Source organism: Marivita geojedonensis (assembly GCF_002115805.1).
Taxonomy (GTDB): Bacteria; Pseudomonadota; Alphaproteobacteria; order Rhodobacterales; family Rhodobacteraceae; genus Marivita; species Marivita geojedonensis.
The window spans coordinates 1-56,718 of sequence record NZ_JFKC01000020.1; the positions used below are offsets into that span (position 1 = coordinate 1).

At 60.7% G+C, this 56,718-nt stretch carries 54 protein-coding genes and 1 tRNA gene (1 of these 55 only partly in view); 24 read left to right on the forward strand and 31 right to left on the reverse strand.

The features are described from left to right. Positions 1–782 precede the first annotated feature (782 nt). Positions 783–965 (reverse strand): hypothetical protein, encoded by a 183-nt coding sequence (locus tag MGEO_RS16085; RefSeq protein WP_085640160.1) that lies wholly within the window; start codon positions 963–965, stop codon positions 783–785. A gap of 2,014 nt (positions 966–2,979) precedes the next feature. Between MGEO_RS16085 and MGEO_RS16095 the strand changes: the two genes are divergently transcribed. Together MGEO_RS16095 and MGEO_RS16100 are read left to right on the forward strand one after the other, a co-directional pair. Beyond that, positions 2,980–3,558, forward strand: a complete 579-nt coding sequence (locus tag MGEO_RS16095) for a YqaA family protein (protein ID WP_085640166.1) — start codon at positions 2,980–2,982, stop codon at positions 3,556–3,558. 14 nt (positions 3,559–3,572) lie between these two features. Continuing rightward, positions 3,573–4,022 carry a disulfide bond formation protein B gene (locus MGEO_RS16100; protein WP_085640169.1) on the forward strand — a complete coding sequence of 150 codons (450 nt, stop codon included), beginning with the start codon at positions 3,573–3,575 and terminating at the stop codon, positions 4,020–4,022. On the opposite strand, the gene MGEO_RS16105 is transcribed toward MGEO_RS16100, so the two are convergent. Beyond that, entirely contained in the window at positions 4,019–4,447 is a 429-nt protein-coding gene (locus MGEO_RS16105; RefSeq protein ID WP_085640172.1) for an Lrp/AsnC family transcriptional regulator, read from the reverse strand. The two genes, MGEO_RS16100 and MGEO_RS16105, sit on opposite strands and share 4 nt — an antisense overlap. A 127-nt stretch (positions 4,448–4,574) precedes the next feature. Between MGEO_RS16105 and rocF the strand changes: the two genes are divergently transcribed. Both rocF and MGEO_RS16115 read left to right on the forward strand, forming a co-directional pair. After that, complete coding sequence (gene rocF / locus MGEO_RS16110) at positions 4,575–5,498, forward strand: arginase (RefSeq protein ID WP_085640175.1); 924 nt, start codon at positions 4,575–4,577, stop codon at positions 5,496–5,498. Between the two features lie 10 nt (positions 5,499–5,508). After that, positions 5,509–6,552, forward strand: a complete 1,044-nt coding sequence (locus tag MGEO_RS16115) for an ornithine cyclodeaminase (RefSeq protein WP_085640178.1) — start codon at positions 5,509–5,511, stop codon at positions 6,550–6,552. A gap of 54 nt (positions 6,553–6,606) precedes the next feature. Here MGEO_RS16115 and MGEO_RS16120 read toward each other — a convergent pair whose 3' ends face one another. The 5 genes from MGEO_RS16120 to purC form a co-directional block, all read right to left on the reverse strand. After that, positions 6,607–7,941 (reverse strand): sigma-54-dependent transcriptional regulator, encoded by a 1,335-nt coding sequence (locus MGEO_RS16120; RefSeq protein ID WP_085640181.1) that lies wholly within the window; start codon positions 7,939–7,941, stop codon positions 6,607–6,609. Between the two features lie 4 nt (positions 7,942–7,945). Then, the gene (locus tag MGEO_RS16125; RefSeq protein WP_233139951.1) at positions 7,946–9,688 is read right to left on the reverse strand and encodes a sensor histidine kinase; all 1,743 of its coding nucleotides are present in this window, start codon (positions 9,686–9,688) and stop codon (positions 7,946–7,948) included. An 88-nt stretch (positions 9,689–9,776) separates the two neighbouring features. Continuing rightward, positions 9,777–10,445, reverse strand: coding sequence for a phosphoribosylformylglycinamidine synthase subunit PurQ (gene purQ, locus MGEO_RS16130; RefSeq protein ID WP_085640187.1), 669 nt, complete (start codon positions 10,443–10,445; stop codon positions 9,777–9,779). Then, positions 10,445–10,675, reverse strand: coding sequence for a phosphoribosylformylglycinamidine synthase subunit PurS (gene purS / locus MGEO_RS16135; protein WP_085640190.1), 231 nt, complete (start codon positions 10,673–10,675; stop codon positions 10,445–10,447). Before purS ends, purQ begins: the two co-directional genes overlap by 1 nt. A gap of 88 nt (positions 10,676–10,763) precedes the next feature. Further along, on the reverse strand, positions 10,764–11,525 hold the full coding sequence (gene purC / locus MGEO_RS16140) for a phosphoribosylaminoimidazolesuccinocarboxamide synthase (RefSeq protein ID WP_085640193.1): 762 nt from the start codon (positions 11,523–11,525) through the stop codon (positions 10,764–10,766). A 197-nt stretch (positions 11,526–11,722) separates the two neighbouring features. On the opposite strand from purC, the gene MGEO_RS16145 reads away from it, so the two are divergent. The 4 genes from MGEO_RS16145 (at position 11,723) to MGEO_RS16160 (ending at position 15,135) form a co-directional block, all read left to right on the forward strand. Next, complete coding sequence (locus tag MGEO_RS16145) at positions 11,723–12,037, forward strand: DUF1476 domain-containing protein (protein WP_085640196.1); 315 nt, start codon at positions 11,723–11,725, stop codon at positions 12,035–12,037. 74 nt (positions 12,038–12,111) lie between these two features. Continuing rightward, positions 12,112–12,771, forward strand: a complete 660-nt coding sequence (locus MGEO_RS16150; protein ID WP_085640199.1) for a histidine phosphatase family protein — start codon at positions 12,112–12,114, stop codon at positions 12,769–12,771. A 181-nt stretch (positions 12,772–12,952) separates the two neighbouring features. Beyond that, positions 12,953–14,005, forward strand: coding sequence for a saccharopine dehydrogenase (locus MGEO_RS16155; protein WP_085640202.1), 1,053 nt, complete (start codon positions 12,953–12,955; stop codon positions 14,003–14,005). Next, positions 14,002–15,135, forward strand: coding sequence for a saccharopine dehydrogenase family protein (locus tag MGEO_RS16160; RefSeq protein WP_085640205.1), 1,134 nt, complete (start codon positions 14,002–14,004; stop codon positions 15,133–15,135). The genes MGEO_RS16155 and MGEO_RS16160 overlap by 4 nt, the downstream gene beginning before the upstream one ends. Before the next feature lie 56 nt (positions 15,136–15,191). On the opposite strand, the gene purB is transcribed toward MGEO_RS16160, so the two are convergent. After that, positions 15,192–16,496, reverse strand: a complete 1,305-nt coding sequence (purB, locus tag MGEO_RS16165) for an adenylosuccinate lyase (RefSeq protein ID WP_085640209.1) — start codon at positions 16,494–16,496, stop codon at positions 15,192–15,194. A 128-nt stretch (positions 16,497–16,624) separates the two neighbouring features. Here purB and MGEO_RS16170 point away from each other — a divergent pair, with 128 nt between their 5' ends. From MGEO_RS16170 to MGEO_RS16185, 4 genes are all read left to right on the forward strand, one after another. After that, a complete protein-coding gene (locus MGEO_RS16170) occupies positions 16,625–17,053 on the forward strand; it encodes a DUF6314 family protein (RefSeq protein ID WP_085640212.1) in 429 nt (142 codons plus the stop codon). A 68-nt stretch (positions 17,054–17,121) separates the two neighbouring features. After that, positions 17,122–17,280 carry a carbohydrate-binding module family 14 protein gene (locus MGEO_RS16175; protein ID WP_085640351.1) on the forward strand — a complete coding sequence of 53 codons (159 nt, stop codon included), beginning with the start codon at positions 17,122–17,124 and terminating at the stop codon, positions 17,278–17,280. Between the two features lie 97 nt (positions 17,281–17,377). Then, positions 17,378–17,914, forward strand: coding sequence for a tetratricopeptide repeat protein (locus MGEO_RS16180; protein WP_085640215.1), 537 nt, complete (start codon positions 17,378–17,380; stop codon positions 17,912–17,914). Positions 17,915–17,968: 54 nt separating this feature from the next. Next, on the forward strand, positions 17,969–19,039 hold the full coding sequence (locus MGEO_RS16185; protein WP_085640218.1) for a flagellar motor switch protein FliG: 1,071 nt from the start codon (positions 17,969–17,971) through the stop codon (positions 19,037–19,039). On the opposite strand, the gene MGEO_RS16190 is transcribed toward MGEO_RS16185, so the two are convergent. The 8 genes from MGEO_RS16190 to MGEO_RS16225 all read right to left on the reverse strand — a co-directional run bounded on the left by MGEO_RS16190 (position 19,036) and on the right by MGEO_RS16225 (position 26,400). Beyond that, positions 19,036–20,139, reverse strand: a complete 1,104-nt coding sequence (locus MGEO_RS16190; RefSeq protein ID WP_085640221.1) for an ABC transporter ATP-binding protein — start codon at positions 20,137–20,139, stop codon at positions 19,036–19,038. The genes MGEO_RS16185 and MGEO_RS16190 overlap by 4 nt on opposite strands. A gap of 80 nt (positions 20,140–20,219) precedes the next feature. Next, positions 20,220–21,485 carry a glutamate-5-semialdehyde dehydrogenase gene (locus MGEO_RS16195; protein ID WP_085640224.1) on the reverse strand — a complete coding sequence of 422 codons (1,266 nt, stop codon included), beginning with the start codon at positions 21,483–21,485 and terminating at the stop codon, positions 20,220–20,222. Between the two features lie 54 nt (positions 21,486–21,539). After that, entirely contained in the window at positions 21,540–22,646 is a 1,107-nt protein-coding gene (proB, locus tag MGEO_RS16200; RefSeq protein WP_085640226.1) for a glutamate 5-kinase, read from the reverse strand. Further along, entirely contained in the window at positions 22,634–23,668 is a 1,035-nt protein-coding gene (obgE, locus tag MGEO_RS16205) for a GTPase ObgE (RefSeq protein WP_085640229.1), read from the reverse strand. Before obgE ends, proB begins: the two co-directional genes overlap by 13 nt. 53 nt (positions 23,669–23,721) lie before the next feature. Next, positions 23,722–24,267 (reverse strand): GNAT family N-acetyltransferase, encoded by a 546-nt coding sequence (locus MGEO_RS16210; protein WP_085640233.1) that lies wholly within the window; start codon positions 24,265–24,267, stop codon positions 23,722–23,724. Between the two features lie 107 nt (positions 24,268–24,374). Then, on the reverse strand, positions 24,375–24,644 hold the full coding sequence (gene rpmA / locus MGEO_RS16215; protein WP_085640236.1) for a 50S ribosomal protein L27: 270 nt from the start codon (positions 24,642–24,644) through the stop codon (positions 24,375–24,377). A gap of 13 nt (positions 24,645–24,657) precedes the next feature. After that, a complete protein-coding gene (locus MGEO_RS16220) occupies positions 24,658–25,305 on the reverse strand; it encodes a 50S ribosomal protein L21 (RefSeq protein ID WP_085640239.1) in 648 nt (215 codons plus the stop codon). A gap of 273 nt (positions 25,306–25,578) precedes the next feature. Beyond that, complete coding sequence (locus MGEO_RS16225) at positions 25,579–26,400, reverse strand: DUF2059 domain-containing protein (RefSeq protein WP_233139955.1); 822 nt, start codon at positions 26,398–26,400, stop codon at positions 25,579–25,581. 148 nt (positions 26,401–26,548) lie between these two features. On the opposite strand from MGEO_RS16225, the gene MGEO_RS16230 reads away from it, so the two are divergent. From MGEO_RS16230 to MGEO_RS16240, 3 genes are all read left to right on the forward strand, one after another. Then, positions 26,549–26,638 (forward strand) — tRNA-Ser (locus MGEO_RS16230). 122 nt (positions 26,639–26,760) lie between these two features. Next, entirely contained in the window at positions 26,761–28,413 is a 1,653-nt protein-coding gene (locus MGEO_RS16235) for a sulfatase-like hydrolase/transferase (RefSeq protein ID WP_085640242.1), read from the forward strand. An 82-nt stretch (positions 28,414–28,495) separates the two neighbouring features. After that, entirely contained in the window at positions 28,496–28,816 is a 321-nt protein-coding gene (locus MGEO_RS16240) for a c-type cytochrome (RefSeq protein ID WP_085640246.1), read from the forward strand. A gap of 7 nt (positions 28,817–28,823) precedes the next feature. Here MGEO_RS16240 and MGEO_RS16245 read toward each other — a convergent pair whose 3' ends face one another. The 9 genes from MGEO_RS16245 to MGEO_RS16285 form a co-directional block, all read right to left on the reverse strand. Further along, entirely contained in the window at positions 28,824–29,798 is a 975-nt protein-coding gene (locus MGEO_RS16245) for an SLAC1 anion channel family protein (RefSeq protein WP_085640249.1), read from the reverse strand. Positions 29,799–29,840: 42 nt separating this feature from the next. Beyond that, positions 29,841–31,580, reverse strand: a complete 1,740-nt coding sequence (locus MGEO_RS16250; protein ID WP_198948120.1) for a SulP family inorganic anion transporter — start codon at positions 31,578–31,580, stop codon at positions 29,841–29,843. A gap of 86 nt (positions 31,581–31,666) precedes the next feature. Next, positions 31,667–33,346, reverse strand: coding sequence for a bifunctional protein tyrosine phosphatase family protein/NAD(P)/FAD-dependent oxidoreductase (locus tag MGEO_RS16255; RefSeq protein ID WP_085640357.1), 1,680 nt, complete (start codon positions 33,344–33,346; stop codon positions 31,667–31,669). A 67-nt stretch (positions 33,347–33,413) separates the two neighbouring features. Continuing rightward, on the reverse strand, positions 33,414–34,298 hold the full coding sequence (locus tag MGEO_RS16260; RefSeq protein ID WP_085640252.1) for an MBL fold metallo-hydrolase: 885 nt from the start codon (positions 34,296–34,298) through the stop codon (positions 33,414–33,416). Positions 34,299–34,379: 81 nt separating this feature from the next. Beyond that, positions 34,380–34,592, reverse strand: coding sequence for a YgaP family membrane protein (locus tag MGEO_RS16265; RefSeq protein WP_085640359.1), 213 nt, complete (start codon positions 34,590–34,592; stop codon positions 34,380–34,382). Between the two features lie 124 nt (positions 34,593–34,716). After that, entirely contained in the window at positions 34,717–35,382 is a 666-nt protein-coding gene (locus tag MGEO_RS16270) for a Crp/Fnr family transcriptional regulator (RefSeq protein ID WP_085640255.1), read from the reverse strand. Positions 35,383–35,517: 135 nt separating this feature from the next. Further along, positions 35,518–37,389 (reverse strand): DUF4214 domain-containing protein, encoded by a 1,872-nt coding sequence (locus tag MGEO_RS16275; protein ID WP_085640258.1) that lies wholly within the window; start codon positions 37,387–37,389, stop codon positions 35,518–35,520. Between the two features lie 119 nt (positions 37,390–37,508). After that, positions 37,509–38,513 carry a hypothetical protein gene (locus MGEO_RS16280; protein ID WP_085640261.1) on the reverse strand — a complete coding sequence of 335 codons (1,005 nt, stop codon included), beginning with the start codon at positions 38,511–38,513 and terminating at the stop codon, positions 37,509–37,511. A gap of 75 nt (positions 38,514–38,588) precedes the next feature. Beyond that, complete coding sequence (locus tag MGEO_RS16285) at positions 38,589–39,287, reverse strand: SIMPL domain-containing protein (RefSeq protein ID WP_085640264.1); 699 nt, start codon at positions 39,285–39,287, stop codon at positions 38,589–38,591. A 155-nt stretch (positions 39,288–39,442) separates the two neighbouring features. Here MGEO_RS16285 and MGEO_RS21855 point away from each other — a divergent pair, with 155 nt between their 5' ends. Together MGEO_RS21855 and MGEO_RS16295 are read left to right on the forward strand one after the other, a co-directional pair. Beyond that, positions 39,443–41,971 (forward strand): hypothetical protein, encoded by a 2,529-nt coding sequence (locus MGEO_RS21855; protein ID WP_085640267.1) that lies wholly within the window; start codon positions 39,443–39,445, stop codon positions 41,969–41,971. A 137-nt stretch (positions 41,972–42,108) separates the two neighbouring features. Next, complete coding sequence (locus MGEO_RS16295; RefSeq protein ID WP_085640270.1) at positions 42,109–43,989, forward strand: monovalent cation:proton antiporter-2 (CPA2) family protein; 1,881 nt, start codon at positions 42,109–42,111, stop codon at positions 43,987–43,989. A gap of 50 nt (positions 43,990–44,039) precedes the next feature. Here the strand turns inward: MGEO_RS16295 and MGEO_RS16300 are convergent, their stop codons facing one another. The 5 genes from MGEO_RS16300 to MGEO_RS16320 all read right to left on the reverse strand — a co-directional run bounded on the left by MGEO_RS16300 (position 44,040) and on the right by MGEO_RS16320 (position 49,063). Further along, positions 44,040–44,558, reverse strand: coding sequence for a CarD family transcriptional regulator (locus MGEO_RS16300; RefSeq protein WP_085640273.1), 519 nt, complete (start codon positions 44,556–44,558; stop codon positions 44,040–44,042). 273 nt (positions 44,559–44,831) lie between these two features. After that, on the reverse strand, positions 44,832–45,170 hold the full coding sequence (gene fdxA / locus MGEO_RS16305; protein WP_085640277.1) for a ferredoxin FdxA: 339 nt from the start codon (positions 45,168–45,170) through the stop codon (positions 44,832–44,834). A gap of 49 nt (positions 45,171–45,219) precedes the next feature. After that, on the reverse strand, positions 45,220–45,600 hold the full coding sequence (locus tag MGEO_RS16310; RefSeq protein ID WP_085640280.1) for an RNA-binding S4 domain-containing protein: 381 nt from the start codon (positions 45,598–45,600) through the stop codon (positions 45,220–45,222). Position 45,601: 1 nt separating this feature from the next. Then, positions 45,602–48,469: a helicase-related protein gene (locus MGEO_RS16315; protein WP_085640283.1), complete on the reverse strand. Its 2,868-nt coding sequence runs from the start codon at positions 48,467–48,469 to the stop codon at positions 45,602–45,604. Between the two features lie 39 nt (positions 48,470–48,508). Continuing rightward, positions 48,509–49,063 carry a tetratricopeptide repeat protein gene (locus MGEO_RS16320; RefSeq protein ID WP_233139958.1) on the reverse strand — a complete coding sequence of 185 codons (555 nt, stop codon included), beginning with the start codon at positions 49,061–49,063 and terminating at the stop codon, positions 48,509–48,511. 90 nt (positions 49,064–49,153) lie between these two features. Here MGEO_RS16320 and MGEO_RS16325 point away from each other — a divergent pair, with 90 nt between their 5' ends. Both MGEO_RS16325 and MGEO_RS16330 read left to right on the forward strand, forming a co-directional pair. Then, entirely contained in the window at positions 49,154–49,444 is a 291-nt protein-coding gene (locus MGEO_RS16325) for an SCP2 sterol-binding domain-containing protein (protein ID WP_085640286.1), read from the forward strand. After that, the gene (locus tag MGEO_RS16330) at positions 49,444–50,382 is read left to right on the forward strand and encodes an alpha/beta fold hydrolase (protein WP_085640288.1); all 939 of its coding nucleotides are present in this window, start codon (positions 49,444–49,446) and stop codon (positions 50,380–50,382) included. Before MGEO_RS16325 ends, MGEO_RS16330 begins: the two co-directional genes overlap by 1 nt. Here the strand turns inward: MGEO_RS16330 and MGEO_RS16335 are convergent. Continuing rightward, the gene (locus MGEO_RS16335) at positions 50,379–51,149 is read right to left on the reverse strand and encodes an HpcH/HpaI aldolase family protein (RefSeq protein WP_085640291.1); all 771 of its coding nucleotides are present in this window, start codon (positions 51,147–51,149) and stop codon (positions 50,379–50,381) included. The two genes, MGEO_RS16330 and MGEO_RS16335, sit on opposite strands and share 4 nt — an antisense overlap. A gap of 96 nt (positions 51,150–51,245) precedes the next feature. Here MGEO_RS16335 and MGEO_RS16340 point away from each other — a divergent pair, with 96 nt between their 5' ends. The 5 genes in view from MGEO_RS16340 to MGEO_RS16360 are tightly spaced (at most 54 nt apart) and all read left to right on the forward strand, a layout consistent with a single transcriptional unit that may run on beyond the window. Continuing rightward, positions 51,246–52,268, forward strand: coding sequence for a ligase-associated DNA damage response exonuclease (locus MGEO_RS16340; RefSeq protein ID WP_085640294.1), 1,023 nt, complete (start codon positions 51,246–51,248; stop codon positions 52,266–52,268). Beyond that, a complete protein-coding gene (locus MGEO_RS16345; RefSeq protein ID WP_085640297.1) occupies positions 52,265–53,149 on the forward strand; it encodes an alpha/beta hydrolase in 885 nt (294 codons plus the stop codon). Before MGEO_RS16340 ends, MGEO_RS16345 begins: the two co-directional genes overlap by 4 nt. Beyond that, entirely contained in the window at positions 53,146–54,738 is a 1,593-nt protein-coding gene (locus tag MGEO_RS16350; RefSeq protein ID WP_085640300.1) for an ATP-dependent DNA ligase, read from the forward strand. Before MGEO_RS16345 ends, MGEO_RS16350 begins: the two co-directional genes overlap by 4 nt. Continuing rightward, entirely contained in the window at positions 54,731–55,591 is an 861-nt protein-coding gene (locus MGEO_RS16355) for an amidohydrolase family protein (RefSeq protein WP_085640303.1), read from the forward strand. The genes MGEO_RS16350 and MGEO_RS16355 overlap by 8 nt, the downstream gene beginning before the upstream one ends. A gap of 54 nt (positions 55,592–55,645) precedes the next feature. Further along, positions 55,646–56,718, forward strand: the 5' portion of a protein-coding gene (locus tag MGEO_RS16360) for a M3 family oligoendopeptidase (RefSeq protein WP_085640306.1). Its footprint extends 748 nt past the window's final position; 1,073 of the gene's 1,821 nt are visible here — the first part of the coding sequence; it begins with the start codon at positions 55,646–55,648; its stop codon lies beyond the right edge, outside the window.

Sequence of the window (56,718 nt, forward strand, 5' to 3'; positions counted from 1 at the left end):
CCAACCTTAGTTATCCAATGGGATCAAGGCATAGGCTACGAGGCGTAACCATAGCGGGAGGTAGCACGAATGCTTGCGGAATATGGACTGCTGCTTTCTGGTACGAGCGATTGGAGCTATGCTTTACACTCTTTCATGAACGGTCCGTGGTTTTGGGTGGCAATTGGTGCTTTTGTGGCAGTCACAGTAATCTTTTGGTTCATGCGATGATCAGTTTGTTCTGATTTTGATTTCAGGCTGCAGCTTTTGCGCGCTCACATCTTCGCGCATGTTCCAATGGCTATACTAGGCCTTCCATCGTTGTCTTCTTCGCGTGTGTACCCAGAAGATGCTGATGTAACAAATCTCAAAGCGACAGTGGAGAAATTGAATTGCTCAAATGCATTGACGCAAAGTACGTCCACAGCACCGATGCAAGACACTCCTTCAAAGCGAGGGACATGTTCACCAAATCTAAGGACTTTCGTTCCGTCTTCGTTGTCCTCTTGAACAGTGACTAGCCATTTGGACAATGGCAAATCTACCACGACCCATTCACTCTCTCTCAAAGCAAATCCCGCTTTCTTATCCTCAATGCAAAGGTACGTTTCTGCGCGTAGCTGCGTAACAGACAAGAGCAACAAACCCAGTATCGCACGGATCATAGGGTATCCCCAACTTGTTGAATAAACTCGAGTAGTGGGCTTGATCGGAAGAAACGGTATGGCCTAACTAAGCTAATCCACGTTGGCTGCTCTTAGTTCTACGTCGGTTTGATCAGCCAACAGTGGGTACGTGCGGGCTCAGCTTTCGTGTGGGCCGCGCATCTCGCTAATGGCTCTTTGTATCTTGCGCCAGGTTTCCGCTTCCTCAGTTTCTCCCGCGTCTTCGTGATGCTTGGCCTTTTGCGCGGCTTCTACCTGAGCCTTATCTCCGTGGGCTTTGTACAGTGCGCGCGCGTATTCGTGGGTTTTCACTTGGTCCATAGTCCCCTCCCAAAGTCACATGCCGAAACCGGATTGTTGACGGCCTCTAACAACAACTTCGCACGAACTGCGCTGGCTGGGTTTGACACATATCAACTCTACAGCAGAGTAGACTAGCGTTTGTCCCACTTGCGAAATGCGTCCAGCGCGAAAAGATTACATCACATTCAACGGATTAGATATTTAGGTCAGCAGCTCTTACTTGATACGGCAACTACGGATGATCAATTGTACGGTCTGCGAGTACACTTGGTATTCAACATTAAGTTCCCAAAGACTTACACCTGTGTTGCCTCCGGGCAGCACAGGCTTTTTGTTTGTAGGTCAGAGTGTCTGTCTTGATTTTTGGCGAGCGTGTGAAAGCCTGAGAAGGCATTCAAAGCATAAATTTCCATCACCCAAGCGAAGAGGCCCGTTCTGCTCGTGGACCCTAGACCTACCGTTGGGCCTCTTCGTCTTTCCGCGTCAGCTCAGCTCTACCCGTAGGCTCTGGAGGAGTTTTCCCCTGCTCGCCTCCAAGTAGCGCATCCAGAGAGCCACCAACAAAGACGATCCTGAACTCCACCTCTCCCAGAGCCTTACACCTCCGACAACGACATCTACGCGTCGCTGAGCCAAAAGAAATTGCTCATGTCACAGGAACTGTGAATCAGGCAGTGCATTCGAAAAAAATGCATCCTGACCCTAAGGCTTAAGGTCCGAAGCCGGTTATCAGCTTATCAGCTTTCTAGGGAGCAATACAGCTGCAAGATTTGCCAGTTTGAACGCAAAGCCAGCCCTATCTTGCGCGAGACTACACTCAGTCTGTTCCAACTTATCAAGTTCACTTTGACTCTTCAAAGGAGGGAAAATGTCTGATTTTGAGCAATGCCCAACCGATTGCCGTGCACTCTTCCGTTTCATGATACACCAAATTTTTTTTGTTGTTTGGAAAGCGCTTTTCGCCATCCCTTGCCAGCCAAGGTGCAGACCAATCGTGTCAAAAATTGGGCAATTAAGGTTTCTTTTCGGCTGAGTTTGGAAACAGAGTGTTTAGTCGCTGCTATAGTTGTGTCCCGAGGCCGCTAAGTCTTGGCCAAAAACCGCTGTCGCCGAGCGTTGGCGTTATCATCAGCTCTCCGCTTTTTCGAACGAAACTGCTTACGTGGAAGTTCCGGCCTTGCATCCCGTACGACCTGAGTGACCATCTTCCTGTGAATTCAAAGAACTCGCCCGGCTCCATGCCCGGTAGCCTTCCTGTAATGGTAATCCTCTCGCCATGGTCGAGCTGGAACAAAGGACACATTGCCCCTTGGCCCACATACGTGCCAGTAATTTTCTGCATGTGAATACTGTTCGATTGTTTCTTGTCTCGAGACAGAGATAGCCACTACGTCTTTTGTTTCCATCACAGGGACTGTTGCACGGCGGATTTTCGCTACTGGCTTGTGGACAAGACGTGGACAACTCGTGATTTCAAGTCACACCCACTGATTCATAAACCCGCCCATCAGCCTTTGGTTCTCCGACCGCCTTTGTGTCTGACGACGAGTTGCAACTTACATCGAGCATCAAGGTCATTCATGAGTGCTACCCTCTGTCAACGTGTCGATAGGTAGTCAGCAAAGACATACCCGGTAACAGAGGCGTGCCAACAGTACGGAGACAGGGATCAGAGAGGAGTGACCGCAAACACCAAAGGTCAGGCTCAGGTGGTTGCTTGTGATGCTGGCGAGCTCGTCATGGGTCGCAGGGGATTGCACCTGAGGTACAGTGTTTGAAATCCTGCATGACGCCTACCAATTGCCTACCAATCCACTGAGCTCTTCCCCTAAGTAATTGAATAGATTGTTATTTTGGCGATTCGTAAGGAGAGTTTTGAATCCCCTGCGTCTACCATTCCGCCACTTGGGCCACGGGCAATCCCTATCCAAGCTGCAACACCTCGTCCAGCGCAAAAACGCCAGAGGCAGTGCAGCCTTGACCGGACCAAGGCGGCGTGGTCTTAGCCCGGCAACCCTCATTGGAGCGTCACATGCTGCAGCGTTTGTACCAGTGGACCATGTCTCTTGCCGATCACCCACGCGCCCTGTGGGTGCTGGCCGTGGTCGCCTTTGTCGAAAGCTCGGTTTTTCCGATCCCGCCGGATGTTCTGATGATCCCCATGATCCTCGCCCGTCCGTCCCGCGCGTGGCTGATTGCCCTGGTCGCGACCACGTCATCGGTAGTGGGCGGGATGTTGGGTTATGGCATCGGGTATTTCTTTTACGAGACCATCGGTGAACCCATCCTGAGCACGCTTGGCAAGGCCGACGCGATGGCTGAATTCAATGAGCGTTTCAACGGTGTGGGCTTCTGGGCTGTGCTGATCGCCGGGGTGACGCCCTTCCCCTACAAGGTCATCACGATCATGTCGGGCTGGACGGCGATGCCGCTGGGCACCTTTGTTGTCACATCTGTGATCGCCCGAGCCTTGCGGTTTTTCGTTGTAGCGGGTCTTTTGCGCGCATTCGGGGCACCGGTCCGCAGCTTTATCGAAAAGCGCCTTGGGCTGATGTTCACCCTGTTTGTTCTGCTGCTTCTCGGAGGCTTCTACGTGGTGAAATTCCTGTGAGTCTGGATCGTCGGATGCTCATGTTGCTCGCCGCAGGCGGGTCGCTGGCGTTGATGCTGGGCGCGTTGGCGTTTCAGCACATCGGTGGTCTGCCGCCCTGCAAGCTGTGCATCTGGCAGCGCTATCCGCATGTGGTGGCGATCGCGCTTGGAGCGGTGGCATTGCGGTTTGGCAATGCCGCAGTCGCATGGCTTGGCGCTTTGGCAGCGTTGGCGACGGCTGCAGTCGGTGCTTATCACACCGGCGTAGAGCGCGGCTGGTGGGAAGGTCCAACCACCTGCACCTCCGGGCCGATTGGCGGGCTGTCCACGGACGAGCTTTTCGACCAGATCATGAACGCGCCGCTGGTGCGCTGTGACGAAGTGCCGTGGGAAATGTTCGGCCTGTCCATGGCCAGCTGGAACATGGTGATTTCACTGGTTTTGATGGGTCTGTGGATCGCGGCAGCGCGCAAGCCCGCCTAAGCGCCGCTTTTGCGCGTCGACAGCAGGAGCGACGTTTCGGACTGCGACACCCCATCGAAACGGCGTATCCGGAACAGCACGTCGTCCAGCGCTTCGAGCGTGTCGGTCCCAAGTTCGGCGATCACGTCCCAGCGCCCATTTGTGGAATGGAGCGCCCGGACCTCGGGCAATGCGGTCAACTGGCGGATCACCCTGTCGGTGCCACGTCCCTCGATGCCGATCATCATCAGAGCCCGCACCGGGTCCTGGGCCACGTCCTCTTTCAGAACGACGGTGAAGCCCACCACATCTCCCGACGCTTGCAAGCGGTCGAGCCGCGAACGTACCGTGGCACGGGACAGATTGAGCGTTGTCGCCAGATCCGAAACCGACGCGCGGCCATTGTGGCGGAGGATCGAGATCAGTTTCTTGTCTGTGCTGTCCATTTTGATCCAGTTACTAACCAATTTGGAAAATAGTATCCCGAATTGATCAATTTGGCCAGTTCTCTACCGCCCGGATTGCACCCTATATCCCGATCAAAGATTCCCTTCGATCACGAGGACAGGATTGATGCAGTCTCAGAATATCGTACTCGTCGGCGCGCCGCTGGATTGCGGAAAGGCCCGCAAAGGATGCCTGATGGGCCCTGACGCCTATCGCACCGCCGGGATTGCCCGTGCTCTGACCGCTTTGGGGCACAGCGTGAGTGATCTGGGCAATGTCGCACCGGATGCCAATGACATTCCGGAGCGCGACGGCTTGGTAAACCTTTCGGAAACCATCGGCTGGACCACGGCGCTGATGCGCACCGCGCAGGAGGCGATCCAACAGGGTTTGCCGATCTTCATGGGCGGCGATCACGCACTGTCTCTGGGCACCGTGCCGGGTGTCGCCGCACATGCGGCTGAGCAGAACCGACCGCAATTCGTGCTCTGGCTCGACGCACACAGCGATTTCAATACGTTGGAGACCACCGCATCCGGCAACCTGCACGGAACTCCGCTGGCCTATGCAACCGGGCAAAGCGGCTTTGATGGTTTCCCTGCCCTGCCCGCAATCGTTCCGCCCAGCCAAACCTGCATCATCGGTCTGCGGTCCGTCGATCTGCCCGAGCGTGAGCTTATGGCAGGTACCGGCGTGCGCGGCTACGACATGCGCGCCATCGACGAATCCGGTGTCGCGGCGCTGCTGAAGCCGTTCCTGGCGGATGTCGCCAAGGTGGGTGGCGCGCTGCATGTGTCGCTGGACGTGGATTTCATTGACCCGGCCTATGCGCCAGCCGTGGGCACCACTGTGCCCGGTGGCGCGACGGTGCGTGAGGCGCATCTGGTGATGGAGATGCTCTGTGACAGCGGGCTGATGACCTCGCTTGATCTGGTGGAACTGAACCCCATGCTCGACGAGCGGGGGCGCACGGCGCAGCTGATGGTCGATCTTGCCGCTTCGGCGCTGGGTCGCCGTATCTTCGACCGCCCCACCCCGCGCATGATCTGAGGAGGCCGCCATGCAACCGTCAGACAAGGCCTTGGTACCTTTCGTTTCGGTCGATCACATGATGCAGCTGGTGCATCGGGTCGGCCTGGCCGAAATGATCCGCCGTATTGCAGAGGCCATTGAAGAGGATTTCCGCCGCTGGGAAAGCTTCGACAAGACTCCCCGCGTGGCCGCGCACAGCCCGGTGGGTGTGATCGAACTCATGCCCACGGCAAACGACACGCTTTACGCGTTCAAATACGTGAACGGGCATCCCAAGAACACGTCGGAAGGCTTGCAGACCGTCACGGCTTTTGGGCTGCTGGCGGATGTGGACACGGGCTATCCGGTTCTGCTGTCCGAGATGACCCTGCTCACCGCGCTGCGCACAGCGGCGATGTCGGCGGTCGCGGCGAAGTACCTCGCACCCAAGGGGACGACCACGATGGCGATGATCGGCAATGGCGCGCAGGCCGAATTCCAGAGCATCGCCATGCAGGCGATCTGCGGGATCGATACGGTGCGGCTCTACGACAAGGATCCGGCCGCGACGGTGAAATGCGCCGGGAACCTCGCGGGCACGGGCCTGACCATCGTCGCCTGCAGCAGCGCCGAAGAGGCCATCGAAGGCGCGCAGATCCTGACCACCTGCACAGCGGACAAGCAATACGCGACGATCCTCACCGACAACATGGTTGGCAGCGGTGTGCATATCAACGCCATTGGCGGCGACTGCCCGGGAAAGACGGAACTGGCCAGCGCGATTCTGCACCGGTCGTCGATTTTTGTGGAATATCCCCCTCAGACCCGGATCGAAGGCGAAATCCAGCAGTTGGACCCGGATCATCCGGTAACAGAGCTGTGGCAGGTGATCACCGGCGCTGCGCCGGGCCGCCGCGACGCGCGGGAGATCACGCTGTTCGACAGCGTGGGGTTTGCGATCGAGGATTTCTCGGCGCTGCGGGTGGTGCATGATCTGACCCGCGAAACCGGGTTGAACCTGCCGCTGGACCTGCTCGCCGATCCGGACGACCCGCGCGACCTCTACGGGATGCTTATGCGCGCGGCGGGGTGAGCGGGACGGATTTTTGAAAATCCGTCCCAAGCCCTTTCAAAAGGGCTTGCCCGCCTAGAGATAGTCGGAGCGCTGCAACCCGTACTTGGCCATCTTTTCGTTCAGCGTCCGGCGCGGGAGGCAAAGCTCTTCCATCACCGACGCAATCGACCCGCGATGGCGGCGCATCGTGTTGTCGATCAGCATCCGCTCGAACGCCTCGACATATTCCTTGAGCGGCTTGCCCTCGGTCGTCATCACCGGCTGCATCTCGTCATGGTCGGACATCAGCAGCGACGCGATGGTGCCCGTCCCCCGACGCGATTGCAGTACGGCGCGTTCGGCCAGATTGATAAGCTGGCGCACGTTCCCGGGCCACGGCGCCTGCAACAGTTGCGCGGCTTCCTGCGCGCTGACCTGCGGTGCGTCGCAGCCGTATTCGTCGGCAAACTGATCGGCCAAAGCCGTGAACAGTGTCAGGATGTCCTCGCCGCGGTTGCGCAGCGGTGGCGCGGTGATCTTGAGCGCGGCCAGTCGGTAGTAGAGGTCCGGACGCAGCGCATCCTCGCAGGTGCGACCCTCGTCCTGGAGGTTGCAGATGGCGACGATGCGTGTTTCCGGCGGTGTGCCCTGATCGTTGATCATGGTGAGAAGACGCGCCTGCGCGGCATCCGACAGCGCCTCGATATCTTCCAGCACCAGAGTTCCGCCACGTGCTTCCTCAACCGCAGGCAGACGGGAGTCTTCGGGCTGCATCGGCCCGAACAAACGCCGGATCAGCGTGTCCTCATCCATCGCGGCGCAGGAGATCAGGACGAATTTCTTACCCGCCCGACTGCCCACCGCGTGCAGCGCATGGGCGACCAGGGTCTTGCCGGTGCCGGTTTCCCCGTCGATCAGAACATGCCCGTCCGCTTGACCAAGATCGAGAATATCCTCGCGCAGGCGCTCCATTGCGGGGCTTGCGCCGATCAGCTTGCGCATCATCTGCGATCCATCGCCCAACTCGCGCCGCAGCGCCCGGTTGTCGAGCGTCAGGCGCCGCGCATTGGTGGCCTTCTTGGCAAGGTCCGACATGCGGTCGGGGTTGAAGGGCTTTTCAAGGAAATCGAACGCGCCGATGCGCATCGCCTCAACGGCCATCGGCACATCACCATGGCCGGTGATCATGATGACCGGAAGCGCCGAGTCCGATCCCAGCAGTTTCCGTAGAAGCTGGATTCCATCCATCCCCGGCATTTTGATGTCGGAAATCACGATCCCCGGATAATCCGCACCCACCGTGCCAAGCGCCTCTTCGGCGCTGGCAAAGGTTTCGGTGTCGTAGCCCGACAGCGCCAGCCACTGGCTGATCGATTGGCGCATGTCCTTTTCGTCGTCGACTATGGCAATCTTCATGGCTTTGCCCATGGCTTCACTCCGCCGCCTGCGTTTGGTCGTTCAAGATCGGTAACTGCATTTCAAACACCGCGCCGCCACCTTCGGCGTTGCGGGCCAGCAGCCGTCCCCCAAGGTCGTTCACGATCCCCGAGGAAATGGCAAGACCCAGCCCGACGCCATCGCCGGGCTGCTTTGTGGTGTAGAAGGGTTCAAACAGAGCATCGAGGTCTTCGATCCCGTGCCCGTTGTCCCGGATGGTCAGCGTCGCCGTTTCCCCGCTTGCGAGAATGATCTCAAGCTGCGGATCGGAGACCGCCTTGGTTGCATCAAGCGCGTTGCGCAGCAGGTTCACCATGACCTGTTCAATGCGCATCCGGTCGCCCATAACGAGCACCTTGTCCTCGGGCAGGATCTTGGTGATCTTGACCTTCCGCGACTTCAGCTGCGGCTCCATCATCGACAGGGATGAGGCCAGCGCATCGCCCATATTCACAGGCGAAAACGCCTCTTGTCCCTTGCGGGCATAGCTTTTGAGCTGACGCGTGATGCCGCCCATGCGTTCGATCAGATCGTCGATCCGGCTGAAGGCCGAAAGCGCTTCTTCCGGTCGGTTGCGCCGCATCAGGAGCTTGGCCCCGGCCAGATAGGTTTTCATCGCAGCGAGCGGCTGGTTCAGTTCGTGACTGACCGCTGCAGACATCTCACCCAGAGCCGCCAATTTGGAGCTCTGCGCCAGCGTCTGTTCCGCAACGGCAAGGGTTTCCTGCACCCGTTCCCGTTCGGCGATTTCCCGCTGCAGCCTCTGGTTCAATGCGCGAAGCTCTGCCGACTCGCGCTGGAAGAGCGCCATGCGCAGCGCCGTCTTGCGGCTGAGTGCGTAGAATGCCAGCGCCAGCAGAATCGCGAATCCCATGATTTCCAGCGCGAGTACGGCATTCACCCGTTCCCGAACGCTGGAATAGGTGGTGAAGGTGGTCATGTTCCAGCCGCGGAATGGGATGCGACCCTCGATCTGCATGACCGCCTCACCCTGAAAATAGGCATCCGCAGGCAAAGCCGTCCAATCCGCCGTGGCCCGGATCGCGCGCTCGATGGCACTGTCGGCCGGTTCGCGTTCAAGAGCGGTCTCGACCGTTTGCCCACGCCAGCGCGGTTCCGTCGCAAGAATGATCTCACCTTCGCTGTTCGTCACCAGAACAGCATCCGATATCCCCGCCCAGGCGCGCTCGAACTTGGCAAGATCCACTTCGACAACAATCACGCCGATGGACTGGCTCTGACTTTCGATGCGGCGCGAATAGCTGAAGGTGAAACTGCCCACCTCCTCGCGCTGCGCCGTGAAAACGGTGGCATTCGACCGGAGGGCCTCTACGAAATAGGCCGCGTTGCGATGCTGTTCGCCCAGCCGTTCGCGGCTTGTCGCGGCAACCGTGCGGCCATCGCGGTCGAGCAGCATGAGTGAGGCGGCACCGATCTCGTCCACGAACGAGATCAGGCGTTGGGAACTCTGCGAAAAATCACCCGAATTGAGCGCTCCGATCAACGCGGGGTCCCGCGCCAGAAGCTGAGGCACGATGGCGTTGCGGCGCAGCTCGGACACGAGGTTGCCGGAATACAGCGCCAGCCTCAGTTCCGCGCGATTGCGCGTGCTTTCCGTAAAACGGTCAGTGAGGTAGCGGTTGGTGACAAAGACCGTCCCCACCGCAACGGCGATCAGAATGAACAAAGCACCGCGCACCCGCCAGGACAGAGATCCTGACCGGGTGTTCTGACGCATCACTGAGCTGCCCTTTGCCATTGCGTGAAGATAGGCAAAAGCCGTGATCCGCTCAAGCGGCGGCGCGTCACAGGGACGTCAACCGGCGCTAAGCCGCTGCCAGCGCGCTTGCGATGCTTGCGAACATCGCTTTGCCGTCCGTTCCACCGTGTTTTTCATCCGCTGCGCGTTCGGGATGCGGCATCATACCAAGCACGCGGCGGTTCTCGGACAGGATGCCCGCGATATCCGCCGTCGATCCGTTTGGATTATCGGCATATCGGAAAGCGATGCGATCCTCAGCGGTCAATTGCGCCACAACCTCATCGGAAGCTGTGTAATTGCCATCATGGTGCGCAATCGGGATACCGATCTGCTGTCCTGCCTCGTAACCTGCCGTGTAGATGCTGTCGCTGGTGCCCACGATCAGCGGCACAGTGCGGCAGATGTATTTGAGACCTGCATTCCGCAGCAGTGCGCCGGGAAGCAGTTTGGTTTCGGTCAGCACCTGAAAGCCGTTGCAGATGCCCAGCACGAACCCGCCGCGCTCGGCATGGGTCTTGATATCCCGGCAGATCGGGGAATTCGCAGCAATTGCACCACAGCGCAGGTAGTCGCCAAAGGAGAACCCGCCGGGAATGCCCACAATATCGATGCCCGCCGGCAGAGACGTATCTTTGTGCCAGACCATCTCGACCTGGCATCCCGCCTCGCGGAACGCCACGGCCAGATCCCGGTCGCAGTTCGATCCGGGGAAGACAACAACCGCCGCGCGCATCAGCTCATCTCGATCTGGTAGCTTTCGATCACCGTGTTGGCGAGCAGCTTTTCGCACATCTCGCGCACGGTGTCTTCGGACGTTCCGTCGGCCAGATCCAGTTCGATCACCTTGCCCTGACGCACCTTCTCGACACCGTCAAACCCCAGCCCGCCAAGAGCGTGACGCACCGCTTCGCCCTGCGGGTCGAGAACCCCGTCCTTCAGCATCACATGCACCCGTGCTTTCATGATCGTCTCCGACTTGTCCGGGGGCGCAACAGTCCCCCTTCTTCTTTTTCCAAATATGCAAACGCGAGGCCCACCACCGGGCACCGCATCAGTTGATCAGCTTCGGCTTTTCCATCGGCGTTGCATTGGCAGGCATCACCCCAAGACGACGGGCCACCTCGGTATAGGCGTCCGTCAGGTTGCCCAGATCGCGACGGAACACATCCTTATCGAGCTTGCGCCCGGTTTCGATGTCCCAGAGGCGGCAGCTGTCAGGGCTGATCTCGTCCGCAACCACAAGGCGCTGATAGTCGCCGTCATAGACGCGACCAATCTCGATCTTGAAATCCACAAGCTTGATACCGACGCCGTACATCAGACCGGACATGAAATCGTTGACCCGAAGCGCGAGGCTGAGAATGTCGTCCATGTCCTGCTGGCTGGCCCAGCCAAAGGCGGCGATGTGTTCTTCGGTGACAAGCGGATCGCCCAGCTTGTCGTCCTTGTAGCAGTATTCGACAATCGGTCGCGGCAGCGGCGTGCCTTCTTCGATGCCCAGACGCTTGGCCATCGTGCCAGCGGCAAAATTGCGCACAATGACCTCGAGCGGGATGATTTCGCAGGATCGAACCAGCTGTTCCCGCATGTTGAGCCGCTTGAGGAAATGGGTGGGCACTCCTATGGAATTCAGGCCCACCATAAAGAACTCGCTCAGGCGGTTGTTGAGCACCCCTTTGCCGTCAATCACGTCCCGCTTTTCGGCGTTGAAAGCGGTCGCATCGTCCTTGAAATACTGGACAATCGTGCCCGGCTCTGGGCCTTCATAAAGGATCTTCGCTTTGCCTTCGTAAATCTTCTTGCGACGGGCCATGTGAGGTCTTTCTGTCAATGCGCCTGATGGCACGAAATGGGGGCGCGCACCTCTGTCCACACCTGCGGAAACCGGCTGCGGTTGATTGCCTCTTAGTGCATGCAGGCACATGCCGCAAGCAACGCACGCACTTGAACCGCGCGGCGCGTCGGGCCATACCAGACACAACACATTCACTTCCCCGGGAGAACGACCTGATGTCGACGTTTGATGACCGCGAACACGCCTTTGAAAACAAGTATGCCCACGATGCGGAAATGCAGTTCAAGGCTGAAGCCCGCAGAAACAAGTTGCTGGGCCTCTGGGCGGCCGAACTGATGGGCAAATCCGCGGACGAGGCTGCCGAATACGCGAAAGAAGTCGTGAAAGCGGATTTCGAGGAGGCAGGCCACGAGGACGTTGTCCGCAAGGTCTCGGGCGATCTGGGCGGCAAGGTGACGGATGACGAGATTCGCGCCAAGATGGCCGAACTGCTGGTCGTCGCCAAAGGCCAGGTGATGGACGAAGTCTGATTTTCTGTCCTTAGAATGATGCGCGCCCGCCCAGCCGGGCGCGCTTTTGTTTTCAGAAGCCACCCAGAGGTCGCATGTCGCACATCGTTCTGGTCCGCCATGGCCAAGCCAACACCGGCGCGCGGGATGAGGTCGATTACGACCGGCTGAGCCCTCTGGGGCATCAGCAATCGGGATGGCTCGGTGAACATTTCCGTCAGAAGGGCGATGTCTTTGCACATGTCTGGACCGGCACCTTGCGGCGGCATGTCGAAACGGCAGACGCGATTGCGCCCGACACGCCCGACACCGTCACGCGCGATGAGCGCCTGAACGAGCTGGAGTATTTCACCCTGTCGCAGCTGTTGGCCGAACAGCATGGCATCACGCTGCCGACCGACCGCGAAGGGTTCGTGCGCCATCTGCCCTGTCTGTTCAGGCACTGGCAGGACGGCAAGCTGGAAGGCGCACCAGAGAGCTTCGATCACTTTGAGACCCGTGTCCGGGATGCGCTCGACGAAATCTCTGCCCGACCGGGCCGGTCGCTGGTGGTGACCTCCGGCGGATTGATCGGAATGGCCATGCGGCTGACACTCGGTCTGGATCTGCCCGCCTTTTGCAACGTGTGCCTGTCGATCCAGAACACCTCGGTCAGTTCGTGGCTGCCGCTCGAGGGTCAATTGGCCCTGACCCAATTCAACGCCCTGCCGCATCTGGACACGCCGGATCGGCTGTTTGCCCAAACGCATATCTAAGGGGTTCTGCCGGACATGAGCGCGCTGGCGCGCGCGCTTCGCATCTCGGTCCTCGCGCTGCGCGCTGCGGCCTCGGGATTGCCTCCGGCGGAGGTATTTTTGAAACGAAGAAGCAAGGGACGGGCTTTTGTCCCGGCGTGGTCATGGCTAGGGTGCGGCGAGTCGAAACAAGGGGGACGGGATGACCCATCTTTGGGTGCGCGCGGAGAGCCGCGAGAACGAAGAACGTGTCGGCATACTGCCAGAGGGTGTTGCCGATTTGGTCGCGCAGGGTATCGAGGTGACCGTCGAAGACAGTGCAACGCGTGTTATTCCGATCTCCGATTACGCCAATACAGGCGCAACCATTGCGCCAGAAGGCAGTTGGACCGACGCGCCCGCCGATGCGATCATATTCGGGTTAAAAGAATTACCGGATAATGGCACGCCACTGCGCCATCGGCACATCATGTTCGGACATGCCTATAAGGGTCAGCCTTCCGGGCAAAAGCTTCTGGCGCGGTTCAGATCGGGCGGTGGCGCGCTTTATGATCTCGAATACCTTGAAAACGAAGACGGGCGGCGCGTGGCGGCGTTTGGCTATTGGGCCGGTTATGCGGGCGCGGCGGTGTCGCTCCTCGCTTATGCGGCACAGCAGAGCGGCACGCCCTGCCCCGCGGTCAGCACCTGGCCGTCCTCGAAAGCCATGCGCGACGATGTGAAAACGGCCCTCAACGGGGCAACACCCTCGGCATTGGTGATCGGCGCTTTGGGACGGGTCGGAACCGGGGCCAGCGACCTGTGTGAAGAGGTCGGCCTGACCGTGACCAAATGGGACATGGCGGAAACCGCGCATGGCGGCCCGTTCCCGGAAGTTCTTGAAAACACGATGTTTTTCAACTGCATCCTTGCGCGTCCGGGCACCCCGGTCTTTGTGCCCGCCGACACATGCGGACAGACGCGCGACCTGCGGGTGATCGGGGATATTGCCTGCGATCCGGACAGCGATTTCTCTCCGATCAAGGTCTATGACCACGTGACAAGCTGGGACGCGCCGGTGACACGGGTCTGTGACGCGCCGCCGCTCGACGTGATGGCAATCGACAATCTTCCCTCGCTGATGCCGCGTGAATCCTCAGAGGATTTCGCAGCGCAGCTCCTTCCGCACCTCAAAACGCTTGGCGCCATCGACCAAGGCGTCTGGGGGTGCGCAAAGACCTATTTCGACACGCATATCCAGAAGGTGACAACATGACGACGGTGCATTGGTGTGGTACGGGCCTGTCTTCGGTGCCCGGCCTTCGGCGGCTGATCCAGGACGGGCACTCCGTGACGGTGTGGAACCGCACGGTCGAAAAAGCCCGCAAGGCGGTGGGCGACCTGATCGACGACATCCGCGTGTTCGATCCGGCGGCATTGGCCGAAGCGGTTCAGCCCGGCGATGTGGTGGTGTCGATGCTGCCCGGCGACTGGCATGTGCAACTGGCGCGGATCGCCATCGACCACAAAGCGCATTTCGTATCATCCTCCTATATCGCACCCGAGATGCGCGCGCTGGATGCAGCGGCGAAACTGGCGGGCGTGGCGCTGGTCAACGAGGTCGGCCTCGATCCGGGGATCGACCATCTGATGGCGCATCATCTGGTTGCGGATTACCGTAAGAGCGCCGCGTATAGCGCTGAAAACGTTATCTCTTTCAAATCCTACTGCGGAGGCGTGCCGAAGGTCGCCAACGCGTTCCGCTATAAGTTCAGCTGGGCGCCGGTTGGTGTTCTGAAAGCGTTGCGATCCCCCTCGAAATCAATCCGGCATTTCACCGAGCTTGACGTTAAGCGGCCATGGGATGCGATCACGCGCTACGACGCGCCTCTGCCGCAGCCCGAAGCGTTCGAGGTCTATCCCAACCGGGACAGCCTGCCCTTCATGGCGGATTATCGGTTTGAGCCGACCTGGAAAGTGAAGGAATTTGTCCGCGGCACGCTGCGTCTGAACGGATGGGCAGATGCGTGGGAGGACATCTTTGCCGAAGTCGGGACGGCCAGCGATGAACGGCTGACCGAGATGGCCGCAGAGTTGCTTGAAAAGAACGCCTACGCCCCGGATGAGCCTGATCGTGTGGTGCTGTGCGTCGATCTGCTGGCAGAGAAAGACGGCCGCGCGGTCTGGCACAAGACCTGTGTGATGGACGCCTGGGGTGATGCGCGCGGTACCGCCATGGCGCGTCTGGTGTCTGTGCCCGTTTCACTGGCGATCGAAGCGGTGCTGAACCGCGAGATTCCGGCTGGGGTCAGCCCTGCCCCGCATGATCCGAAACTGGTGGAACGGTGGCTGGACGAGGTTCAGACACTGGCGCAGCACCTCATGGTGGTGGACCATCTGAATTAGGCGGCAAGGCGCTTCACAGCGCCTTGCTTTCCTTTGGAAAGCTCATTCGACCGGGCTTATTCGCCGAACACCCGGGCAAAGATCGTGTCGACATGCTTGGTGTGATAGCCAAGGTCGAACTTCTCTTCGATCTGCGCAGGCGTCAGCGCCTTGGTCACGTCCGGATCGTTCAGCAATTCCTGTTTGAAGTCGGTCCGGTGTTCCCAGACCTTCAGCGCGTTGCGCTGGACGTAGGTATAGGCGTCCTCGCGGCTGACACCGGCCTGGGTGAGCGCCAGCAGAACCCGCTGCGACATCACCAGACCGGGGAACTTGTTCATGTTCGCCAGCATGTTCTCCGGGAAGATCAGCATCTTGTCGATCACGCCGGTCAGACGGGCCAGCGCGAAATCGAGGGTGATCGTGGCATCTGGGCCGATCATGCGTTCGACCGACGAGTGCGAAATGTCCCGTTCATGCCAAAGCGCCACGTTCTCCATCGCCGGGATCACGGCAGAGCGGACCATGCGCGCCAGACCCGTCAGGTTCTCGGTCAGGACCGGGTTCTTCTTGTGCGGCATGGCCGACGAGCCCTTCTGGCCCATCGAGAAGAACTCCGCCCCTTCCAGCACCTCGGTGCGCTGCATGTGGCGGATTTCGATGGCGATGTTTTCGATCGACGACGCGATCACCCCGAGCGTGGCAAAGAACGCGGCATGCCGGTCGCGCGGGATCACCTGGGTGCTGATCGGTTCCGGCACGAGGCCCAGTTTCTCGCAGACATGTTCCTCAACCGCCGGATCGATATTGGCGAAGGTGCCGACGGCACCGGAAATGGCGCCCGTGGCAATCTCGGCCCGCGCATCGCGCATCCGGCTCAGGTTGCGGTCCATTTCGGCGTAGAAGCGCGCAAAGGTCAGGCCCATCGTCGTGGGTTCCGCGTGGATGCCGTGCGAGCGGCCGATGCGCACCGTGTCCTTGTGCTCATAGGCGCGGCGCTTCAAGGCAGCCAGCAGGCCTTCGATATCCTTGATCAGGATGTCCGAGGCGCGGACAAGCTGCACGTTGAAGCAGGTGTCCAGAACGTCCGAGGAGGTCATCCCCTGATGCACAAAGCGCGCCTCTTCCGAGCCCACATGCTCGGCCAGATGCGTCAGGAACGCGATCACGTCATGCTTGGTCACTGCCTCGATCTCGTCGATCCGGGCGACGTCGAACTCGACATCCTTGGCCTTCCATACCGCTTCGGCATTTTCGCGCGGGATCACACCCAGATCGGCCATCGCGTCGCAGGCGTGCGCCTCGATCTCGTACCAAATGCGGAACTTTGTGGCGGGTTCCCAGATCGACACCATTTCGAGACGGGAATAACGGGGGATCATGTGCGCGATCCTTTCATCGGTTGGCTTGCGGATTTTTGTCGCTCTCCTAGACTGCCCGCCGATGCGCGACAAGAGAGGCCATCCCTTATGAGACGCTTTGCCCTGTGTCCCGAGCAGGATGTCCACCAGTGACAGCTGACGTGACGCTGTGCCTCGCGGATTTCGAGGGACACTGGACGGTCCAGCGCCGGATTACGGATCATCGCGCCGGATCGACCGGATGGTTTGAGGGCACCGCACGGTTCCAGCCTGATGGCGAAGCGCTGATCTACAGCGAAACCGGTCTCCTGCACCTTCCTGGCCAACCGGCCTTCCGCGCGGAACGGCGGTATCTCTGGGCCAACAATGGATCGCTCCTGCAGGTCAGCTTCGACGATGGCCGCCCGTTCCACAGCTTTGACCCCGCCAATCCCGACGCCACACACTGGTGCGATCCCGATACCTACGCAGTGCGGTATGACTTCGCCGAATGGCCTGTCTGGCACAGCACATGGGACGTTTCTGGCCCACGCAAAGCCTATCAAATGGTCACGACCTACACGCGAACACCGTCCTGATGCGGATAGGTTTTGCCAAATCGGAGAACCGTGCTACCGTTCTGGCATTCAAAACAGGAGAAAGACTGATGACCATCAAGACACTTCTGACCACCGCAGCATTGACGCTGGCAACCGCGACGTCGGGCTTCGCGGCCTGCTCTGGCCATGAGGAAGCGAAGATGACATGCGCCGCAGGCACAGTCTACGACGCCGACTCCAACACCTGCAAAGTCGTCAGCGGCTGAAATCAATAAACCCAAGATTTCCTGAGGACGGCCGTTCTGGCCGTCTTTTTCTTTTGGACTATCTTTCATTCAATCGTGATTTCATGAGGAACTCTTTATGCGCAGCCTGTTCATTGCCGGAATTCTGATTGCAGCACCCGTTGTCGCGATGGCCGTTGGCTCAGAGAGCGACACCCCTCCAACCCCGACAGACACCACCCAGACCTGTACCAATGGGATGATCTGGGATGCTGACTCCAAGTCCTGCTTAGAGCCGACGGACAGCAGCCTGAATGACAGAGATCGCATGGATGCGGTGCGCGAACTCGCCTACGCGGGGCGTATTAATGATGCAGAGCGCGTGCTGGACGCCATGACCGATCAGACAGCCGACGGTGTGCTGACCTACCGCGGGTTCACTGCGCGGAAAGCGGGGCGTGTCGATGAAGCCCATGAGTGGTACGCCCGTGCACTCGAAGCCAATCCCGACAACCTTCTCGCACGGTCCTACCTTGGGCAGGCGCATGTCGCTGAGGGCAATATCCAACTGGCACAGGCACAGCTGAGCGAAATCCGACAGCGTGGAGGGCGGTCCAGCTGGGCCGAACTCTCCCTGCGCATGGCGATCCGGTCGGGTTCTGGCTACAGCTACTGACGCTTTCTTAACCTTCCCGTCCTATCCCGGCAAAGGCAGGACGGAGCAAGGTTGATGACACAGCTGACGACAGTATCTGGGGGGCCAGCAGGCGCGCCTGTCCCCGCGCAAACGCAGGTTTCACGCCTGTCCCGGCGGGCCAAAGCCGCAATCATCGTTCAGTTCATCCTCAAGGAAGGCGCAGATGTCCCCTTGACGGCTCTGCCCGAGGATCTGCAGCTGCAACTGACGCAGTTGCTTGGCGAAATGCGCTACATCGACCGCCAGACAATGAATGCCGTGATCGCGGAGTTTACCGAAGAACTTGAGTCAATCGGTCTCTCGTTTCCCGGGGACATTGCGGGCGCGCTGTCAGCGCTGGATGGCAGAATCAGTGACAGGACGGCGTCGCGTCTGCGCAAAGAAGCCGGCGTCCGGCAAAGTGGCGATCCCTGGAAACGGATTGCCGATCTTCCCAACTCGAGGCTTCAGGCTTTCGTGGAGTCCGAATCCGTTCAGGTCGCCGCCGTCATGGTGTCCAAGCTTGAGGTCTCAAGAGCCGCCGATCTTCTGAGCAGCCTACCCGGGGACCAGGCCCGTCGCATTGCATATGCAATGTCGATGACGGATGCGGTGACGCCGGACGCTGTGGACCGGATCGGGCTGAGCCTCGCCGCACAGCTCGACGCCGAACCGCCAAGGGCGTTTCGTGCGCAACCGTCAGAACGGGTCGGGGCGATCCTCAATTTCTCGCGCGCGGCAACGCGGGACGAACTTCTGACCGCGCTCGATGAAGACGATAAGGGCTTTGCCGACGAGGTTCGCAAATCGATCTTCACCTTCGCGCACATACCCGACAGGATGAGCGCCATCGACGCTCCGAAGATCACCCGCGACGTCGATCAGGAAACCCTGGCGCGCGTGATTGCAGGTGCCATCACAGAGGCAGACAAGCGCAGCATCGATTTCATATTATCAAATATTTCCAAAAGAATGTCCGCCGCTCTTCAGGAAATGGCTGAAGAGTTTTCGGACATCAAACCAAAAGAGTCCGAAGCCGCGATGAGTGCGGTTGTCCGCGCCATTCGTAACCTTGCGGACAGTGGCGAAATCGCGCTGACCTCGCCCTCGGACGATGACGATTAGGGCTTGATCACGGATCCGCTGGCCTTTCGGAAAACGAAGCAGCGGTCACGGCGAACGGTCAACCACATCACGGTTCCGGGTTTCGGCAGAAACACGTTTGGCACGGTTGCCCGGATCATGCTCTGGTCATGATCCATGCGGAACTCGACAAGGCTCTCGGACCCCATGAAACGCGCCCGTTCGACCGTAGCCCGGGCCGGCGCCCCGGCCAGCGGTGTCGGATTGGGGCCTTTGCCCTGCCTGTCGAAATCAATTCCGACATGCTGCGGACGGAAAACGATCTCGACTTCTTCCCCATCCGGAACACCCGGGGCAAGGAACTGGCCAAACGGCGTATCGGTCAATGCGCCGCGCACCGTACCGGTGAGAAGATTGATGTCGGAAAAGAACGCAACCGCCGCTTTGTCCGCCGGTGCGTTGTAGATGTTGTAGGGTGCCCCGCGCTGGACGATCTTGCCATCGCGCATCAGCGCGATCTCGTCGGCCATGCGCATCGCCTCTTCCGGTTCGTGCGTCACCAGAAGAACCGATGTTCCTTCGTCCTTCAGCAGCGCCAGCGTTTCATCACGGATGCCGTCGCGGAGCCGGTTGTCGAGTCCCGAGAACGGTTCATCCATCAGCATGATCGACGGACGCGGCGCAATCGCACGCGCCAACGCCACGCGCTGCTGTTCGCCACCTGACAACTGATGCGGGTATTCGTTGATGTAATGCGACAGCCCCACCCGCTCGAGCAATTCGCCCACGCGGGGCAGCTTGTCCTTTCGCGATCCGCTCAGGCCAAAGCCCACATTGTCCCCCACAGTGAGATGCGGAAACAGGGCAAAATCCTGAAAGATCAATCCGATAGAGCGCCGTTCCGGTGGCACGCGAAACACGGTGTCGCAAATCAGATGGCCGTCCACATGGATCGTGCCGCTGGTCTGCATATCGACACCCGCGATGATCCGTAGCGTGGTCGACTTCCCGCAGCCCGATGGCCCCAAAAGACACGTCACATTCCCCGGCTGTATCGCCAGAGACACGTTATCCACCACGCGCTTGCCATCATAGTCGCGCACGATATTTCGGATTTCGAGCCGGGGATGGGTTCCGGTCACTGCTGCCTCACGAGTTTTCCGAGTAAAAGTATCGGATTAGCTTATGTCAGGTAGCAGTCAACCGGCGCCATAACAAGCCCTCAGGCCCGCGTCGTGCCGTCGCCGACCACGATGTATTTGAAGCTGGTGAGCTGCTCGGCCCCCACCGGCCCGCGTGCATGCATCTTACCGGTGGCAATGCCGATCTCAGCACCCATTCCGAACTCGCCGCCATCGGCAAACTGGGTCGACGCGTTGCGCATCAGAATGGCACTGTCGATCCGTTCAAAGAACTTCTCTGCCGCGGCATCGTCCTCGGTCAGGATGCAATCGGTGTGGTTGGAGCTGTAGGTGTTGATATGATCGATTGCGGCATCCAGATCGTCGACCACCTTGGCGGCGATGATGCTGTCGAGATATTCGCACCCCCAATCGGTATCATTCGCCGCGACCGTACCCTCGATGGCGCGCAGGGTTTCATCTGTCCGCACTTCGACACCCGCGCTCAGCAGCGCCTTGATCACGCCCTGCCCGATCGTGTCCACCACATCCTTGTGGATCAGCAGACACTCGGCGGCACCGCAGATGCCCGTGCGGCGCGTTTTGGCGTTCAGGATCACGTTGAGTGATTTGACCGGGTCCGCATCCTTATCGACATAGATGTGCACGATGCCTTCCAGATGAGCAAAGACCGGAACCCGCGCCTCGCGCTGCACCAGCCCGACAAGCCCCTTGCCGCCGCGCGGCACGATTACGTCAATGTAATCGGTCATCGCCAGCATCTCGCTCACGGCGGCACGGTCACGGGTCGGCACAAGCTGAATTGAATCGGCAGGCAGCCCGGCTTTCACCACACCGTCGACAAGGCATTGATGGATGGCACCAGAGGAATGGAAACTCTCTGACCCACCCCGAAGGATCACCGCATTGCCCGCCTTGAGGCAGAGCGCACCGGCGTCTGCGGTCACATTGGGGCGGGATTCGTAAATCACTCCCACCACGCCCAGCGGCGTGCGCACCCGCTTGATGTGCAGGCCCGACGGACGGTCCCACTCGGTCATGACAGCCCCCACCGGATCGGTCTGCTCGGCCACTGCGCGCAGACCATCAACAATGCCGCGAATTCGATCTTCGTTCAAAAGCAGCCGGTCCAGCATCGCATCCGACAACCCTTTTTCGCGGCCATACTCCATGTCCTCGGCATTGGCCTCGATGATTGCGGCGCGGTTCTTCCAGACCGCTTCGGCTGCCCCGATCAGTGCGGCATGTTTGCGTTCCGCTGATGCGAAAGCCAGTTCCCGTGACGCAGCCTTGGCGCGGGCGCCGATGTCGTGCATGAGTGCGGGGATGTCTGTCTGGTCTTTCATCGGTATCGCCTTTGCAGAGGTCGGAAGTGCATATTTTTGAAAAGGAGAAGCGGCTCAGATCGCCATATCGTCCCGGTGTATTACCACGGCGCGGCCTGGGTAGCCCAGAATTTCCTCGATCTCGGCAGAGTTGTGCCCCTTGATCGCCAGCGCCTCTGACGCGGTGTAGCGGCTGAGCCCCATGCCAAGTTCCCGCCCGGAGGCGTCTTTGATCGTCACTGGATCGCCCCTGCCGAAGGCACCGCTGACAGCAATGATCCCCGGCGGCAAAAGCGATGTCCCACGCTTGAGGGCCTGGGCGGCGCCGTCATCCACTGTCAACGCGCCCTGCGGTTTCATGGCGAGGATCCATCGCTTACGTGCTGCATGCGGATCGAGCTGCGGCGTGAACCAAGTCGCCCGCGCACCGTCTTCGAGCGACTTGAGCGGATGCAGGCGCGAGCCCTCGGTGATGGCCATGGCACAGCCCGACGCAGTGGCCGTTTTCGCCGCCATCAGCTTGGTCTTCATGCCGCCCTTGGACAGGCCGGAGCCGGCATCGCCTGCCATGGCCTCGATTTCAGGTGTGATCGTGTCGACAACCGGAAAGTGCCGGGCGGTCGGGTCCTGCATCGGATTCGCGCTGTAAAACCCGTCTACATCCGACAGCAGAATGAGTTGATCCGCCCCAACGGTCGCCGCGACCTGCGCCGCAAGACGGTCATTGTCGCCGTACCGGATTTCATCGGTCGCAACGGTGTCGTTCTCGTTCACGATGGGAATCACCCCGAACCCGATCAGGGTTTCCAACGTCGCGCGGCTGTTGAGGTAGCGCCGGCGGTCGGCGCTGTCTTCCAGCGTCACAAGCACCTGCGCCGTGGTCAGGCCATGCGGGTCCAGAGCCTCTTCATAGGCGCGGGCCAGGCGGATCTGGCCAACCGCGGCTGCCGCCTGTGACTGTTCCAGCGGCAGAACCGTGGGCGGAAGGCCGAGAACGCCGCGGCCAAGCGCAATGGACCCAGACGACACAAGGATCACATCGGTCCCCCGCGCCTTGATCCGGGCCACATCTTCAGCCAGCGACACCAGCCAGTCGCGGCGCAGCGTCCCTTTGGATTTGTCGACCAGAAGCGCCGACCCGATCTTTACAACCAGTCGGCGCGCATCGCCTAGGGTTGCCACGGTTGCGTCTCCTCGGTCGCTTCCTCGCGCTTGCGCGTGATCTTGACGTGTTTGCGCAGGGTCCGAAGCACTTCGGTCAGCCCCTCTCCCGATACTCCGGACATGAGCATCACCTCGTGACCGGTCTTGCGCTCCAGTTCCTCCTTGAGGAACGCGCGCTCTTCATCATCCAACGCGTCGATCTTGTTAAGAACCGTGACGCGCGGCTTGTCGGCAAGACCTGCTCCATAGGCTTCGATCTCGTCGATGATGGTCTGGTAGTCCTCCAGCAGGGTTCCGGAGGTGCCGTCGATCAGGTGCAGAAGTGCTGCGCAGCGTTCGACATGCCCGAGGAACAGGTCTCCCAGCCCCCGGCCCTCATGGGCACCTTCGATCAGTCCGGGAATGTCCGCCACGACGAATTCGGCGTCGTCCACTCCGACTACCCCCAGATTGGGATGCAGCGTGGTGAACGGGTAGTCCGCCACCTTGGGTCGCGCATTGGAGGTCGCGGCAAGAAATGTCGACTTGCCGGCATTGGGCAGACCCAGAAGGCCGACATCGGCAATCAGCTTGAGCCGGAGCCAGATCGTCCGCTCCACCCCTTCCTGACCCGGGTTGGAGCGACGTGGAGCCTGGTTTGTCGAGGTCTTGAACCGCAGGTTGCCCCAGCCGCCGTTGCCCCCCTTGGCGAGCAAGACGCGCTGTCCGAGTTCGGTCAGGTCGGCGATGACCGTTTCCTCGTCTTCGTCAAGGATCTCGGTTCCGACAGGCACCCGGAGAACGATGTCTTCGCCATCGGCGCCGGTGCGCTGCCGCCCCGCACCGGGGCGGCCGTTGTCGGCAAAGAAATGCTGCTGGTAGCGGAAATCGATCAGCGTGTTAAGCCCATCGACCGCTTCGGCCCAGACGTCACCGCCACGGCCACCGTCCCCGCCATCGGGGCCGCCAAATTCGATATACTTTTCGCGACGGAAACTGATGCAGCCATTCCCGCCCGAACCGGAGCGGATATAGACTTTGCAGAGGTCGAGGAACTTCATGTGTCAGCCTTTGATCGAGCCTGTGCGCGGTCTATCGGGTTTGAAGCCGCGCGTCAGCCCATACGTTTGAGATAGGTCCAGGTATTGACCGTTGCGTTTCGCGCGACAGAGAAGGATTCCGCGTCGCCGATATATTCAAAGCCACAATGCGTCAGAACGCGCGCCGAAGCGGGATTGTCCTGAAACACGCTGGCAAACATCGTCTTGTTGCCCAGAGGATTGGCCGCCACCAGCGCCTGCACCGCCTCCGAGGCAAGGCCGGTGTTCCAGAATGGGGGTGCCACCCAGTACCCGACCTCCGATTGATTGCGGTCCATGCGCTTCAGAGAGATCAGCCCCATGACTTCGGGGCCACCCGCCGCCGTGCCGTCGATCGCCCAGACGTCTTCATCACGTTCGGGCAGCAGGCTGCGGTCAACAAAGGCACGTGCCGCTCCGGGGGGCAGCGGGTGTGGGATGGAGGTCGTCATCGTCGCCACGCGTTTGTCTCTTGCGTAGTGTTCGATCAGGCCGACATCGGATGTCACCAGTGGACGGAGGTGAAACCGCTCCGTCGCGACAACAGGCTGTTCCCCTGCGGTGATGGTCTCCACGTTCATCTGCTCTCTCCTCATCGCAGACATTGGGCAGGCCCCCCTCCCAAACAGAATGGGGGGACCGGCTTCTTGCCGATCCCCCCAGATTTCCCAAAAACCTTAAGGTCGGCTTACTCCGCGGCCTCCGCCACTGGCAGGACCGAAATGAAGGTGCGGCCCTTGAGGCCCTTGTGGAAGGTCACGTTGCCATCGACGGTTGCAAAGATCGTGTGATCCTTGCCCATGCCCACGCCTTCGCCCGGCCAGAACTTGGTACCGCGCTGACGCACGATGATGTTGCCCGGGATTGCCGACTGGCCACCGTAAAGTTTCACGCCAAGACGGCGTCCGGCAGAGTCGCGACCGTTGCGGGATGAACCGCCTGCTTTTTTATGTGCCATTGGTCAGGTCTCCTTACTTCGATGCCAGTTCTTTGGCCTGTTCGATCCAGCCTTCACGCTCGATCCGGCCTTTGAACGACAGCTTCTCGCCGAATTCCTCGACGTCTGCTTCGGTCCATGCAGCGATCTGGGCAAACGTGGTGATGCCCGCTTCGTGCAGTTTCTTCTCGAGCGCCGGGCCAACGCCGGACAGCTGCTTGAGATCGTCCGCGCCAGCAGCCGCTTTCGGTGCTTCGGGTTTCTTTTCCGCCTTCGGAGCAGCTGCTTTCTTCGGAGCAGCGGCAGCCACAGCAACACCTGCAACAGAACCTGCGCCAACAGCGGCTTTCACGCCGGACTTGTCCGCGCCGGAAGCAAGGATGTCGGTGACGCGCAGCAGAGTGAGCTGCTGACGGTGGCCGACAGTCCGCTTGGAGCTGTGCTTACGGCGACGCTTGACGAAGTTGATGACCTTATCGCCTTTGATCTGGTCGACAACCTCGGCCTGAACGGCAGCACCGTCCACCAGAGGCGCGCCCACGACAACCTTGTCACCGCCAAGCATCAGAATTTCGTTGAACTGGACTTTTTCGCCTGCATCGGCAGCCAGTTTTTCGACGCGCAGAGTATCGCCCGACTGGACTTTGTACTGCTTGCCGCCGGTTTTCATAACCGCGAACATCGTGTTCTTCCTTTGTCACCCGCGTCCTGTGGCCCCGGCACTCCGGTGTTTGTGGGGAGCATCCCCGCCTCGAACAGCGCGCCTCCTCTCGAGGCGTCGTTATCACAAAAACAAAAGGCGGGACCGAAGCCCCGTCTTGTGCGTGCGCGGCTTATGCGTCCACTTCGTCCGTATGTCAATGCCCGTTTCGCCGGAATACGGTCTGTTTCCTCGACTTTCGGCACTTCGGTGAGGATGCGAGGCACGGACCGCAGAACGCCCGCTTAAGCGCGATCAAAGCTCCTGAACCTGCATCTCCCGTGCCACTGCCATGCCCAGCGCATAAGAGATATCGTCGTACATCTTGTTGAACCCGGCAAACAGCGCTCGGTTCAGCGCGCGGCCCGGATCGGTCTGCGACAGCTCGGTATAGCTCTCCACCACGCCGTCTTCGAGTGGACGGTACGCCATCAGCAGAAAGGCGAAAACCCATTCCCGCGTATCGGCCCGCGTCTCCTCTTCAGAGGACCAGACTTCGGTCAGAATGTCCGCCTCCGACATCTGCAGCGCGCCGCCATCGACGAGACCCAGATAGAACATGTAGTTGGCGTTCAGCGCGCCCACGAGGTTGGCTTCGATCAGATCATTGGTCTCTACGAAATCCGAAATCGCGGCGAGTTCCCGTGAGTCGCCGCCTTCCAAGTCACGAAACGCGGCGCGCGCGGCATCCTCGATTTCCTGTTCGCGCATTGCGTCGCGCGCGCTGAGTTCGAGGCTGACAATCTGTTGCCCGGTGGGCGACTCGAAAAACGCAAGCAGGGGATCGGTTTCGGCATCTCCGAACTCGGCTGCGAACACCTCGCGCACCGTCGCCAACATGCGCTCTTCGTCATAAATCCGGTCGATCGTCGACTGCCAGCCCGCCGTACCGCCGCCGGGCACCATGTCCTCGGCCAGCGTATCGCCGTATTCGAGGCCTTCCGCCCGCATCAATTCCACGATCCGGGGCACGCCAAGCGCATCAAGAAGATCATTGGCCGGCGTCGCATAGGCGGGCAAGGACCACGAGGTCACTGCAATCGCCGTCGCCGCTGCCGCCACCATTTTCCGGATCATGTCGGATCTCCCCGTTTGCCTGATCCATACCTATGACGCGGCCGCAGCAATTCCAACCCGGACCGCTGTGACGGCTTCGTGACGGATTGCATGAAATAGAGGTTGCGCCCGTCTGAAGCAAAAGCTAAACGCCCCTCCAGACCCCCGCGGAGAGGTGCCGGAGTGGTCGAACGGGGCGGTCTCGAAAACCGTTGTGGGCGCAAGTCCACCCAGGGTTCGAATCCCTGTCTCTCCGCCACTATCCATCCCAATCGCCCCATCGTTGGACGGCTCTGAAACAGCGGCAATCCGGCTTTTCTGCTGCGACTGTCCGTGTATCCTCACTGACGGCAGTCCGAGATAAAGGAAGGAGCACCGGCGATGGCGGATCACCCGAATGTTCTGTGGATCATGGCCGACCAGCTCCGGTTCGATTACCTGAGTTGCTATGGCCACCCCCATCTGCACACGCCGCATATCGACGCGCTTGCGGCACGAGGGGTCCGCTTCACCAATGCCTATGTGCAGTCTCCCGTTTGCGGACCGTCGAGGATGTCGGCCTATACCGGGCGATACGTCCGTTCGCACGGATCAACATGGAACGGCATGCCCCTGCGGGTGGGCGAGCCGACACTCGGTGACCATCTGAGGGCTGCCGGAGCACGGGCGGTTCTGGTGGGCAAGACCCATATGGCCGCAGACGCCGAAGGCATGGCGTGGCTGGGCATCGATCCCAAGAGCGAAATCGGCGTGCGGGTCTCGGAATGTGGGTTTGAGCCGTTCGAGCGCGACGACGGTCTGCATCCCAACAGTCCCCGACAGGGCTGGTCCGCCTATGACGATTATCTGGTTGCGCAGGGGTTCTGCTCGGACAACCCGTGGGAGGATTTCGCCAATTCCGGTGTCAGTGACAGCGGAGAACGCCTGTCGGCCTGGCTCCTGAAAAATTCGCGTCTGCCGGCGAACGTGCCGGAGGAACACTCGGAAACCGCCTACATGACAAACCGGGCGATGGATTTCATGCGTGAGGCGCGCTCGGATGGTCGCCCGTGGATGTGTCACCTCTCCTACATCAAACCGCACTGGCCCTATATCGTGCCCGCCCCGTATCATGCGATGTACGACGAGACCCATATCGTTCCGCCAGTCCGGTCCGGTTCGGAGCGCGAGACCGATCACCCGCTGATGCAGGCCTATCTGGCGGCGCGAGTTTCCCAAAGCTTTTCGCGCGACCACGTCCGGGAGACAGTCATCCCAGCCTATATGGGGCTGATCAAACAGTTGGATGACAACCTTGGCAGGCTTTTTGCCTGGATGGATGAGACGGGTCTGAGCAAGTCGACGATTGTCGCCTTTACGTCGGATCACGGTGATTACATGGGCGACCACTGGATGGGGGACAAGGATTTCTATCACGAGATGGCGGTCAAGGTGCCGTTGATCATCCATGATCCCCGCCCGGACGCCGACAGCACGCGCGGGAACACTTCGGAGGCGCTGGTTGAGATGATCGACCTCGCCCCGACCTTCATGGCGGCGTTGGGCTGTCCCGCCAAACCGCACGTCATCGAGGGACGGGATCTCACGCCCCTGCTGCACCGTACCGATGGATTTTCGCGGCGCTACGCGATCAGCGAACACGATTATCACTGGTCCGAGATGGCCCGGCAATTGAAACAGCCGCAGGATCAGGCGCATACGACGATGATCTTTGACGGGCGCTGGAAATTCATCCGCTGCGAGGGTTTCCGGCCCGTTCTCTTCGACCTGGAAACCGATCCGCAGGAACTGAAGGATCTGGGAGCGTCCGAAGAGGATGCGCATATCGCCGTCCGCGCACGGATGGAACGGGCGCTTCTTGACTGGGCTACACGGCATCACACCCGGATCACGGCAACACCCGAGCTTCTTGAGCGGCAGAAACTGGCGACCGAAGAAGGCATCCTGATCGGGTTCTGGGACGAGGAAGAGTTCGAAAACGTCACCGGCTTTCCGTTTTCGAGCCTCACACCACAGGGCAAACCCAAAGACTGATCGATCGAGGCGGCGCGGTTAATTCCTTTGCCGCCTGCCACCGCCCCGCGTATCATGAAGACAGACCAAGTCGGAGGGAGCCATGACGCTGCGCGCAAAACCCGTGATCGCCACGCTTGCAGGCGCGATGATGGCCTGTCCTCTCTGGGCACAGGATGCCAGCGTCTCCATGGGCCGGGATATCGCGGAGGAATACTGCTCTGCCTGCCATGACGTCGGTCCGGGCGGGCCATTCAAACTGGACCCGCCAAGCTTTGCCGCGATCGCCAGGTTCCGCTCAGAGGATCAGATCCGCGACCGGATCATCCGCCCCATTCACGATGACATGCCGCGATACACCGATTACATGATCGGCAACAACATCGAGGACATGGTGGCCTACATCCTCTCTTTGGAAGAATGATCCAGCCTCATTCCGGCTTGCAGATCTCGCCGCGCCCAATCGCCAGGACCGTCCGCCAGACCAACCCGGCGATGATCATGCACAGCAACGCCAGCAACGCCCATCCAATCTCCGCAAAGACACCCGCGCCGGACAGTGCGGCATAGCGGAACGACGCAATCGTCATGGCAGCCATCGGGAAGGACAGCGCCCAGAAGGAAAGCGCGAACGGCAGTTTCAGCAGGCTCGGGGCCTGAAGAAGAACAAGCGCCGTGAAGAACAGACCCAGGTTATAAAGCACGCGGGCCGGCGCATCGAGAACGCCGCCGTTCAGCTGCAGCCATGCGACGAAAGCCACCGCGGGCGGCGCAATCAAGATGGTCAGGGTCGGGCGCAGTTTGCCCGGAAGCGGATCGTGAAACACCAGCCGGTTGAACACCAGCGTCAGCAAGACGATCCAGAAAAGCACGCCCAGCGAAAAGAAGTACCAGCTTGCATCGACAAATCCGAGCGACACTCCTGCAATCGGCGCCACCACGTTGCCCACCGCCGGGATGAACCAAGCCGGTGACATCTGCCCGACACCGAAGCCGCGATGGCTGATCCAACTGCTGACGATGGCAAGTGTCAGGATGGCCTGGAACACGGCCCCCACAACCCACACCCCGGACGCCAGCCCCGGCGCGGCGCCGCGCAGCGCAACGGCTGCGAGGAGCAGCGAAATGCTGATTGCGGGAAAGAAGGCAAGCTTGATGGGGTGGTTCCATTCTGCGGCAACGGCTGCGGGATGGCGCACCGCTTTGGCACCGTAGAAACCAGCCTGCACCACAAAGACCACGGCAGCGAGTCCAGCGATGATCTGTCCGACCGCCTCGAACCCGGCAATTTCGAGCGCCAGCGAAGTTCCCATGAGCCCCATGACGGCGCTGAAGAACGCAACAGGGAAATGCTCCAGCCGGTTGTGCGGCACGGGCGCGCTTTGGTCGTGGGCGGTCTCTGTCATCTCTTGGTCCCTCTCGCGGCCCGGATGGGCACAGGTCTCAGATTATTCGGCGGCGTTTTTCATCTCAGCGGATTTGGCAAGCGCCTTCCACGCGTCATATTGCGACAGGAACACATCGCCATTCAAATCCCGAAGGAAATGGGTCTGGTACAGACGGTCCATCACCGGGCCTTTGACCTCGGACAGGTGCAGCCCGATCCCCAGATCCGTCAGGCGGTGGTTGATGGATTCAAGGCTTTCTAGGGCCGAGAAATCCACCTCGTTCACCGCCGAGAACATCAGGATCACGTGCTTGATGGCACAGCCATCCGAAACGCGGGACTGAATTAGATCCTCCAGGAACCGCGCGTTCACGAAATACAGGCTCTCATCGACCCGCAGACTCAGAACAGTCGGGTCGGTTGCAACCTTGTGGCGGTTGATGTTCCGGAAATGCTGGGTTCCCGGCACCAGACCGATCTCGGCCACGTGTGGGCGCGAGGTTTTGTAGAGGTGCAGCAACACTGAAATCCCGACACCCGAGGCCACACCGACCTCGACACCAAGTCCGAGCGTCAGCAGGATCGTTGCCGCCACGGCAATGAAATCGGCCTTGGAGTAGCCCCATGTCTTTTTCAGGATCGAGAAATCGACAAGGCTCAGAACAGCAACAACGATGGTTGCGGCAAGAGTCGCGGTCGGAAGGTAGTAAACCAACGGTGTCAATGCGACAGCTGCGATGGCCAGCCCGATGGCTGTAAACGCACCCGCGGCAGGCGTCTCGGCACCTGCGTCATAGTTCACGACCGACCGTGCAAACCCACCCGTCACGGGGTACCCGCCGGTAAAGGCGGCACCAAGGTTGGCGGCACCGAGGCCAATCAGTTCCTGATCGGGATCGATTTTCTGACGCTTCTTTGCGGCCAGCGTCTGCGCCACGGAAACGGATTCCACAAATCCGATGATCGAAATCAGGATCGCAGGCATCATCAATTGACCGATCAGGTCGGGCGACAGCCCCGGCAAGGTGAAGGGGGGCAGCCCCTGTGGCACGTCACCGACGATCTTTACCCCCCGGTCGTCCAACCCGAAAAGCCACACCGACAGCGTGGTGACGGCTACTGCGGCCACCGGCCCGGCTTTTGTCAGCACATCCGCAAGAGTCGGTGACGCGCCAAGGCGGCGCAACATCGGCTTGAGACCTTTGCGCACCCAGAACAGGAACGCCGTTGCCAACCCGCCAATGATCACCGTGATGATGTTGATCTCGCCAAGGTGCTCGCCCAGCGATGTCAGAAGCTGCGGCAGGGTATGACCATGCGCAGAAACGCCAAGCAGATGTTTCAGCTGGCTGAACGCAATGAGGATACCGGACGCGGTGATGAACCCGGCAATCACCGGATGGCTGAGAAAATTAGCGAGGAATCCAAGCCTCAGAATCCCCAGCAGAAGAAGGAATCCACCCGAAAGGAACGCAAGTGTCAGCGCGGCCACGGCATAGCCTGCCGTGCCCTGCTCGGCCACCTGCCCCACGGCTGAGGCCGTCAGAAGCGACACCACGGCCACCGGCCCCACGGCAAGCGCCCGGCTGGTGCCGAAAATCGCATAGAGAATGATCGGAGCAATAGAGGCGTAAATCCCCGCCTCTGGCGGCAGACCGGCCAGCAGAGCATAGGCCAGCGACTGCGGGATCAGCATGATCGTTACGATCACCGCTGCGATCATGTCATTGGAAAATGCGTTCCGGTCATAGGTCCGTCCCCAGTTGAGGATCGGGAAGTAACCGCGGAGATGATGGATCATGTGTCTTCTCGAAAAGGTCGTGGACAGGACGGGACCGCCCTGCCCACGAGTGTGATGCGCGCCGGAGGGAGGCGTCGCATGTCAGGTTATTCAGCGGCGACCTTGACCTTCTCAGGCTTGGCCATCCATTCCTTGCCCTTGAGCATCGCCTTCCAGTAAATCGGCGGCAGGAGCTTTTCCTTGAGGAACCACGCCGCGCGCGACGGTTTGGTGCCGTCCAGCAGGTAGCTCGGGAAACTGGGCTTCAGCGCACCGCCGTAACCGAACTCTGCCAGTACGATCTTGCCACGTTCCACCGTCAGCGGGCATGACCCATAACCGTCATACTGCGAAACGGCAGACCGGCCACTGAGATCGGCCACGATGTTGTCGGCCACAGTCGGCGCCTGCTTGCGGGCGGCCGCTGCGGTTTTCGCATTGGGCGCGTTCATCACGTCCCCCAGCGACCAGATGTTGTCGTAGCGCGTATGGCGCAGCGTTGCCTGATCCACATCGACCCATCCCGCCGCGTCAGCAAGGGGCGACACCCGGATGAAGTCAGGTGCGGTCTGCGGCGGGCAGACATGCATCATGTCAAATTCCACCTCAACCGTGGTCGGTTCCGTATCCGGCGCGTTCACGGCAAAGGTCGCCTTCTTCGCCGGGCCGTCGACCGCGATCAGGTTGTGGAAGAAGTTCAACTTTGCGTCGTACCGTTTCACATACTCCATCAACGCGGGAACATAGTCCTTCACACCGAACAGGACGCCACCGGCATTCATGAACTGAATGTCGATGTTCTTGAGCACGCCGTTGCGGAGCCACGCATCGCCCGAAAGATACATCGCTTTCTGCGGCGCACCGGCACATTTGATCGGCATTGGCGGCTGTGTGAACAGCGCCCGGCCTTTCTTCAGGTTGTTGACCAGTTCCCAGGTATAAGGCGCGAGGTCGTACCGGTAATTTGACGTGACGCCGTTGCGCCCGAGGGTTTCCTCCAGTCCTTCGATCTTGCTCCAGTCCAGTTTCAGACCGGGGCATACGACAAGACGGTCGTATTTCACGACGCGACAGCCATCGAGGATCACGGCATCGTTCTCGGGTTCGAACGCCGCCACAGCGGATTTGATCCAGTGCACGCCCTGCGGGATCAACGATCCCATCGTCTTCGCGGTGTCCTGAGGCTTGAAGATGCCGCCACCCACCATGGTCCAGCCCGGCTGGTAATAGTGGATGTCCGCCGGGTCGATGATTGCCACCGAAAGGCCCGGCTTGCGGGCCTTGAGGCTGGCAGCCACTGAAACACCCCCTGCCCCGCCGCCGACGATCACCACGTCGAACCTGGCATCTCCCGTCTCGGTCGGGGTCTTGCCGCCGTTCGCAATCCGACGCGCAACACCATTCATGTCATATCCGGCGGCGCGGGTGGCCCCCAGGATATCGGACATCGGCAGCGACTTGGACTGGCTCAGCGACCAAAGCGTTGCAGACCGCGTTCCGGACCGGCAATAGGCCAGAACCGGCCCCGGCAGATCGCGCAGCGCGGCTCCGAAGGACTGGGCATCTTCGTCCAGCACCATGCCCGAGCGCACCGGAAGGTAGCGCATTTCGAGACCTGCTGCCTTCGCAGCAGCTTCGATTTCTTCGTGGGTCGGTTGATCCGCGCCTTCTCCGTCCGGCCGGTTGCAGATGATCGACCGGAACCCGGCATCTTTCAGCGCGGGAATGTCATCGGTCGTGATCTGCGGGCTCACGGTGAGCGCATCGTTGATCTTGTTCAGTTGCATCGCGAAGGTCTCACCTGCTTGCATGGAAATCTGTGGCGGCACTGAGCCGCCACATGGGATCACTGGCTCAGAGAGCGTTGACGGGCACTTTGAGCATCGGATTGCCGTCTTTGTCTTTCGGCACCTCACCCGCGCGCATGTTCACCTGAAGCGAGGGGATGATCAGCTTCGGCATGTCCAGCGTCGCATCGCGCTCTGTGCGGAACTTGACGAACTCTTCCTTCGTCTTGCCGCCGCCCACATGGATGTTGTGCGCCTTCTCTTCGCCCACGGTGGTTTCCCACTGAATATCGCGACCATTCGGACCGTAGTCATGGCACATGAACAGACGCATGTCGTCCGGCAGAGTCAGCACCTTCTGGATGCTGTCATAGAGCGTTCCTGCATCGCCGCCGGGGAAATCGGCACGGGCCGAGCCACCGTCGGGCATGAACAACGTGTCGCCGACAAAGGCGGCATTGCCCATCACATGCACCATACAGGCCGGTGTGTGGCCGGGGGTGTAGATGGCAAAGGCGTCCATGTTGCCGATCTTGTAGGTGTCGCCATCTTCGAAAAGTTTGTCGAACTGGCTTCCGTCGCGCTGGAACTCGGTGCCTTCGTTGAAGATTTTGCCAAAGGTGTCCTGCACGACCATGATCTTGGAGCCGACGCCGATCTTTCCGCCCAGCTTGTCCTGAATGTAGGGCGCGGCCGACAGATGGTCGGCGTGGACATGGGTCTCGATGATCCATTCCAGCTTGAGCCCGCGCTCCTGGATTTCAGCGATCAGGGCATCGGCATGGTCGTAGGTGATCCGACCGGCGGCGTAATCGATGTCCATAACGCTGTCGACAATGGCGCAGGCGTCAGACGTCGGGTCTTTCACGATGTAACTGATCGTGTTGGTGGCCTCATCGAAATGGGCCGAAACGTCGGGTGTGACGGACATGTTCACGGGATACTGTGTCATGAGTGTCTCCTTGAATTCAGATATGTGTCAGGCCGACCGCCCGACCTTGGGGCTGAGCGACCTCGTGTCAGCTAGGACCGATCAGGTGCGGCAGGTCTTGATGCCAATGATCGAATAGAGCGGGCAAACGCGTACCGCTGCAACCACCAGCATCACGATGCCGATCAATGCAGCGCCGTATTTGAACAGCGCACCGTCAAACAGCGGCAGTCCGCTCGCAAAAGCCAGATAGAGCAGGACCACGCCCAGAACAGCGCGCAGCGCCCGGTCAAGTGTTCCGACATTGGTTGTCATTTCGGTTCCCTCCAGAATCAAATTTGACTCTGTGGTACGCCTTTGGACGCAACCCTTCAGTGATATTGTCACCTAACGCGAAAACAGGGCTCGCAGCTACCATTCTGTCGCAGGCAGAGGATGCTCAGGCGCTTTCCGCAAGGCGCGACAGACTGGCCCGATCCAGCAGCGTGATCTTCCCCCGCGACTGCGCGATGAAGCCCCGCTTCTGGAAATCGTTCAACACGCGCGAGATCACTTCACGCGCCGTACCAAGCTCTGTTGCGAGTTGCTGATGCGTGGTGGCCAGATCGTCTTCCCTTGGCGCAAGGCTGATCAGACGTGAGGCAAGCCGCACATCGATGCGCCCGAAAGCCACGTCATCGATCACGCGGAACAGATCCGTGATGCGCCGCGCATACGCGGTCAGGACAAAATCCCGAAACTCCCGTGACGACGCCATAAGACGGTCAAATGCGCCACGCGGAATCGCAACCGCCGTGACCTCGGTCTCGGTGATCCCCTCGGCCGAATAGGGTTCATGCGCCAGCAGGCAGGCCGTTGTCAGAACACAGCTTTCACCGGCCTCGACCCGATAGAGCACGATGTCCCGACCGCTTTCCGAGGTTTGCTGCACACGCACCCGACCATTCAACAGAAACAACAGGTTGTCAGGAACAGCCCCCGGCCCGAAAACGGCGGTTCCGGGCGGCACACGCATGACCTTGCTCTCGTCCACCAGATAGCGCTTCACGTTCTCCGGCAAGGTGCTGAGCCCCTTGAACTGGTCGATCCATTCTGAATTGGACATCCTGCCGAACTCCGGGTTTTGCCTGTGGTCATGCCCGGGCCAAAGGGCCGGGAACACATGCCACTTTCCAAATACCTTTATCGCCTGCGCGACAGGGTGTTCAAACGGATTTCCGAAGACGTCGCCGGAAGGGTCCTAGACCACCGCCTCGAAAGGCGTTTCCAACACGCCGACAAGAGGCATCAGAAAGCTGCCTGTTTCCGGGTCAAGCGCCTCCGCATAGGTTTGATCAATGGCGCTCAGAGCCGCCGTGACACTCCCCTCTGATCCGTCGAACAGCGCCATGGCATCCGTCGCGGCGTTTACGTCGGACAGCCCCCTATGAACCGCATATAACGCGCCGATATCGGTCTTCGTGGCCAGATACGCGCGGTCGGCAAGCTGCTGATCGATGAACGCCTGCGAAGCTCCGGGTTCCGGGTCAGCCTTGGCACCGTCCAGAACGGCAAGAATGAACTGATCGCGGGCGATGCCCCCGGAGTTCAGCGCATTCACCCAGAATTCAAACCCGTCCTGATCCGGGATGCGCCCGAGAACGTTGTCATAGACCGAAGTTGCAAAAGCCTCATTGCTCAAATTCTCGGGATAGGTCGCGCGGGTTTCTTCCTGATCGATGAACAGCGTTGCGATCTGGCTCAACGAAAACCCGTTTGCAAACGCCGTTCCCCAGAAGTTCAGCCCGATGGCATCCGGGGCACGGTTGAAATAAGCGATGTAAAGCTCGACAAAGCTCTCCAGCTCGTCCGCCGACAGTCCGGCCGGCCCGCCAAACTGCTCAAGATCGAGGGTCTGACGCTGATCGCCTGAATAGAATTCGACCACTTCGATATCACGCAGAATGTCCGTGCCCGTCCCGTCGGCCCTACGATCCTGCATAGTGAACTCGTCAGCGGAAATCGTCAGGGTAAACGACGCCTGGTCTCCCGAAAAATATGCGAAATCCCGTCCGCCATCGCCCTCAAGAATGTCGTCCCCGGCGAAGCCCTCCAAATGATCGTTCCCGCCGCCACCTTCCAGATGGTTGTCGTGTCGGCTGCCGTTGATCACGTCGGCAAAACGCGATCCGGTTGCATTCTCGATGTCTCCCATCAGCCAGACCAACTCGGTGGGGGCAGAATTCACCAACCTCCCGTCATACTCCCGTGACGGCAGAGCCACTCCGGACAGGGTATCGACAAATGTTGTCGCGCTCAGATCCGGCAGGAAGATGGTCCACCCTTCGGACTGGGTCGAGACATCAACGCTGTCTACCCCGCCCGCATCCCAGATCGTGTAGTAGAAATCCTCGCTCTCAAGCAGAAATGTCGTATCACCCGCATTGGTCTGCATATTCGGGCCGTACAGGAATTGAAGCGCCAGAACGTCCAGAACCATTGGCGTCGCCGGGTCCCATCGTTCCAGTTCCTGCTCGTACTGGTCCGTGTAGGACATGATGGTGAACCAATCGAGGTCGCGCACCAGTGACTGATCCAACTGGTCAAGCGTCGGACGGCCAGGGCTGCTGTCGAACGGATGCTTCAATCCCAGCGCATGACCGATCTCGTGGATCACTGTCACGAACCCGTCCGATCCCGGCCGAAAACTCGACGAGGAAATGATCTCGGCCGAGAAGTTCAGGAAAACGTCGCCACCTTCGGTTTCGTACTGCTCGAAGTCCGAAAAAACACCGGGACCGGGATAATACGCGTAGGCCAGCGTGCCGTCGTCGACCTCGGCATTGTCCAGCGTATAGACAATGTCCGCCCCCGCCTCACCTGCGGAAATCGGGCTGTCGAAGGCGTCGAGATAGACAAACTCGACATTGATGAACTGCTGGATCGACGCAAGAGCCGCCGCAAAGATCTGGATCGCTTCCGCTTCGTCCGCCCAGACATACGCGTTCAGCCCATCCGCAACAGCCCAAGTGATCGTGCGGCTTTGAGCCAGGTCCCAGACAATGCCATCCGCAAGCACGTCGATGATGGGATCATTGGTCGGCTGATAGGTGGCCGCGGTGAGAAACGCCATTGGCTGCTCCGGAAAACAGGTATGACCGACACCCGACAGGAAAACATCGTTCCTTTCCCAGAGGTTACGTCATCAAAATCACAAGTAAACGCTTTTGTGCCTTGAGTGATTGCACTTCGTCAGACCATCCAGAAGCCGTTCTTCTTGATCCGTTGACGGATCGGTTGCTCCTTCTGCGGAAGATGGTCCTGATCGAACAGCGCCCGCACCTTGTGGCCGCGGTTCTGGTAGATCATCCGCTTGAACGGCTCGTATTCCTTCATCAGTTTCTTGACCGGGTTCGGCGCGGAAATGTCTTCGAGCAGATCGATCACCGCATCGCTTTCGCGCGCATAGAGCAACGGCATATTGCGGTAGTGAACGCTGGTTTTTCCGTCCAGATACCCCTCCGGCAGCGCATCACGCCCACCTCCCAGCTTGTGGATCACCAGAGGAAGCGCGATCTGATCCAACCACGGCTTGAGCGGCTGACAGACAAGCTCTTTGGGCGGGTCTTTCTGAATGGACAGCGCAAAGTCGAGATAGGTCTGCCCGAAGACATGCGGACAGGAATAGAAGAAATACCCCGCATTGAAATACAGATAGCGCCGCCAGTATTCATCCGGCTGCGACAGATCCAGTGAGCTTTTGAAATCCAGATCGAACCGGTCATACAGAGATTTCCAGATCTCGGTATAACCCGGCCCGTACAGCTCGATCTGCGGCCACGTCCCTTCAACCCGCAATGATGCCCCCGGTCGATTGAAATCGAACGGCACCTCGCCAAGGTCTCCGGTGATCAGGGTGTCGGTGTCGAAGAACACGAACGGCTCACCCTTGGGCAACGCGAACAGCGCTTCGATCTTGTTGCCATAGGGATATTCGCTTCCGAAATGCCTGTTTTCAAATGGCAGGATTGTTGCGCCCTGCGCTTCGATCAGGGACCGAAGCGGATCCGGTCGGATCGTCGGATCGGTCTGCCAGTTCGGCCCGGGCTGCGGTTCGGCTACATAGAGCCGAAACCTCGGATCCGGCGTGTTGGCCCGCATCGACAGGGCAAACAACAAAGCCTCATAGGCCAACCGTCCCATCTGGCCAACAATCACAACATTTACATTCACTGGTTTTGCCGGGCGGCGTGCCATAACGATCCTTCGGCGGTCTGCTCTTGTGTTTTCAGGAAGTATAGAAAACCCCGTTGCCGCCGCCTAGCGCAGAGATCACTCTGACAAAATCTCGTAGACAAGTGTTACTCCGGCGCGCAGTTCGGTCTCGCCCTCCGCAACCGGAACCGCCGCATCGGACGCGCGCGCCATGCCCATCATTTCTGGCCGTGGCATCGGCGTTCCGGTCTCACTCAGGCTGATCAGACCGCCAAGCTGCACGCCTGCCGCGTCTGCCAACAGTTCGGCTCTCGCCCGTGCATCGGCAACCGCGCGCACCCGCGCCTCGTTCAGCAGGGGCTCAGGGTCTGACACCGTGAACTGCAACCCTCCCAACTGGTTCGCACCGTCGCGCAGCAGGGCATCCAGAACCCCGCCCAGGGCGTCCAGCTCGCGCACCCGCACCGTCACCCGGTTCGAGGCCTGGTAGCCCTCGATCCGCGGACGGTCATCCGTGGTCGCCCGGTGGTTCCAGATGGGATTGAGAGACAGGTCGGATGTCTGGATATCCCGACCCTCGATGCCCGCGTCCGCAAGCCGAGCAAGAATCGCCGATGTGATGTCCGAGGTCTGATCCATGGCCTCCTGCGCGGTCGATGCGTCAGCCATCGCACCAACCGACACCACAGCCAAATCCGGAACGGCAAACACGCTGCCTTCTCCGGAGACGGTCAACTGCCCGGTTGTTTCGGCCCAAACAGGCGAAATCCCGACAAAGGCAACGACGGCAGCAACGAGGGCTGTGGACTTGAACATGGGGCTTCCTATCTCGCGAGATGACGGTACAACAATTGCCGTGTGATGATGTGGTGACAAGCGCGGATTTTTCCCCGCGCGGAAGACCGCTTTGTCGCGCTCAACTGGAGTCTAAGTGACTCCCATCCTGTGCCAAGGGCTGTTAAAATAGTGATATGAAGCCAGACTTTGCCCTGACTCTCTCTTTTGAAGGTATCTCGCTGCTGCGCCGTGTTGCCAACGGGTGGGCGTTGGTCGGCGATGTTGCTCTTGATGCAACCGATCTGCGTGGCGCGCTTGCCGCTCTGCGTTCCGAGGCCGACGCACTGTCGGCGCATGGCGGGCAGGTCAAACTCGTCATACCGAACGAGCAGATCAAATACCTGTCGATCCCCGACACCAGTCTGACCGGCGATGCGCTTCAGGACACCATCCGCACCGCGCTCGATGGCGCAACGCCATATGCTGTGGACGATCTCAGCTTTGACTGGTCGCAGAGCGGCGGCGCCCTGCACATCGCAGCCGTAGCAAACGAAACGCTGGACGAGGCCGAGGCGTTCGCGAAAAGCCATCATTTCGATCCGGTCGGTTTTGTTGCAATCGCGCCCGAAGGCGAATTTTCCGGCGAAGTCTTTTTCGGCCCTGCAGCAAGCTGGACCGGGGACGCACCGTCAAAGGACGAGGCCGCGATCACAATCGTACCCGCAGATGCGGTCATCGAACCTGACACAGTCCCGACCGAAGCCGAGCCCGTAGCGGAACAGTCGGCAGCGCCTGAGCCGGTTCACGAGGATGTTCCGGCAGCAGATACACCCGTCGAAGAAGATGTCGGCTCCGATGATGACGACGCGCTCGCACCCGGTGCAGCGGATCCGGACACCATCACAGCCGAAGCCGAGGACCTGCCGCCCACGCCAGCCCCGCCGGAGCCGCAGCCCGCTGCACCCGCCATTTCCCCGGCGGGCCCTCCAGCGGCACCGTCATTCTCATCGATCCGCGCATCGCGCCCTTCCAACAGTCCGGAGCCGCCCGCAACACCGGCACCAAAGATCGCTGCGCCCACCCCTGACGCCAGTCCAACCGCACGTTTCAAACTTGGTGGCGCGCGCAAGTCGGCGCGTGACACGGACATAACCGCACCGGTCCTTCAGGATGAGGCCCTTGAGGATGTTCAGGAACGCAGAGGCTTTGGCTTTTTCAGCCGCCGCAAATCCGACAGGCCGGAACCTGCTGCAAAGACACCGCCCCCCATAAAGGCGACGCCGGAACCGGAGCTGCCCGCAGCGCCACCGAAGCCAAAACATGATCCCGAACCGGCCCGCGCGGCTGTCGCGCGGATTGCAGCGCTGCGTGCCGGTCGGTCAACCAAACCCACTCCGCCGGAACAGCCAAAGATAGACGACGAACGTGAACGCATGACGATCTTCGGTGCCCGCACCGAACCTCAGATCGGCGGCAAGCCGCGGTTCCTCGGCCTCATGCTCACCAGCGCTCTGCTGATCTTCCTGCTCGCGGTTGCGGCATGGGCCAGCGTCTTTCTGGACGAAGGATTGTCCCGTTTCTTTGACCGCGATGGTGGCACGCCATCCATCGCCCGCCTGCCGGACGTGGAACTGCAGCCGCTGGACGGCTCGGTTACAGCGCCCCCAGAGACAGGCTCGGACATCCAGCTTGCTGCGTTGGAAACCGGGGACGAGCTTGCGACAGACGATGGGCTGTCCTCTGTGCTCCCGCCTCCTGCCGCGCTGACCCCCGAGGAAGCGGATGCGCGTTACGCTGCAACCGGGATCTGGCAACGCTCGCCTGAGGCCCCTGCCCCGCCGACGCAAACCACGCTCGATGATCTCTACGTCGCCTCCATCGACGGACGGGTCGAGCAGTTCGACGCGGTCGCCCTGCCCGGTGCCGATACGCTACGCAACGATCTGGCCTACCTGTCCCAACCCGATCCTGCCCCTCCGGGAACGCGGTTCACCCTTGATGAGCGCGGATTGGTCATCGCGACACCTGAGGGGACGGTCAATCCCGAGGGCGTTCGCGTCTTCGCCGGGCTTCCCCCCGTGGTACCACCGGCGCGCCCGACCCCTCCGGCCATCGCTTCAACGCCGGATGCCGCTACCGACGAGGCGGCTGTTGCACCAGAGCTGCAGGCGTTCCGCCCTAGGGTCCGGCCCGAGGGCCTGATCGAAGGTAATGAACGCGCCCAACTCGGGGGTCGCACCCGAGCCGAACTGGCCGCTCTGCGACCGTCGGCACGCCCCGAGACCCTGAAGGCCGAGGAAGAAGAGGCACAGCCCGAGGCCACGAAATTCGCCGTCGCTCAGTCCTCTGCGCCGGTGACCCGCCCCCGCAACTTTGCGACCATTGTCGAGCGCGCGCGCGAAAGCCAGCAAAGCCGCGAACCCGAGGTCACTCAGGTCGCTGCGGTTGCACCACGCACCGTCCAGCCAAGCATCCCATCGACCGCCAATGTGGCCCGTCAGGCCACCGTGACCAATGCCATCAACCTGCGCCGCATCAACCTGATCGGCGTCTATGGCAAACCCTCCAACCGCCGCGCGCTCGTACGTCTGTCGAACGGGCGTTACCAGAAGGTGCAGGTCGGTGACAGCCTGGATGGCGGGCGCGTCGCGGCCATCGGCAACAGCGAATTGCGCTACACCAAGAACGGACGGAATGTTGTTCTTGATATGCCGGACGGCTGACACAAGGCCGACGGCACGCACAGCCTTTAAGCGCAATCGGCCGCTATGCCAAAAAATTCGGCAAAGCGACCGCCAACCGGTTGCCTTCTCCGCCCGAAGCCCGTCATCCTGAGTTCAATTCGAAAGGCACAAGCTCAATGGGTGAATTTCTTTTCCTCGCGTCGGTGTTCCTGCTGGCAGCGGTGATTGCCGTGCCGATTGCCGCGCGTCTCGGGCTGGGCTCGGTGCTGGGCTACCTGCTGGCCGGGGTCGCCATCGGGCCGGGGCTGGGACTTGTCGCCGACACGACGGACCTCCAGCACTTCGCCGAATTCGGCGTGGTGATGATGCTTTTCCTGATCGGGCTTGAACTCGAACCACGCGCGCTCTGGGACATGCGCCATCGCCTGATCGGCCTTGGCGGGCTGCAGGTCGTTCTGACCATGCTCGCCGTCATGGCTGCCGCGATGGGACTTGGCTTCGCCTGGCAGACCGCGCTTGTGATCGGGATGATCTTTGCGCTGTCATCGACAGCCATCGTCCTGCAAACCCTCAGCGAAAAGGGACTGATGCAGACCAGCGGCGGCAGATCGACGTTTTCGGTCCTGCTCACTCAGGACATCGCGGTGATCCCGATGCTGATCATTCTGCCGCTGCTCGCCGTGCCGATTGGCCCAACGCTTTCTGCGGACGGCTCCATCACCCGACAGCCGCTCGAACATGCGGAAGAGGCACACGGACACGCGATGTCGCTTGTCGAAGGCCTGCCCGGTTGGGGCGTCACGCTCGTAACGCTCGGCGCGGTTGCCCTGATCATCCTTGGCGGCATCTACGGGGCACGACCGCTCTTCCGCTTCATCCACGCCGCTCGCCTGCGCGAGATGTATACCGCGCTTGCCCTACTCATCGTGATCGGCATTGCCTTCCTGATGACCGCAGTCGGCCTGTCCCCCGCGCTTGGGACATTCCTCGCCGGTGTCGTGCTTGCGAACAGCGAATTCCGGCACGAACTGGAATCGGACATCGAGCCGTTCAAGGGGATGCTTCTGGGGCTGTTCTTCATCACCGTCGGGGCCGGAATCGACTTCGGTCTGTTTTTCTCTCAACCCGTCACGATCCTCGGACTCGCACTGGGGATCATGCTTCTCAAGGGCGTGATCCTCTACGGGCTGGGCGTTGCGTTCAAGTTGCGCGGACGGGATCAATGGCTCTTTACCCTCGGCCTCGCCCAGGCCGGGGAATTCGGCTTTGTGCTGATCTCCTTCTCGCTTCAGCAGGCCATCCTTCCTGAATACATTGCCAACCGCCTGTTGCTGATCGTGGCGCTGTCGATGCTGATCACACCATTGGCCTTTATTCTTTACGAGGTGCTGTCCAAACGGATGAAGGACGGCTCTGAAGAACATGAACATGACGAGATCGACGAACAGGGTGCTGTGATCATCGCCGGGATCGGACGCTTCGGGCAGATCGTAAACCGGCTGGTGCAATCCGTGGGCGCAAAGACGGTCGTGATCGACAACAATCTGCAAACCATCCAACTCATGCGCCGGTTCGGCTATCAGGGCTTCTTCGGTGATCCGCTCCGTCCTGATCTTCTGCACGCCGCAGGCATCGACACGGCCCGCGTGCTCATGGTTGCCTTGGACGATCCGGTGGCGGCGGAACGGCTTGTCAAATACGCCCGCCGACTGCGCCCGGACATTCACATCGTCGCCCGGTCACGAGACCGGACCCACACCTACCGGCTCTATCAGGCCGGTGCGGATGACATCGTGCGCGAACTCTTCGACAGCTCGCTCCGTGCCGGACGCTATGTGCTCGAAAATATCGGCCTGTCAGAGTACGAAGCCTCGCAGGCCGAAAAACTGTTCTACCAGCACGACCGCTACACCGTTCGTGAACTCGCAAGCCTCTGGGACCCGAACGTGCCCTCTGCCCAGAACGAGGCCTACATCGCCCGTGCGAAAGAACTCGAGAAAGAGCTTGAAGCGTCATTGCTTGCCGCGCTCGAAGCCAGCAACGACGATGCCGCATAGAAAAAGCGGCCCCGAAACGGGACCGCTTTCTCACAAGGTAGAAGCCTGACTCAGGCGGCTGCCGGCGCGCGCGATGTCAGAACATCGCCAACCTGCTTTGCGGCGGCAAGCTCATCACCACCCGAGGTCGCAGCCACTTCGCGTGTCAGACGCTCAAGCGCCGCTTCGTACAGCTGACGTTCCGAATAGCTCTGCTCACGCTGGTCATCGGCGCGATGCAGATCCCGCACGACTTCCGCAATCGCGATCAGATCGCCGGAATTGATCTTCTGTTCGTATTCCTGCGCGCGGCGCGACCACATCGCCCGCTTGACCTTGGCCTTCCCCTTCAGCGTCTTCATCGCCTGGCTCACCACATCCGGAGAACTCAGGGAACGCATACCGATTTCCGTCGCCTTGTGCGTCGGCACGCGGAGGGTCATCTTGTCCTTCTCAAAAGAGATCACGAACAGCTCAAGCGTGATGCCTGCGATTTCCTGTTCTTCGATGGACACGATCTGACCGACACCATGGGCCGGGTAAACCACATAATCATTCGGGCGGAATTCGGATTTTTTCGACTTGCTCATTCAGAACCTTCCTTGGCGTGCACCCGTGCGACACAGACAAAAATAACGAACGGAAGCAGCGCTTCCGGTCGTTTGGCTTCAACATATCAAGACAAGCTTATGTCAGCTCTTATCCCTGCGCCTGATGGCGCGTATCCCACAGGTGTAGATTGTGACGGGACTATAACACAAAAAGGGGCACAGCGGTAGTGGCGCGCCAAGACGGCGATTCGGATGTGGAATCAAAGAGTTGCGCAACTCACTTCAGCCGAGTCGCGCCGAACTTCCGAATCATCAACCGCCTTCGCCAGGCGCTTCAGAGAAGTATTTCTCGAGCTTACCGCTCTCGCCGTCCCGCTCTTCCGCTTCGGGAAGCGGGTCTTTCTTCGTGATGATCACCGGCCAAAGCTCGGCATATTTCCGGTTGAACTCAACCCATTTGTCCATGTCCGGCTCGGTGTCGGGACGGATCGCATCCGCCGGACATTCGGGTTCGCACACACCACAATCGATACATTCATCGGGGTGAATGACCAGCATGTTTTCGCCTTCGTAGAAGCAATCCACCGGGCATACCTCAACGCAGTCGGTGTATTTGCAGGCAATACAGGCATCATTCACAATGTAAGTCATGCGCGTCTTCCATCACTCGTTCGACCGCTAGCTAAGCCACTCGCGAAAATCATTCAAGAAGGTCTGTCCGGGTTTGTTGCAAAGCGCGACGATCTTTCTTCGTCGGTCGCCCTTTGCCTTCAAAACGAGGCACTTGCGGTGCAGCCTCACGCGGCTTGGGAGGATCGAGGTCCTCATACAGCATTTGTGCCTCAGGCGCAGGTCCGCGCCGCTCTCCCATCGCCACAACCCGGATCACCCGGACGTCATTGGCCTGCGGAAAGGTCAGCACATCCAATGCGCTGACCATATAGGCCGGCTTCGAAATCGGCTGTCCGTTCACCCGCAGCTTTCCCGCAGACACGACCTTGGCAGCAAGGCTGCGCGTCTTGAAGAAACGCGCATGCCACAGCCACTTGTCGATCCGCAGTTTCTGGGCCGGTTCGCTCAACTCAGTCCTTGGACTTCAGCCCCATGAGGGCCGCTGCAAAAGGATTGTCCGGGTCGATCTGCTTTTCCTTCTTGGGCGGGCGCGCCTGGAAGGTCTTTGCTCCGGCATCCCGAGGCTGGCCCTTGCCTTTCGGCTTGCCTTTGCCCCGCGGACGGTCGCCCTGCGGTTTGCCACCCTCACGGCGCCCCTTGTTGCCATCACGGCGGGGTTGCCGCTCCGGTCGGGTTCCCCGCCAGGTGAAGACATAGAACACCTCGGTCTCCGGGCCCGCAACAGCCGCATCGGGTGCCGCACCAGGGTCGATCTCGGTCTCGGAATTGGTCGGAACCGGCGTATCGCCACCCTCAGCGGGTGCTTCCTCTGCGCCCGACGCTCCATCTTGCGCCGCATCCATCACGGGCGTATCGTCGGCGGGAACAGCGCCGTCGGCGGTCGCATCCTGTTTTTCGGCAACAGCGGCATCGGCTTCCGGCACAACCGCATCAACGGCACGCACCTTCTCACGCTCACTTTTTTCGGCCTTATAGCCAAGGCCCCCCATCAGATCGGCGAACTGCTCCAGCGTCAGACCGGTGATCGACAGCATGTCGGGATTAGCCTCGAACCCACCCCGGCTGTCCTGCGCGCGCAGAAGGTCCGCTAGACGTTCCAGCATGTCGATACGGATCGCGCGCTCGCCCGCCGCGCGGTAGCCCGATACGGTGTGATGTTCTGCCGGCGTACCGGGCGTGTTCGGCACGGTGACAAGCCCCGGAGGCGGCGCTTCCGGAAACACGTCGAGGTTCTTGGCAAGGCTCCAGAGCACCAGCCGCAGCCGCGTCGGCGCGGGTTTGAGCAACAGCGGCATGAAGATCGTGAACTGACCGAACCGGATGCCATGCTTGCGCAGCATTCCGCGCGCATCCTGATCCAGCGCTTTCACATCGTCTGCGACGTCGGCGCGCGGCAGGATGCCCATCGCCTCGACCATGCGGAAGGCAAAGCCCCGCGCCAGACCGTTCAGCGTTTCATCCTTCTGAAGGTTGATCAGAGGCTCGAACAGCGCCGCGATCTTGCGGTCAATGAAATGCTGCAACCGGCGCTGCACCTTCTGAGCCACATCCGGCCCCGCCTCTTCATCGACAAAGGCAACCACACGCGGCTTCAGAGGATCATCCCCGGCGGTCAGCTTGCCCACCGCCTGATCACCCCACATGAGGCCACCCTGCTCGGTGAAATCCATCTCGGTATCGGGCGCATTGTAGAACCGGTCCGCACGCAGATGGAAATGAGGAGCAAGCGCCTGCATCGAAGCCGTCTTCAGCGTCTTGGCTTCCTGCCCGGTTGCATCCTTGTCCTGGCGGAACCGGAACCCTTCGAGCCTGCCGACGAATTCGCCTTCGACGGTGACTTCACCTTTGTCATTCACTTCGGCCAAAAGGGCCTCCTTCTGCTTCAACCGGCGCAAGAGCACGGATGTGCGCCGGTCAACAAATCTTTGGGTCAGGCGCTCGTGCAGCGCGTCCGACAGTCGGTCTTCTACAGCGCGTGTCAGGCCGCGCCAATGGCTTTCGTCATGTACCCAGCCTTTCCGCTGCGCGACATAGGTCCATGTGCGGATATACGCCAATCGTTTCGACAGCGTGTCAATGTCGCCATCTGTCCGGTCGATCCTGTTGACCTGCCGTCCAAGAAAGTCATCCGGGATGGCGCCGCGCTGGTGCAGATGCCCGTAGATAACCTCCAGAAGCCCGGCATGTTCCGCGTGACTGATGCCCCGGAAATCGGGAATTCGGCACACATCCCACAAAAGCTGAACCGATTTAGGGTCCGACGCCCGCGCCTGCACCTCGGCCACCGTGCTCAGCGCCTTGAGCGCCTGCAGATCGTCCGCTTCGCGCGCCTTGACCAAAAGCTCATCCGCCGGGCTGGCCTCAAGGGATGCGATCAACGCGTCGATGGAACCAAAGCGCAGATCGGGATTACGCCAGTTCAGCTTGCGAAGTGGCGTGAACCTGTGATTGCAGATCGCCTCCGCAACCTCTTCGCTCAACGGGCTGGCTTCGCCCGTCACGCCAAATGTCCCGTTCGACATGCCGCGCCCGGCACGGCCCGCGATCTGGGCGAGTTCGTTCGGCATCAGCGGACGCATGCGCCGCCCGTCGAATTTGCTCAGCGAGGAAAACGCGACATGGTTGATATCAAGGTTCAGCCCCATCCCGATGGCATCGGTCGCCACCAGAAAATCCACTTCGCCATTCTGATAGAGATCGACCTGCGCATTTCGCGTACGCGGCGACAACGCCCCCATCACCACCGCCGCACCGCCTTTCTGGCGGCGCAGCAGTTCCGCAATGGCGTAGACGTTTTCGACAGAGAACCCCACGATGGCCGTGCGTGGCTGCAGGCGGCTGATCTTTTTCGATCCGGTATAGACCAGCTGGCTCATCCGCTCCCGGCGCACGAATTCGCAGCCCGGGACCAGTTCGGCAATCGGCCCGCGCATGGTGTCGGAACCCATGAACAGCGTTTCGTGAAGCCCGCGCATCCGCAGGAGACGGTCGGTGAACACATGCCCCCGCTCGGGATCGGCACAAAGCTGGATTTCATCGATCCCGACGAAATCGCAGCCCATTCCTTCGGGCATCGCCTCGACGGTACACACCCAATACTGCGCCCGCGGCGGGACGATCCGCTCCTCACCGGTGACCAGCGCCACGACGGACGGCCCCCGCGCCGCGACGATCTTGTCATAGACCTCGCGCGCCAACAGCCGCAGCGGCAAGCCGATCATGCCGGTGCGATAGCCCAGCATCCGTTCTATCGCATAATGGGTTTTGCCCGTGTTGGTCGGGCCCAGAATGGCCGCAACCCGCGCATGTCCGGCCATGTTGACTGCCCTTTGCCGTCCTGCTCAGACGTCAGGTGGTCAAAGCGTCTGCCCGTTCACCTGCCGCTCCAGCCGCTCCAACGCTTCGATCACATCGGAATCGTGCGGCCTGAGGCTGAGTACCCGCGAATAGGCGTCATACGCAAGGTGGGGTTTGTCGACCTGTTCAAAGATCGCGCCCAGACCGCGCAAGGCCCCGAAATGGTCCGGGTTCAGCGCCAGCGTCCGTTCCAGAGCATCGGCTGCCGGGCCAAACATATCAGCCCGATAGTAGACCAGCGCCAGCGCGTGCCAGCCTTCGGCAAAATCCGGCGCGTGGTCAGTAAGCGCGGTAAGATGCTCCATCGCAGCCTCGACATTGTCCACGTCAAGCGCGTCCTGCCCCCGTTTCAGCAGCAGATCCATCGCCGCAGAGCCGGATTTGGACCATTCCTGACGCAGCTGTCGCTCAAGCCGCTCAGCGGCGCGGGCGTCCTCAGCCTGTGCAAGTTGACTCAGCAGATCCTCTGCAGACCCGTCCTGCGCCAACGCCGGATGCGACACCACAGAGCCCGCAATCAGAAATGCCGCAACGGCAGATTTGAATTTGTTCATTGTGAACCTCATAACCAATTTTGAGTTTAGCGCAGGGCACGGCAAATGCCAGCTTTGCACACAAGGACGCGATCACAAGGAGACGAGCGTATGAGCGATGTTGTGGCACAGGCGGTCACCGCCATGAACGAAAAGCTGGGCGGCAGCGGCATCGACGGCACCGCACAGTTCAATATCGAAGGCGAAGGCAGCATGGTTGTCGATGGCGACGGCGCGCGCGAGGGCACGGGCGAGGCCGATGTCACCTTCAACGCCGATGCCGAAACCTATCGCGAAATCTTCGACGGCTCGCTCAATCCGACCTCGGCCTTCATGTCCGGCCGCCTGACCATCGACGGCGACATGGGCATGGCCATGAAACTGGCGTCCACACTGGCCTGATGGCAAATCCCGCGCCGTATCGCGACGATCTGGCCGAAGGGCCGGAGACCCGGGCGTTCTGGCTGCGCACCTCGGACGGGGTGCGCATCAGGGTGTCTCATGCTGCGGCGCAATCGGCCAAGGGGACGGTGTTCATCCTTCCCGGGCGCACGGAATACATCGAGAAATACGGCCGCAACGCCCGCGATTTCGTGGCGGCCGGGTTCGACACGGTCATCGTGGACTGGCGCGGTCAGGGCATGGCTGACCGGATCGGACCGAATCCCATGGTCGGCCATGTCGGAACCTTCCTCGACTTCCAGAAGGACTGGTCGGCGATCCAGCGCTTTGCCCGCGACCGCGATCTGCCGCGACCCTGGCACATGGTCGCGCACTCCATGGGCGGCTGCATCGGCCTGCGTGCTCTGATGTCCGGCTCCGACATGGCCTCCGTCATGTTCAGCGGTCCCATGTGGGGGATCAAGATGTCGGGACACCTGCGACCCGTGGCATGGACGCTGACGCGTCTGGCCCACCTTCTTGGGCAGGGCCACCGCCTCGCGCCCGGAACCTCGATCAAAAGCTACCCCGGCACCGAACCGTTCGAAGACAATCTCCTGACGTCGGACCCGGACATGTTCGACTACATGCGCCACCATGTCGAGGCAGAGCCGCAATTCGGGCTGGGCGGTCCGTCATACACCTGGCTGATGACGGCGCTGCAGGAATGCAACGCGCTTGCGACGATGCCTTCTCCTGCGATCCCGGCTCTGTGTTTCGTCGGCTCGAACGAGCGCATTGTCGACACCACGCGCATCCGTGAACGCATGACCAACTGGAAAGGCGGGAAACTCCTCCTCGTTGATGGTGCCGAACACGAAGTGCTGATGGAAAACGCCAACACCCGCCGTCAGGTGACGGGCGCAGCGGTCTCCCTGTTCTCGAGCTTCAAAGCCTAGACCTTGCCGATCTCATGCACTCCGCGCGCCTCGGCCGTGGCGCCGGCGCGCATCCACGAATGCTCGGACGAGATGAAAAAGCAGCTCATCCCGTAGCTCGACCATTCCAGCGCCTTCTGCGCGTTGGCCACCCAGGACACATAGGCCTTTCCAGCGGCATCCGCCGCCTTGCCCACCCGTTCCATCGCTGAGAACAGCTCGTCTGACGCCTGGCTGTCATGCCCGTAGCCAACCGAAAGGTCCGCCGGCCCTAGAAACAAAGCGTCGATCCCCTCGGTCGCGGCAATTGCCTCGCAGGCCTCCACGCCCTCCGGCTCTTCGATCTGCGCCATGACCACCGTTTCCTCGTGCGACCGGGCCAGCAGGTCAGGCATCGACTGCGTGGCATAGCCCGCCCATCGGGTCGACCCGGCAAAGCCGCGGCCGCCCCGCCCGAACCGCGCCGCCCGTGCCACATCCGCGGCCTTGGCGGCACTGTCCACATGCGGCACGACAATCCCGACAGCGCCACAGTCCAGCGCCTGCAACACCTCTCGGGCCGAACTGTCCCCGACCCGAACCAGCACCGGAAAATCCAGCGCACGCCCCATCGCGCAGCAGGCATCGATTGCGCTCCGGTCAAACGGCGCGTGTTCGGCATCCAGACAGACAAAATCCAGCTCGGACTGCGCCAGAACCTCGATCAGCTGATAGGCAGGCGTTTTCAGAAACGTGCCCGCCAAAGGCACGCGCGACACGAGGCGTTGACGAAATCCGGCAATCTGCATGGATGGCTCCTGATGGTCTGGTCTGCCCACCCTACGCCGCAGGTGACGCTTGGCAAGCCTCTGGCGCCGGGGTGTTTCGCTCCTATACTCAACGGCATGGCCAATCCCGTCCTCAGCTTCACCGACCGTGGTATCTACTGCGCCGCAGGCGATTTCTACATCGACCCATGGCGCCCGGTGGACCGCGCGCTCATCACTCACGGCCATGCCGACCACGCCCGACCAGGTCATCGCCGCTATCTCTGTACCGAGGGCTGTGCACCGGTCATGCGCCATCGCCTCGGCACAATCACCGTCGACACGGTCAAATTCGGCGAAGCCCGCAGGATTGGCGATGCACAGGTTTCCTTCCACCCGGCGGGCCACTTACCCGGCTCCGCCCAGATCCGGGTTGAGGTCGGAGGGGAAGTCTGGGTCGCGTCCGGTGACTACAAAGTGGCGCAGGATGGCCTGTCCGAACCCTTCGAGCCCGTCAGATGTCACAGCTTCATAACCGAATGCACCTTCGGCCTGCCCGTGTTCAAATGGGAGGATCAGGCCCATGTGGCCAAAGACCTGAACGCGTGGTGGTCAGCAAATGCCGCAGAGGGCAAAACCTCGATCCTCGGCGCCTATTCGCTTGGCAAGGCGCAGCGGCTTCTTGCGATGATCGACCCGCAGATCGCCCCGATCCTGACCCATGCCGCCGTTGAAAACACCAACGCGGTGCTGCGCGGACAGGGCTACCGGCTGCCCGACACCATTCAGGTCACTCCTGACACGAATCCCAAAGACCACAAAGGCGCCCTTGTCATCGCCCCGCCATCGGCGCTCGGGTCTCAATGGGCCCGCCGATTTGGCCTGTCTTCGACCGCTTTCGCTTCGGGATGGATGCGCCTGAGAGGGGTCCGCCGCCGCCGCGCGGCCGACCGGGGGTTTGTGGTCTCGGATCATGCCGATTGGAACGGTCTGATGCAAGCCATCTCGGAAACACAGGCAGAAAACATATTTGTTACTCATGGTTATACCGACATCTTCGCGCGATGGCTGAAGACGCAGGGATATAACGCTCAGGTGCTCAGGACAGAGTTCGGCACGGACGAAGATGACACCGACACCCCGACAGGAGATGCCGCATGACCGATCTGACGCGCGCCGACCGTTTCTTTCGCTGGCAGGCCCGGAATATCGAGCGGCGTACCCTGCACCTCGTCGCGTCGCAGCCCCTCTTGCGCCGCATCTTCGCTCTGTCGGCCCCGCTTGGGGCATCGATCCCGAAGGACATGCCGCCGAAAGAAGACGCCAACGGCGCGCTTTGGTTTACCCCGCCCGAAGCAGGGTCAGACGCGCCGCTGCTGATGTATGTGCATGGCGGTGGTTTCACCATCGGCGGCCCAAGGACCCATGCCGCACTGGTGGCCCATCTTGCGCGCGCCGCGGGGATGCGCGCCGTCGCCATACGATACCGGCTTGCCCCGGAACACCCGTTCCCTGCCGCCCGTGACGACGCGATTGCGGCATACGACAGGCTCGTCGCGGCTGGGACACCTCCGGCAGCGCTGTGCGGCGACAGCGCGGGCGGCTGTCTCGCGCTTCAGGTGGCGCAACACGCCCGCGACAGTGGCACCGTTCAGCCCAAGGCGCTTGGGCTGATCGCCCCCATTGCCGATCTTTCCGGCGACATTGCCTCGCGGTTCGACACGGCCGAGGACGAGATCCTGATCCCGCCCGCATGGCCCCGACGACTGCTGACCAGCTACCTTGCCGGCATCGACCCCACAGATCCTGCCGTGTCTCCCCTGCTGGGTGATCTGAGCAATCTGCCGCCAACGATGATACAGGCGGCCACGGGCGAAGCGCTGGCCCAGGACGCCAAACGGCTTGAGACGGCGATGAATGACGTAACACTCGACCTTTGGCCGGGGCTGGCCCATGTCTGGCATCTGCACGCCGGGTACTCGCGCGTGGCCAACGATGCACTGCAGCGGTTGGGGGCGTTCCTGCGGAACACCATCGGATGAAGGACTTTGCAGCTCTCTTCACCACCGTGGACCAGACCACGAAGACCAGCCTCAAGACCAAGGCGCTGGCTGACTTTTTCCGCACCGCCAGCGACGACGACAAGCTCTGGACCATTGCACTCTTTTCGGGCCGCCGCCCCAAACGCGCTGTCACCACGACCCAACTGCGCGAATGGGCCGCCGAGGTGGGGGGCATCCCGCTCTGGCTGCTCGAGGAAAGCTATCCGATTGTCGGCGATCTGGCCGAGACCATCGCCCTCACCCTGCCGCCTCCCAGTCGGGTCAGCGATCTGTCCCTGACCCATTGGATCACCGAGCTGAAATCCCTCGCCGCGCTCGACATCGACGCGCGCAAGGCGCGTATCCTTGATGCGTGGGATCAACTCGACCCGACCGAACGGTTCCTCTTCAACAAGCTGATCACCGGCGGGTTCCGCATCGGTGTCAGCCAGAAACTCATGACACGCGCACTGGCGCAGGCCACGGATCAGGACGAAGCCAGCCTTGCCCACCGCCTGATGGGCGGCTGGACGCCCGAGACCACGACCTACCACGCGCTGATCGAAGCCGAGGATGCAGAGGCCGACGAAAGCCGCCCCTACCCGTTCTACCTCGCCTACCAGTTGGAAGACGCCCCCGATGCGCTGGGACAGCCCGACGCATGGCAGGCGGAGTGGAAATGGGACGGCATCCGGGGACAGGTGATCCTGCGCAACGGAACCCACCACGTCTGGTCACGTGGCGAAGAGCTGATGACCGACCGCTTTCCCGAATTCGCCCGCCTGACCGATTTTTTACCGGATGGTATAGTTCTGGACGGAGAGATCGTCGCGTGGGACGGCGCGCAGCCCTTTCCCTTCAACACCCTGCAAGCCCGGATCGGCCGCAAAACGGTGCCGAAAAAGCTACTGAAGGACGCACCGGTGATCCTTCTGGCCTATGACCTGCTGGAACACGAGGGCCAGGATCTGCGCGACCTGCCCTTGCAAGAGCGCCGCGCACGGATGGATGCACTGCTGCACAACCTGCCCGATGACGCCCCGATAAAAGCCGCGCCACCCTTACCGTTCGACACGTGGGAGACCCTCGCCCATACCCGCGCCACCGCGCGCGACAATCGGGCTGAGGGGCTGATGCTCAAACGCAACGACAGCCCCTACCTCGCAGGCCGCAAAAAAGGCGATTGGTGGAAATGGAAACTCGATCCACTCACGGTCGACGCGGTGATGATCTATGCCCAGCAGGGCCACGGTCGCCGCGCCAACCTCTTTACTGACTTCACCTTCGCAGTCTGGGACGGCAACGATCTGGTGCCCTTCACCAAAGCTTATTCCGGCCTGACGGACGAGGAATTCCGCAAGATTACCGCTTGGGTGCGCAAGAACACCCAGCAGCGCTTTGGCCCCGTCCGCCAGGTCACGCCGCACCACGTGTTCGAGATCGCGTTCGAAGGCATCCACGCCTCGCCGCGCCATAAATCCGGCATCTCCCTGCGCTTCCCGCGCATGTCCCGCTGGCGGCATGATAAGCCGTTGCAAGAGGCCAACACGCTAAACGATCTGAAAGACCTGCTGGAAACCTATGGATAAGTCCACCGCCGCTGCACCGCCCCTGACGATCACGCCGCCCAGCGCGCCGCTGCCAGACGGGGCTTGCGACGCACATGTGCACCTGATCGGCGACGATTTCGCTCTGTGGGAGGGTCGCGTGGAAAACCCGCCGCCCGGCACGCTGGACACATGGCTCGACCGATACCGCACCCATCTCGGACATCTCGGCTGCACGCGCGGGGTCATCGTGCATTCGATCCTCTATGGTGGCGACAACAGCATCACGCTCGAGGCCACCCGCCGCATGGGCGACGGATTCCGCGCCGTCTGCCTGATCTCGGACACCGCAACCGAGGCCGACATTCGCGCGCTGGCTGACCGGAACTGCAAGGCCGTGCGCCTCAACTACGTGCATGGCGGATTGCTCAGTTGGGACGGCATGAAACGCCTCGCGCATATTCTGGCGGATCACGGCCTGCATGTGGAAATGCTGGCCCATTCCCATCTGCACCTTGAAGAACTGGCCCCACAAGTGCCAACCCTGCCCGTACAGATCGTCTTCGACCACTGCGCCTGGCCCGACCCGGCACTTGGAATCACCGACGGCCAGAAGGCACTTGAACGGCTGCTGGCCGAGGGCCACGCCTGGACCAAACTCAGCGCCACCTACCGCCACACGCCAGAGCCGCAGAACCTGATCCAGAGACTGTCCCGGGCAAATCCCGACCGCATCCTCTGGGGAAGCGACTGGCCGCACCTGATGCTGAACGGCGTGCCGATGCCGGACGCGGGTCAGCAATTGAACATCCTGCTCGACGCGATCCCCGATCAAAGCACCCGCCAGAAGCTCTTTACCGACAATCCCGCCACGCTCTACGGCTTTGCCCCTTGAACCTTCCGCCCGCGCGGCACAGGTTCCACAGCAACAAAGAACAGGAGACTCCCTATGCTGCGCACCCCCACCCCGACCTATGACGCCAACGCCCAGAGCGGCAGCAAAGATCTGGGGAACCTGCCGGAATGGGATCTGTCGGACCTCTATGCGTCCGATGACGCCGCCGAACTGAAGCGCGATCTCGACTGGCTTGAGGACGCCTGCAAAAGCTTTGCCGCCGATTACGAAGGCAAGCTGGCGAGCCTTTCCGCCGAAGAGTTCCTCAACGCGATCCACCGTCACGAGAAGATCGAGAACATCGCGGGCCGCATCATGTCCTATGCCGGTCTGCGTTACTACCAGCTGACAACCGACGCCCAGCGCGCGAAATTCCTGTCCGACCATCAGGAAAAAATCACCAACTACACCACGCCGCTGGTCTTCTTCACGTTGGAATTGAACCGCATCGAAGATGCGACCATCGACACGCTGTTCGATGCCAATGCAGACCTCGCACGCTACAAACCCGCCATCCGCCGCATCCGCGCGATGAAGCCCTACCAGCTCTCGGATGAGATGGAGAAATTCCTCCACGACCTCGGCGTCGTTGGCGACGCATGGGAGCGCCTGTTCGACGAAACCATCGCGGGGCTCGAATTCGAAGTCGATGGTGAGCCGCTCAATATCGAAGGCACGCTGAACCTGCTCACCGAACAGGACCGCAGCAAACGCGAAGCCGCTGCCCGCGAACTGGCCGCCGTCTTTGCCGAAAACATCAAGATCTTCGCCCGTGTCCACAACACGCAGGCGAAAGAGAAAGAAATCATGGACCGTTGGCGCGGTATGCCCACGGCCCAGACAGGACGCCACCTCAGCAATGACGTCGAACCCGAAGTGGTCGAAGCGCTGCGCAACGCCGTGGTCGCCGCCTACCCCAAGCTCAGCCACCGCTACTACGAACTCAAACGCAAATGGCTTGGCCTCGACACCATGCAGGTCTGGGACCGCAACGCGCCCCTGCCGATGGAAACCACCCGTACAGTGGGCTGGGACGAAGCGACCGAGACCGTGATGTCGGCCTATAACGCCTTCGACCCGCGCATGTCCGAGATCGCAAAGCCGTTCTTTACCGATGGCTGGATCGA

Excerpts from the sequence above, each read along its gene's own strand:
- MGEO_RS16085 (WP_085640160.1), bottom strand. The coding sequence starts at position 965 with ATGGACCAAGTGAAAACCCACGAATACGCGCGCGCACTGTACAAAGCC.
- MGEO_RS16095 (WP_085640166.1), top strand. The coding sequence starts at position 2,980 with ATGCTGCAGCGTTTGTACCAGTGGACCATGTCTCTTGCCGATCACCCA.
- MGEO_RS16100 (WP_085640169.1), top strand. The coding sequence starts at position 3,573 with ATGCTCATGTTGCTCGCCGCAGGCGGGTCGCTGGCGTTGATGCTGGGC.
- MGEO_RS16105 (WP_085640172.1), bottom strand. The coding sequence starts at position 4,447 with ATGGACAGCACAGACAAGAAACTGATCTCGATCCTCCGCCACAATGGC.
- rocF (WP_085640175.1), top strand. The coding sequence starts at position 4,575 with ATGCAGTCTCAGAATATCGTACTCGTCGGCGCGCCGCTGGATTGCGGA.
- MGEO_RS16115 (WP_085640178.1), top strand. The coding sequence starts at position 5,509 with ATGCAACCGTCAGACAAGGCCTTGGTACCTTTCGTTTCGGTCGATCAC.
- MGEO_RS16120 (WP_085640181.1), bottom strand. The coding sequence starts at position 7,941 with ATGGGCAAAGCCATGAAGATTGCCATAGTCGACGACGAAAAGGACATG.
- MGEO_RS16125 (WP_233139951.1), bottom strand. The coding sequence starts at position 9,688 with ATGCGTCAGAACACCCGGTCAGGATCTCTGTCCTGGCGGGTGCGCGGT.
- purQ (WP_085640187.1), bottom strand. The coding sequence starts at position 10,445 with ATGCGCGCGGCGGTTGTTGTCTTCCCCGGATCGAACTGCGACCGGGAT.
- purS (WP_085640190.1), bottom strand. The coding sequence starts at position 10,675 with ATGAAAGCACGGGTGCATGTGATGCTGAAGGACGGGGTTCTCGACCCG.
- purC (WP_085640193.1), bottom strand. The coding sequence starts at position 11,525 with ATGGCCCGTCGCAAGAAGATTTACGAAGGCAAAGCGAAGATCCTTTAT.
- MGEO_RS16145 (WP_085640196.1), top strand. The coding sequence starts at position 11,723 with ATGTCGACGTTTGATGACCGCGAACACGCCTTTGAAAACAAGTATGCC.
- MGEO_RS16150 (WP_085640199.1), top strand. The coding sequence starts at position 12,112 with ATGTCGCACATCGTTCTGGTCCGCCATGGCCAAGCCAACACCGGCGCG.
- MGEO_RS16155 (WP_085640202.1), top strand. The coding sequence starts at position 12,953 with ATGACCCATCTTTGGGTGCGCGCGGAGAGCCGCGAGAACGAAGAACGT.
- MGEO_RS16160 (WP_085640205.1), top strand. The coding sequence starts at position 14,002 with ATGACGACGGTGCATTGGTGTGGTACGGGCCTGTCTTCGGTGCCCGGC.
- purB (WP_085640209.1), bottom strand. The coding sequence starts at position 16,496 with ATGATCCCCCGTTATTCCCGTCTCGAAATGGTGTCGATCTGGGAACCC.
- MGEO_RS16175 (WP_085640351.1), top strand. The coding sequence starts at position 17,122 with ATGACCATCAAGACACTTCTGACCACCGCAGCATTGACGCTGGCAACC.
- MGEO_RS16180 (WP_085640215.1), top strand. The coding sequence starts at position 17,378 with ATGCGCAGCCTGTTCATTGCCGGAATTCTGATTGCAGCACCCGTTGTC.
- MGEO_RS16185 (WP_085640218.1), top strand. The coding sequence starts at position 17,969 with ATGACACAGCTGACGACAGTATCTGGGGGGCCAGCAGGCGCGCCTGTC.
- MGEO_RS16195 (WP_085640224.1), bottom strand. The coding sequence starts at position 21,485 with ATGAAAGACCAGACAGACATCCCCGCACTCATGCACGACATCGGCGCC.
- obgE (WP_085640229.1), bottom strand. The coding sequence starts at position 23,668 with ATGAAGTTCCTCGACCTCTGCAAAGTCTATATCCGCTCCGGTTCGGGC.
- MGEO_RS16210 (WP_085640233.1), bottom strand. The coding sequence starts at position 24,267 with ATGAACGTGGAGACCATCACCGCAGGGGAACAGCCTGTTGTCGCGACG.
- rpmA (WP_085640236.1), bottom strand. The coding sequence starts at position 24,644 with ATGGCACATAAAAAAGCAGGCGGTTCATCCCGCAACGGTCGCGACTCT.
- MGEO_RS16220 (WP_085640239.1), bottom strand. The coding sequence starts at position 25,305 with ATGTTCGCGGTTATGAAAACCGGCGGCAAGCAGTACAAAGTCCAGTCG.
- MGEO_RS16225 (WP_233139955.1), bottom strand. The coding sequence starts at position 26,400 with ATGATCCGGAAAATGGTGGCGGCAGCGGCGACGGCGATTGCAGTGACC.
- MGEO_RS16235 (WP_085640242.1), top strand. The coding sequence starts at position 26,761 with ATGGCGGATCACCCGAATGTTCTGTGGATCATGGCCGACCAGCTCCGG.
- MGEO_RS16240 (WP_085640246.1), top strand. The coding sequence starts at position 28,496 with ATGACGCTGCGCGCAAAACCCGTGATCGCCACGCTTGCAGGCGCGATG.
- MGEO_RS16245 (WP_085640249.1), bottom strand. The coding sequence starts at position 29,798 with ATGACAGAGACCGCCCACGACCAAAGCGCGCCCGTGCCGCACAACCGG.
- MGEO_RS16250 (WP_198948120.1), bottom strand. The coding sequence starts at position 31,580 with ATGATCCATCATCTCCGCGGTTACTTCCCGATCCTCAACTGGGGACGG.
- MGEO_RS16255 (WP_085640357.1), bottom strand. The coding sequence starts at position 33,346 with ATGCAACTGAACAAGATCAACGATGCGCTCACCGTGAGCCCGCAGATC.
- MGEO_RS16260 (WP_085640252.1), bottom strand. The coding sequence starts at position 34,298 with ATGACACAGTATCCCGTGAACATGTCCGTCACACCCGACGTTTCGGCC.
- MGEO_RS16265 (WP_085640359.1), bottom strand. The coding sequence starts at position 34,592 with ATGACAACCAATGTCGGAACACTTGACCGGGCGCTGCGCGCTGTTCTG.
- MGEO_RS16270 (WP_085640255.1), bottom strand. The coding sequence starts at position 35,382 with ATGTCCAATTCAGAATGGATCGACCAGTTCAAGGGGCTCAGCACCTTG.
- MGEO_RS16275 (WP_085640258.1), bottom strand. The coding sequence starts at position 37,389 with ATGGCGTTTCTCACCGCGGCCACCTATCAGCCGACCAATGATCCCATC.
- MGEO_RS16280 (WP_085640261.1), bottom strand. The coding sequence starts at position 38,513 with ATGGCACGCCGCCCGGCAAAACCAGTGAATGTAAATGTTGTGATTGTT.
- MGEO_RS16285 (WP_085640264.1), bottom strand. The coding sequence starts at position 39,287 with ATGTTCAAGTCCACAGCCCTCGTTGCTGCCGTCGTTGCCTTTGTCGGG.
- MGEO_RS21855 (WP_085640267.1), top strand. The coding sequence starts at position 39,443 with ATGAAGCCAGACTTTGCCCTGACTCTCTCTTTTGAAGGTATCTCGCTG.
- MGEO_RS16295 (WP_085640270.1), top strand. The coding sequence starts at position 42,109 with ATGGGTGAATTTCTTTTCCTCGCGTCGGTGTTCCTGCTGGCAGCGGTG.
- MGEO_RS16300 (WP_085640273.1), bottom strand. The coding sequence starts at position 44,558 with ATGAGCAAGTCGAAAAAATCCGAATTCCGCCCGAATGATTATGTGGTT.
- fdxA (WP_085640277.1), bottom strand. The coding sequence starts at position 45,170 with ATGACTTACATTGTGAATGATGCCTGTATTGCCTGCAAATACACCGAC.
- MGEO_RS16315 (WP_085640283.1), bottom strand. The coding sequence starts at position 48,469 with ATGGCCGGACATGCGCGGGTTGCGGCCATTCTGGGCCCGACCAACACG.
- MGEO_RS16320 (WP_233139958.1), bottom strand. The coding sequence starts at position 49,063 with ATGAACAAATTCAAATCTGCCGTTGCGGCATTTCTGATTGCGGGCTCT.
- MGEO_RS16325 (WP_085640286.1), top strand. The coding sequence starts at position 49,154 with ATGAGCGATGTTGTGGCACAGGCGGTCACCGCCATGAACGAAAAGCTG.
- MGEO_RS16330 (WP_085640288.1), top strand. The coding sequence starts at position 49,444 with ATGGCAAATCCCGCGCCGTATCGCGACGATCTGGCCGAAGGGCCGGAG.
- MGEO_RS16335 (WP_085640291.1), bottom strand. The coding sequence starts at position 51,149 with ATGCAGATTGCCGGATTTCGTCAACGCCTCGTGTCGCGCGTGCCTTTG.
- MGEO_RS16340 (WP_085640294.1), top strand. The coding sequence starts at position 51,246 with ATGGCCAATCCCGTCCTCAGCTTCACCGACCGTGGTATCTACTGCGCC.
- MGEO_RS16345 (WP_085640297.1), top strand. The coding sequence starts at position 52,265 with ATGACCGATCTGACGCGCGCCGACCGTTTCTTTCGCTGGCAGGCCCGG.
- MGEO_RS16350 (WP_085640300.1), top strand. The coding sequence starts at position 53,146 with ATGAAGGACTTTGCAGCTCTCTTCACCACCGTGGACCAGACCACGAAG.
- MGEO_RS16355 (WP_085640303.1), top strand. The coding sequence starts at position 54,731 with ATGGATAAGTCCACCGCCGCTGCACCGCCCCTGACGATCACGCCGCCC.